The organism is Streptomyces sp. NPDC003697 (assembly GCF_053587115.1).
Window position 1 is genome coordinate 1 of record NZ_JBSFNN010000023.1, and the last position, 56284, is coordinate 56284.

The 56284-nt window shown below is 73.0% G+C and carries 52 protein-coding genes (1 of these 52 cut by a window edge); 32 read left to right on the forward strand and 20 right to left on the reverse strand.

Translation table 11 applies throughout. From position 1 onward, the window contains the following. Window positions 1-105: 105 nt before the first annotated feature. Window positions 106-1836 carry a chitinase gene (locus ACWDNY_RS12305; RefSeq protein ID WP_451645663.1) on the reverse strand — a complete coding sequence of 577 codons (1731 nt, stop codon included), beginning with the start codon at window positions 1834-1836 and terminating at the stop codon, window positions 106-108. 502 nt (window positions 1837-2338) lie between these two features. Here ACWDNY_RS12305 and ACWDNY_RS12310 point away from each other — a divergent pair. The 14 genes from ACWDNY_RS12310 (at window position 2339) to ACWDNY_RS12375 (ending at window position 14709) form a co-directional block, all read left to right on the forward strand. Then, window positions 2339-3181, forward strand: a complete 843-nt coding sequence (locus tag ACWDNY_RS12310; RefSeq protein ID WP_451645664.1) for a hypothetical protein — start codon at window positions 2339-2341, stop codon at window positions 3179-3181. A gap of 115 nt (window positions 3182-3296) precedes the next feature. Continuing rightward, window positions 3297-4004, forward strand: coding sequence for a Flp pilus assembly protein CpaB (gene cpaB, locus ACWDNY_RS12315; RefSeq protein WP_451645665.1), 708 nt, complete (start codon window positions 3297-3299; stop codon window positions 4002-4004). Between the two features lie 9 nt (window positions 4005-4013). Further along, window positions 4014-5279 carry an AAA family ATPase gene (locus ACWDNY_RS12320; protein ID WP_451645666.1) on the forward strand — a complete coding sequence of 422 codons (1266 nt, stop codon included), beginning with the start codon at window positions 4014-4016 and terminating at the stop codon, window positions 5277-5279. After that, window positions 5276-5677 carry a TadE/TadG family type IV pilus assembly protein gene (locus tag ACWDNY_RS12325; protein WP_451645667.1) on the forward strand — a complete coding sequence of 134 codons (402 nt, stop codon included), beginning with the start codon at window positions 5276-5278 and terminating at the stop codon, window positions 5675-5677. Before ACWDNY_RS12320 ends, ACWDNY_RS12325 begins: the two co-directional genes overlap by 4 nt. A 1-nt stretch (window position 5678) precedes the next feature. Continuing rightward, the gene (locus ACWDNY_RS12330) at window positions 5679-6035 is read left to right on the forward strand and encodes a TadE/TadG family type IV pilus assembly protein (RefSeq protein WP_451645668.1); all 357 of its coding nucleotides are present in this window, start codon (window positions 5679-5681) and stop codon (window positions 6033-6035) included. An 18-nt stretch (window positions 6036-6053) separates the two neighbouring features. Beyond that, window positions 6054-7391: a CpaF family protein gene (locus tag ACWDNY_RS12335; protein ID WP_451645669.1), complete on the forward strand. Its 1338-nt coding sequence runs from the start codon at window positions 6054-6056 to the stop codon at window positions 7389-7391. A 9-nt stretch (window positions 7392-7400) separates the two neighbouring features. Then, window positions 7401-8342, forward strand: coding sequence for a type II secretion system F family protein (locus ACWDNY_RS12340; protein WP_451645670.1), 942 nt, complete (start codon window positions 7401-7403; stop codon window positions 8340-8342). A gap of 30 nt (window positions 8343-8372) precedes the next feature. Next, window positions 8373-9260 (forward strand): DUF5936 domain-containing protein, encoded by an 888-nt coding sequence (locus ACWDNY_RS12345; RefSeq protein WP_451645671.1) that lies wholly within the window; start codon window positions 8373-8375, stop codon window positions 9258-9260. An 894-nt stretch (window positions 9261-10154) separates the two neighbouring features. Beyond that, the gene (locus ACWDNY_RS12350; protein ID WP_451645736.1) at window positions 10155-11345 is read left to right on the forward strand and encodes a sensor histidine kinase; all 1191 of its coding nucleotides are present in this window, start codon (window positions 10155-10157) and stop codon (window positions 11343-11345) included. Window positions 11346-11448: 103 nt separating this feature from the next. Further along, window positions 11449-12462 (forward strand): response regulator, encoded by a 1014-nt coding sequence (locus tag ACWDNY_RS12355; protein ID WP_451645672.1) that lies wholly within the window; start codon window positions 11449-11451, stop codon window positions 12460-12462. Between the two features lie 184 nt (window positions 12463-12646). After that, entirely contained in the window at window positions 12647-12844 is a 198-nt protein-coding gene (locus ACWDNY_RS12360; protein ID WP_451645673.1) for a Flp family type IVb pilin, read from the forward strand. After that, window positions 12841-13440, forward strand: a complete 600-nt coding sequence (locus ACWDNY_RS12365; protein WP_451645737.1) for a pilus assembly protein TadG-related protein — start codon at window positions 12841-12843, stop codon at window positions 13438-13440. Before ACWDNY_RS12360 ends, ACWDNY_RS12365 begins: the two co-directional genes overlap by 4 nt. A gap of 34 nt (window positions 13441-13474) precedes the next feature. Further along, the gene (locus ACWDNY_RS12370; RefSeq protein WP_451645674.1) at window positions 13475-14053 is read left to right on the forward strand and encodes a hypothetical protein; all 579 of its coding nucleotides are present in this window, start codon (window positions 13475-13477) and stop codon (window positions 14051-14053) included. Between the two features lie 8 nt (window positions 14054-14061). After that, a complete protein-coding gene (locus tag ACWDNY_RS12375; RefSeq protein ID WP_451645675.1) occupies window positions 14062-14709 on the forward strand; it encodes an OmpA family protein in 648 nt (215 codons plus the stop codon). Window positions 14710-14794: 85 nt separating this feature from the next. Here ACWDNY_RS12375 and ACWDNY_RS12380 read toward each other — a convergent pair whose 3' ends face one another. After that, complete coding sequence (locus tag ACWDNY_RS12380; protein WP_451645676.1) at window positions 14795-15175, reverse strand: DUF192 domain-containing protein; 381 nt, start codon at window positions 15173-15175, stop codon at window positions 14795-14797. Window positions 15176-15405: 230 nt separating this feature from the next. On the opposite strand from ACWDNY_RS12380, the gene ACWDNY_RS12385 reads away from it, so the two are divergent. From ACWDNY_RS12385 to ACWDNY_RS12410, 6 genes are all read left to right on the forward strand, one after another. Then, window positions 15406-16149 carry a prepilin peptidase gene (locus ACWDNY_RS12385; protein WP_451645677.1) on the forward strand — a complete coding sequence of 248 codons (744 nt, stop codon included), beginning with the start codon at window positions 15406-15408 and terminating at the stop codon, window positions 16147-16149. 293 nt (window positions 16150-16442) lie between these two features. After that, window positions 16443-17234, forward strand: coding sequence for a class I SAM-dependent methyltransferase (locus ACWDNY_RS12390; protein WP_451645678.1), 792 nt, complete (start codon window positions 16443-16445; stop codon window positions 17232-17234). A gap of 554 nt (window positions 17235-17788) precedes the next feature. After that, entirely contained in the window at window positions 17789-18562 is a 774-nt protein-coding gene (locus ACWDNY_RS12395; RefSeq protein ID WP_451645679.1) for an isoprenyl transferase, read from the forward strand. A gap of 360 nt (window positions 18563-18922) precedes the next feature. Next, window positions 18923-20248 carry a PhoH family protein gene (locus tag ACWDNY_RS12400; RefSeq protein ID WP_451645680.1) on the forward strand — a complete coding sequence of 442 codons (1326 nt, stop codon included), beginning with the start codon at window positions 18923-18925 and terminating at the stop codon, window positions 20246-20248. A 408-nt stretch (window positions 20249-20656) separates the two neighbouring features. Then, window positions 20657-21370, forward strand: a complete 714-nt coding sequence (locus ACWDNY_RS12405; protein WP_451645681.1) for an aggregation-promoting factor C-terminal-like domain-containing protein — start codon at window positions 20657-20659, stop codon at window positions 21368-21370. Between the two features lie 204 nt (window positions 21371-21574). After that, on the forward strand, window positions 21575-23023 hold the full coding sequence (locus ACWDNY_RS12410; RefSeq protein WP_451645682.1) for an AI-2E family transporter: 1449 nt from the start codon (window positions 21575-21577) through the stop codon (window positions 23021-23023). Window positions 23024-23182: 159 nt separating this feature from the next. Here ACWDNY_RS12410 and ACWDNY_RS12415 read toward each other — a convergent pair whose 3' ends face one another. Further along, window positions 23183-23716 (reverse strand): alkyl hydroperoxide reductase, encoded by a 534-nt coding sequence (locus tag ACWDNY_RS12415; RefSeq protein ID WP_451645683.1) that lies wholly within the window; start codon window positions 23714-23716, stop codon window positions 23183-23185. 2 nt (window positions 23717-23718) lie between these two features. Then, window positions 23719-24273: a peroxiredoxin gene (locus ACWDNY_RS12420; protein ID WP_451645684.1), complete on the reverse strand. Its 555-nt coding sequence runs from the start codon at window positions 24271-24273 to the stop codon at window positions 23719-23721. Window positions 24274-24406: 133 nt separating this feature from the next. On the opposite strand from ACWDNY_RS12420, the gene ACWDNY_RS12425 reads away from it, so the two are divergent. After that, a complete protein-coding gene (locus ACWDNY_RS12425; RefSeq protein ID WP_451645685.1) occupies window positions 24407-25351 on the forward strand; it encodes a hydrogen peroxide-inducible genes activator in 945 nt (314 codons plus the stop codon). A gap of 195 nt (window positions 25352-25546) precedes the next feature. On the opposite strand, the gene ACWDNY_RS12430 is transcribed toward ACWDNY_RS12425, so the two are convergent. From ACWDNY_RS12430 to ACWDNY_RS12450, 5 genes are all read right to left on the reverse strand, one after another. Further along, entirely contained in the window at window positions 25547-27892 is a 2346-nt protein-coding gene (locus ACWDNY_RS12430; protein WP_451645686.1) for an ABC transporter permease, read from the reverse strand. After that, complete coding sequence (locus tag ACWDNY_RS12435) at window positions 27889-28587, reverse strand: ABC transporter ATP-binding protein (RefSeq protein ID WP_451645687.1); 699 nt, start codon at window positions 28585-28587, stop codon at window positions 27889-27891. The genes ACWDNY_RS12430 and ACWDNY_RS12435 overlap by 4 nt, the downstream gene beginning before the upstream one ends. After that, on the reverse strand, window positions 28584-29108 hold the full coding sequence (locus ACWDNY_RS12440) for a PadR family transcriptional regulator (protein WP_451645688.1): 525 nt from the start codon (window positions 29106-29108) through the stop codon (window positions 28584-28586). Before ACWDNY_RS12440 ends, ACWDNY_RS12435 begins: the two co-directional genes overlap by 4 nt. 104 nt (window positions 29109-29212) lie before the next feature. After that, on the reverse strand, window positions 29213-29578 hold the full coding sequence (locus ACWDNY_RS12445; protein ID WP_451645689.1) for a hypothetical protein: 366 nt from the start codon (window positions 29576-29578) through the stop codon (window positions 29213-29215). Then, on the reverse strand, window positions 29527-29823 hold the full coding sequence (locus ACWDNY_RS12450; RefSeq protein WP_451645690.1) for a hypothetical protein: 297 nt from the start codon (window positions 29821-29823) through the stop codon (window positions 29527-29529). The genes ACWDNY_RS12445 and ACWDNY_RS12450 overlap by 52 nt, the downstream gene beginning before the upstream one ends. A 285-nt stretch (window positions 29824-30108) precedes the next feature. Here ACWDNY_RS12450 and ACWDNY_RS12455 point away from each other — a divergent pair, with 285 nt between their 5' ends. Further along, window positions 30109-32406, forward strand: coding sequence for a transglycosylase domain-containing protein (locus ACWDNY_RS12455; RefSeq protein WP_451645691.1), 2298 nt, complete (start codon window positions 30109-30111; stop codon window positions 32404-32406). A 253-nt stretch (window positions 32407-32659) separates the two neighbouring features. Here the strand turns inward: ACWDNY_RS12455 and ACWDNY_RS12460 are convergent, their stop codons facing one another. The 4 genes from ACWDNY_RS12460 to ACWDNY_RS12475 all read right to left on the reverse strand — a co-directional run bounded on the left by ACWDNY_RS12460 (window position 32660) and on the right by ACWDNY_RS12475 (window position 39182). Next, on the reverse strand, window positions 32660-34813 hold the full coding sequence (locus ACWDNY_RS12460) for a SpoIIE family protein phosphatase (protein WP_451645692.1): 2154 nt from the start codon (window positions 34811-34813) through the stop codon (window positions 32660-32662). 306 nt (window positions 34814-35119) lie between these two features. After that, window positions 35120-35812, reverse strand: coding sequence for a cytidylyl-2-hydroxypropylphosphonate hydrolase (gene fomD / locus ACWDNY_RS12465; protein WP_451645693.1), 693 nt, complete (start codon window positions 35810-35812; stop codon window positions 35120-35122). 72 nt (window positions 35813-35884) lie between these two features. Next, window positions 35885-37285 (reverse strand): class II fumarate hydratase, encoded by a 1401-nt coding sequence (locus ACWDNY_RS12470; RefSeq protein ID WP_451645694.1) that lies wholly within the window; start codon window positions 37283-37285, stop codon window positions 35885-35887. Between the two features lie 199 nt (window positions 37286-37484). After that, on the reverse strand, window positions 37485-39182 hold the full coding sequence (locus tag ACWDNY_RS12475; protein WP_451645695.1) for a fumarate hydratase: 1698 nt from the start codon (window positions 39180-39182) through the stop codon (window positions 37485-37487). 183 nt (window positions 39183-39365) lie between these two features. Between ACWDNY_RS12475 and ACWDNY_RS12480 the strand changes: the two genes are divergently transcribed. Next, entirely contained in the window at window positions 39366-40064 is a 699-nt protein-coding gene (locus tag ACWDNY_RS12480; RefSeq protein ID WP_451645696.1) for a DUF1707 SHOCT-like domain-containing protein, read from the forward strand. Between the two features lie 438 nt (window positions 40065-40502). Continuing rightward, window positions 40503-40880, forward strand: a complete 378-nt coding sequence (locus tag ACWDNY_RS12485) for a WhiB family transcriptional regulator (protein WP_451645697.1) — start codon at window positions 40503-40505, stop codon at window positions 40878-40880. A 229-nt stretch (window positions 40881-41109) separates the two neighbouring features. Here the strand turns inward: ACWDNY_RS12485 and glpX are convergent, their stop codons facing one another. Beyond that, window positions 41110-42144 carry a class II fructose-bisphosphatase gene (glpX, locus tag ACWDNY_RS12490; protein ID WP_451645698.1) on the reverse strand — a complete coding sequence of 345 codons (1035 nt, stop codon included), beginning with the start codon at window positions 42142-42144 and terminating at the stop codon, window positions 41110-41112. 126 nt (window positions 42145-42270) lie between these two features. Here glpX and ACWDNY_RS12495 point away from each other — a divergent pair, with 126 nt between their 5' ends. Beyond that, on the forward strand, window positions 42271-42795 hold the full coding sequence (locus ACWDNY_RS12495; protein ID WP_451645699.1) for a DUF4245 domain-containing protein: 525 nt from the start codon (window positions 42271-42273) through the stop codon (window positions 42793-42795). 716 nt (window positions 42796-43511) lie between these two features. Here the strand turns inward: ACWDNY_RS12495 and ACWDNY_RS12500 are convergent. After that, entirely contained in the window at window positions 43512-43763 is a 252-nt protein-coding gene (locus tag ACWDNY_RS12500) for an exodeoxyribonuclease VII small subunit (RefSeq protein ID WP_451645700.1), read from the reverse strand. A 10-nt stretch (window positions 43764-43773) separates the two neighbouring features. Continuing rightward, window positions 43774-44991, reverse strand: coding sequence for an exodeoxyribonuclease VII large subunit (xseA, locus tag ACWDNY_RS12505; protein ID WP_451645701.1), 1218 nt, complete (start codon window positions 44989-44991; stop codon window positions 43774-43776). A 180-nt stretch (window positions 44992-45171) separates the two neighbouring features. Between xseA and ACWDNY_RS12510 the strand changes: the two genes are divergently transcribed. Continuing rightward, window positions 45172-46191: a 4-hydroxy-3-methylbut-2-enyl diphosphate reductase gene (locus tag ACWDNY_RS12510; protein ID WP_451645702.1), complete on the forward strand. Its 1020-nt coding sequence runs from the start codon at window positions 45172-45174 to the stop codon at window positions 46189-46191. Window positions 46192-46266: 75 nt separating this feature from the next. After that, a complete protein-coding gene (ppgK, locus tag ACWDNY_RS12515; protein ID WP_451645703.1) occupies window positions 46267-47013 on the forward strand; it encodes a polyphosphate--glucose phosphotransferase in 747 nt (248 codons plus the stop codon). Window positions 47014-47412: 399 nt separating this feature from the next. On the opposite strand, the gene ACWDNY_RS12520 is transcribed toward ppgK, so the two are convergent. Then, window positions 47413-47772, reverse strand: coding sequence for a DUF6542 domain-containing protein (locus tag ACWDNY_RS12520; protein ID WP_451645704.1), 360 nt, complete (start codon window positions 47770-47772; stop codon window positions 47413-47415). A 499-nt stretch (window positions 47773-48271) separates the two neighbouring features. On the opposite strand from ACWDNY_RS12520, the gene ychF reads away from it, so the two are divergent. Both ychF and ACWDNY_RS12530 read left to right on the forward strand, forming a co-directional pair. Then, complete coding sequence (gene ychF, locus ACWDNY_RS12525; RefSeq protein ID WP_451645705.1) at window positions 48272-49360, forward strand: redox-regulated ATPase YchF; 1089 nt, start codon at window positions 48272-48274, stop codon at window positions 49358-49360. 252 nt (window positions 49361-49612) lie between these two features. Next, window positions 49613-50017, forward strand: coding sequence for a pyridoxamine 5'-phosphate oxidase family protein (locus tag ACWDNY_RS12530; RefSeq protein WP_451645706.1), 405 nt, complete (start codon window positions 49613-49615; stop codon window positions 50015-50017). A 73-nt stretch (window positions 50018-50090) separates the two neighbouring features. Here ACWDNY_RS12530 and ACWDNY_RS12535 read toward each other — a convergent pair whose 3' ends face one another. After that, window positions 50091-51029 (reverse strand): NADP-dependent oxidoreductase, encoded by a 939-nt coding sequence (locus ACWDNY_RS12535; RefSeq protein ID WP_451645707.1) that lies wholly within the window; start codon window positions 51027-51029, stop codon window positions 50091-50093. Window positions 51030-51145: 116 nt separating this feature from the next. After that, the gene (locus ACWDNY_RS12540; RefSeq protein WP_451645708.1) at window positions 51146-51784 is read right to left on the reverse strand and encodes an HD domain-containing protein; all 639 of its coding nucleotides are present in this window, start codon (window positions 51782-51784) and stop codon (window positions 51146-51148) included. A 365-nt stretch (window positions 51785-52149) separates the two neighbouring features. Here ACWDNY_RS12540 and ACWDNY_RS12545 point away from each other — a divergent pair, with 365 nt between their 5' ends. Continuing rightward, window positions 52150-52821: a DUF429 domain-containing protein gene (locus ACWDNY_RS12545; RefSeq protein WP_451645709.1), complete on the forward strand. Its 672-nt coding sequence runs from the start codon at window positions 52150-52152 to the stop codon at window positions 52819-52821. 444 nt (window positions 52822-53265) lie between these two features. Continuing rightward, window positions 53266-54096 (forward strand): SDR family NAD(P)-dependent oxidoreductase, encoded by an 831-nt coding sequence (locus ACWDNY_RS12550; RefSeq protein ID WP_451645710.1) that lies wholly within the window; start codon window positions 53266-53268, stop codon window positions 54094-54096. A 276-nt stretch (window positions 54097-54372) separates the two neighbouring features. Here the strand turns inward: ACWDNY_RS12550 and ACWDNY_RS12555 are convergent, their stop codons facing one another. Next, window positions 54373-55479: a threonine synthase gene (locus tag ACWDNY_RS12555; RefSeq protein ID WP_451645711.1), complete on the reverse strand. Its 1107-nt coding sequence runs from the start codon at window positions 55477-55479 to the stop codon at window positions 54373-54375. A gap of 396 nt (window positions 55480-55875) precedes the next feature. On the opposite strand from ACWDNY_RS12555, the gene ACWDNY_RS12560 reads away from it, so the two are divergent. Then, window positions 55876-56284, forward strand: partial view of a GntR family transcriptional regulator gene (locus ACWDNY_RS12560; protein ID WP_451645712.1) — the 5' portion only. It continues 344 nt past the right edge of the window; only the first 409 of its 753 coding nucleotides appear in the window; its start codon is at window positions 55876-55878; its stop codon lies off the right edge, out of view.

Below are 56284 nucleotides of genomic sequence, written 5' to 3' on the forward strand. Positions count from 1 at the left end.
GCCGTCGCTCATGCGGCGGAGCTTTTTCCGCGCCTCTTGCCACGACCGCGGTAAGTGCCGGGAACCGGGTCTCCGGCGGTCGGCCCTGGCGGCCGCCGCCCGCGCCTACGGCAGCGCGTGCACGTGCGGTCCCACCGGGCCCGACCAGGCGTTGCCCGACGCCGCGTCCCAGTTCGTCGACCACGTCATCGCGCCCCGCAGGTCCGGGTACGTCCGCGACGGCTTGAACGTTCCGCAGTTGGTGGCCCTCGTCAGGCAGTCCAGGGCGTTGTTCACCACCGCCGGGGAGACGTAGCCGCCGCCGGCCGCCCGTGCCGAGGCCGGAAGGCCGAGGCCCACCTGGGACGGGGCCAGGCCGCCCTCCAGCTGGATGCAGGCCAGGGCCGTCAGGAAGTCCACGGTGCCCTGGCTGTAGACCTTGCCGTCGCAGCCCAGCATCGAACCGCTGTTGTAGTACTGCATGTTGACGACGGTGAGGATGTCCTTGACGTTCAGGGCCGTGCGGAAGTAGCCGGCGGACGTCGACTGCATGTCGATCGTCTGCGGCGCCATGGTGATGACCAGTGAGGGGCCCGCCTTCGCCGACAGCGCGCGCAGCGCCTGCGTCATGTACGTGGCGTTGATGCCGTTCTCCAGGTCGATGTCCACGCCGTCGAACCCGTACGTCCGCATCAGCGCGTGGACGGAGTCGGCGAAGTTCGCCGCCGATGTCGCGTCGCTGACCGACACCGTGCCGTTCTGGCCGCCGACCGAGACGATCACCTTCTTGCCGGCCGCCTGCTTCGCCCTGATGTCCGCCTTGAACTGGTCCACCGTGTAGCCGCCGAGGCCGGCGGAGTCCAGGGTGAAGGACACCCCTCCCGGTGTCGCCGTCGCGTCCGCGAAGGCCACCGCGATGATGTCGTACTGCGCGGGCACGTCCGCGATCCTCTGGACCGTCGCGCCGTTGTCGAAGTTCTGCCAGTAGCCCGTCACCGCGTGCTTCGGCAGCCCGGCGCCGCTGCCGCCGCCTCCGGTCGCGGCCGTCGTGCCGGTCACCGTCGCCGACTTCGCGGACTCGCCCGCCGCGTTCGTCGCGGTCACCTGGAAGGAGTACGCCGTCGCCGCGGACAGACCCGTCAGCGTCGCGGAGGTTCCCGTCACCGCCGTCGCCTTCGTACCGTCGCGGTAGACGGTGTAACCCGTCGCGCCCGACACCGAGTTCCAGGACAGGGACACGGACGACGACGTCGTCCCCGTCACCCGCACGCCGCCCGGCGCGGAGGGGACCGTCGGCGCCGGGTCACCGCCACCGCCCCCGTCCGGGCCGAACACCGAGACGTCGTCGGCGTAGTAGGCGGCCTGGCCGTACCAGCCGTGCAGGTACACCGTGACCGACGTCGTCGACGCGCCGGTGGTGAAGGTGGTCGACAGTTGCTTCCACGCGGCCGTGTCCGGGGTCCACGTCGACACGTCCGTCGTGCCGGTGCCGCTCGCGCCCAGGTAGGCGTACCCGCCCTGCACCCACGCGCTCAGCGTGTACGTCGAGTTCGGCCTGACCGCCACCGTCTGGGCGCACCGCGCGTTGTCCTGGCCGCTCGGCGCCGCCTTCAGCGCGGCGGAGCCCGCGTGCACGGGGGAGGAGACGGTCGTGCCGCTGCCGGCGGAGCAGTCCCAGGCGCCCAGGCCCGACTCGAAGCCGGCGTTCCGGGCGTTGTTGACGTCCGCCGCCGAGGCCTGGCCGGCGCCCGCGAAACAGAGGGAGAGGGCGAGGGCCGCGGTCACGGCTCCCGACCAGGTCCGTATCCGGCGTCCGCGTCCGGGCAGGAGTCTGGGCATGGCTGGTGCGCGGTCCACTGGGGCCTCCGGTGGGGGAGAGGAGAGCAGAGGGGGAGGGGAGGGGAGGAGCAGGAGACGGCGGCCACCGTTCAGTCGTGGAACAAGTTGGTCCAGACCAATTGGCTTGTCAAGGGTCCGGGCAGGACGCGTCGCCCTCGGTGGCCGCGCGACGCCCCTCGCGCCCTGAGCGGTTCGGGGCGCACCTTCCCGCCGGGCCGCCGGCAGCCTCCCCACCGGGCCGTCGGCGACATGCCCGCCCCGCGCCCCGCCGGCGGACCCCCGCCGCGCGGTCCGCCGGCCCGCTCCGGCCCGCCCCTTGCGCGCCCGTCCCGCACTCGGCACGCTCAACCTGCCCCGCTTTGCGGCGACTTGTGCACAGTGAGTTGCGGGTCGGCTCCGGATTCGCTGTTCTCCGGCCAGGAATGCGTGGATACAGTGCTGACGTAGTCACGCAGTGAAGTCGACGTGGTGAGCCGGAGGAACGCCGGCGCGCCGGGTGGCGTGGAACGGGGAGCTGGGCGTGCCAACTGCCATCGCTGTGACCAGTGCCGACATGGCGCTGCCGGCGCAGGACGAGCGGACCCTGCCCGCCGTCGTCCTGCGGGACCTCGACCGGCAGCCGTTGGACCAGTCGCTGGCCGGGATGCAGGCGCTGATCGACCAGCACGGGCACGTGATCGTCCTGTGCTCCCGGGCCGCCCCGCCCGGAGTGGCCCGCCGGCTGCACACCGTCCGGTCCCTGCTGGAGAGCGACCGCATCGCCCTGTTCCGCCCGGAACTGCCGCCGCTCGCACTGGCCGTCCTGACCCGCCAGTTACGGCAGCTCGCCTCCTGCGACCTCAGCCCCGGGGTGCTCGCCTCGGCGGGCCGGCTGCTCACCCACTACCTCCACGCGGGCGCCGTCCTGAACTCCGTCACCCGCCTCGACCGCGTCCCCGTCGGCCTGCGGACCCACGCCAAGTCCTGGGTGCCCGGCAGCCAGTTCGGCGTGATCGCCCACCCCGAGCCCCGGCTGGTCAGGATCGAGCCCGGGGCGTCGCTGCCGGGGCCGGAGTTCGGCAGCTGGATGCTGGTCGCCAAGGGCCAGCTCCAGACCGACTGGATCACCACCGTCCTCGCCCCGGCCTGGAACGTGCTCGGGCTGCGCGAGGCCCACCTGCCGGCCGAGTCCCCCCGCTGGTGGGGGACGGGACGGCTGGCCGAGTTCTGCACCTACCTGCCCGACCTCTCGGTCCTCTACCAGCTGGTCACCTCGGTGCGCCGGCACACCTGCCACTGGTGCGGCATCGACGTCATCGGCGACCGCTGCGTCTTCTGCTGCGCCACGCCACCCGTCCACGAGAACCCGGCCCCCGCCGGGTGAGCACCCCACCGCCCGGGCGTTCACCGGGTCCCCGCGGCCGGGAGCCCGTCACGCACCCCTGCTCAGACCGACCGATCCCGCTCGACCGATCTCCGCAATCGAGGTTGTACGGTTCATGAACTCCCGTCAGCGCCGCGGCGTGATACTGCTGGTCCTGTCCGTCATCTGCGCCCTCGGCGCGTTCGCGGGCGTGCTCTCCGTCATCAGCGACGTGAAGTCCCAGGTCGGCCCGGAGGTCACCGCATACCGGGTGCGCACCGAGGTGCCGCCCTACACGGCGCTCAGCAGGAGCCAGTTCGAGAAGGTGCGGATGCCCGAGCGGTGGCTGTCGTCCACCGCCGTCACCGACCTCCGCCGGATCCAGGGCAAGATCGCCGTGACGACGCTGCGCGAGGGCTCCCTGCTGCAGAGCGACATGATCGTGGACCAGCCCGCCCTGCAGCCCGGGCAGCAGGAGGTCGCCATCATGATCGACGCGGCGACCGGCGTGGCCGGCAAGATCACCCCCGGCTCCGCGGTCAACGTCTACGCCACCTTCGACGGGCAGCGGGAGGGCGACCCAGCCCAGTCCAAGATCATCGTGACCAACGCCAAGGTGCTCGACGTCGGCCGGATCACCGCGCTCGAACCGCAGGCCGACAACAGGAACCGGCAGCCCACCGAGGCCGTCCCCATCACCTTCGCGCTCTCCACGATCGACGCCCAGCGCATCACCTACGCCGAGTCGTTCGCCCAGCGGGTCCGGCTCGCGCTCGTCGCGCCCGGCAGCGCAGCCGGTGTCCCGGCCACGGACCGGACCTACGAACTCGCGAAGGACAAGTGAGAGGCCCGCATGCCCACCAGGATCCTCCCGGCAGCCGGCGACGCGGACGCGGTCCGGTCCCTCACGACACTGCTCGGCCAGCTCCCCGACGCCGAGCCCGTGCCCGCCGTGGCCGACTCCACCCAGCTCATCGACACCCTGGCGCGGCTCGCCGCCGAGTCCGTCGACGACCTGCCCGAGGTCGTGGTGGTGCACGAGCGGATCGGCCCGGTGCCCGCCCTGGAGCTGGTCCGCGAGGTCGCCCTGCGCTTCCCGGCCGTCGGGGTCATCCTCCTGACCTCCGACGCCGGCCCGGCACTGTTCTCGGCCGCCATGGACTCCGGCGCCCGCGGCCTGGTGGCGCTGCCCCTGAGCTACGAGGACGTGGCCAGCCGGGTTCAGGCGGTCGCGCAGTGGTCGGTGGGCGTGCGGCGCCACCTCGGCCACGGCGGGGACGTGTTCACCGGCGTCGGCGGCCGGGTCGTCACGGTCAGCGGCGCCAAGGGCGGCGTGGGCACCACGCTGACCGCCGTCCACCTGGCCCTCGCCGCGCAGGCCTCCGGGTACGGTACCGCCCTCGTCGACATGGACCTCCAGGCCGGTGACGTCGCCTCCTACCTCGACGTCCAGTTCCGCCGTTCCGTCGTGGACCTCGCGGCCATCACGGACATCTCCCCGCGCGTCCTCGCCGACGCCGTCTTCCGCCACGACACCGGAGTCGCGCTGCTGCTCGCCCCCGGCGAGGGCGAACGCGGCGAGGAGGTCACCGACCGCGCCGCCCGCCAGATCGTCAGCGCCCTGCGCTCCCGCTACGAGGTCGTCGTCCTCGACTGCGGTGCCCAGCTCAGCGGCGCCGGCGCGGCCGCGATCGAGATGGCGGACACCGCCCTGCTGCTGACCACCCCGGACGTGGTCGCCGTCCGCGCGGCCAGACGGACCGTGCGCATGTGGGACCGGCTGCAGATCCGCAAGGCCGAGGAGACGACGATCGTCGTCAACCGGCACACCCGCGCCACGGAGATCCAGCCACCGCTCATCCAGAGGATCACCGGCACCGTCGTGGCCGGCACCCCGATCCCCGCGAACTTCAAGGAGCTGCAGGGCGCCGTCGACGCCGGGCGCGTGCACGAGCTGGACGGCAGGAGCGCGGTGAAGCAGGCCCTGTGGTCCCTCGCGGGCGAACTGGGCCTCGTCAAGGCGGCCGCACGCGCCCCGCGGAGCGGCGGCCGGCTGAGGGGCGGCGACCGGGGCTCGGTGAGCTTCCGGCGGCGCCGGGACACAGGGGGTGGGGGATGAGCGCGCGCACGGCCCCGACGCGGCGGCTGCGGTCGGACCGCGGCCAGGTCGCCGTCGAGTTCCTCGGCATGACACCGGCCATCATCGTCACGCTGGTGGTGCTGTGGCAGTGCGTGCTGTGGGGATACACGTACACGCTCGCGGGCAACGCCGCGGACGAGGCGGTACGGGCGGGCACCGCGGCGGACCGCGGCAGCCGGCCGGCCGCGTGCCGGCGGGCGGGCCTCATGGACCTGTCGGACGCGTGGCGTGGCGGGGCCGCGGTGGACTGCACGACCGGCGGGGGCTACGTCACGGCCGACGTCGAGCTCCGGGTCCCCGTCCTCTTCCCGGGGCTCATCGACTTCCCGTTCACGGTCGCCGGTCACGCCGGCGCCGTAGAGGAGGCGACGAACTGACATGCCGTACGCCCGCGCACGCCACGACCGGGGCCAGGTCGCCCTGGAATACCTCGGGTTCATCCCCATCCTGGTCCTGGTCGCGCTGGCGGCCGTGCAGATCGGGCTGATCGCGTACACGGCGCAGCAGGCCGGCACGGCGGCACGGGCCGGCGCACGGGCGGCCTCGCTCCAGCAGAGCGCCCGGCAGGCCTGCGCACGGGCGGTCAGCGGATGGCTCGCCGACGGAACCAGCTGCCCGCCGGCCTACGGGGGCGACGAGGTCACCGTCACCGCCACCGTGCGCATCCCGTCGATCGTCCCGGGCTGGAGCTTCGACCCGGCCCGCAAGACCGCCACCATGCCGCTGGACCACTGAGCGAGGAGCACCGGACCCATGAGCCTGCGGGCGCGCATCAACTCCCCCGAGGAGCACGGCAGCCGGGGCGAGGACAGCCACCTGGTCGCCTCCTACCGGACCAAGCTGCTGGAGGAGATCGACCTCGCCGAGATGAGCTCTCTGGCCGCCGCCGAGCGCCGGGCCCGGCTGGAACGGGTCCTCGGGCACATCATCAGCCGTGAGGGACCGGTCCTGTCGACCGCCGAACGCTCCCAGCTGATCCGCCGCGTGGTCGACGAGGCGCTGGGACTCGGCATCCTGGAGCCGTTGCTCGAGGACGCCTCGATCACGGAGATCATGGTGAACGGCCCGGACGCGATCTTCGTGGAGCGGGGCGGCCGGGTCGAGCAGCTGCCCCTGCGGTTCGCCTCCCAGGACCAGCTCATGCAGACCATCGAACGCATCGTCTCCACGGTCAACCGGCGGGTGGACGAGTCACATCCGATGGTCGACGCCCGTCTGCCGTCCGGCGAGCGCGTCAACGTGATCATCCCGCCGCTGTCGCTGACCGGTCCCACGCTCACCATCCGCCGCTTCCCGCGCTCCTTCACCCTCCAGGAGCTGATCGGCTTCGGCTCGCTGGACGAGCACATGGTGTACCTGCTCGCCGGGCTGGTGCAGGCGAAGTTCAACGTCATCGTCTCGGGCGCCACCGGCACCGGCAAGACGACCCTCCTCAACGCCCTCTCCGGACTCATCCCCGGCGGCGAACGCATCATCACCATCGAGGACTCCGCCGAGCTCCAGCTCCAGCAGAGCCACGTCATCCGGCTGGAGTCCCGCCCGCCCAACGTGGAGGGCCGGGGGCAGGTCACCATCCGCGACCTGGTCCGCAACTCGCTGCGCATGCGCCCCGACCGCATCGTCGTCGGCGAGGTCCGCGGCGGCGAGTCGCTGGACATGCTCCAGGCCATGTCCACCGGCCACGACGGCTCCCTCGCCACCGTGCACGCCAACAGCGCCGAGGACGCCCTGATGCGGCTGCAGACGCTGGCGTCCATGTCCGACGTCGAGGTGCCGTTCGCCGCGCTGCACGACCAGATCAACAGCGCCGTCGACGTCATCGTCCAGCTCACCCGGTTCGCCGACGGCGCCCGCCGCATCACCGAGGTCGCCCTGCTGGACAGCCACGGCAGCGAGCCGTACCGCCTGACGACCGTGGCCCGCTTCCACGCCCGGCCGATGACCGCCGACGGCCGTGTCCACGGCGCCTTCGAGCACTTCCCGCTGCCGCGCCGCGCCGCCGACCGGCTCCACCTGGCCGGCCAGCCCCTCCCGCAGGCCTTCGGCGTCGCCCAGTCCGCAGACCAGCTCGCCACCCGAGAAGCCAGGTAGGACCGCCCCATGGATCTGCACACCCTCGTCCCTCTCACCCTCGGCGTCACCCTGCTGACCTGCCTCCTGGCCGTGGCGGGCCTGCACTCCTACGCCACGGGCAGGGCCCAGCGGGCCGCCCTCGTCGACCGGCTCACGCAGAGCGGCCGGACCGCACCCGGCCGCACCCGGCGCTTCCGCACCCTCGACCGGCGGCTGCGCCGCACCCGGCTCGGCCGGAGGCTGGAGCTGCGCCTCCTCGCCACCGGCTTGGACGTCACCCCCGGCGAGTTCTTCGCCTACATGCTGGCGGCGGTGGCGGCCCTGTGGCTGATCGGCCAGGCCGCGCTCGCCCCCTTCTTCGGGCCGCTCGCCGGGCTGCTGGGCGTCTGGGCGGCGCTGCAGTTCCTCACCTGGCAGCGGCAGAAGCGCATCGAGAGGTTCATCAACCAGCTCCCCGAACTGGCGCGCATCCTGGCCAACGCCACCCAGGCCGGCCTCGCCCTGCGCACCGCGATCGGCATGGCCGCGGAGGAGCTGGAGGCCCCGGCGGGCGAGGAGCTGGCCAAGGTGGCCCACCAACTCGCCCTGGGCGCCTCGATGGACGACGCGCTGGGCGAACTCGCCGACCGGCTCCCCTCCCGCGAGCTGGTCGTCCTCGTCACCACCCTGGTGCTGTCCAACCGGGCCGGCGGCCAGGTCGTCAGCGCCCTGCGCAACCTCACGGACACCCTGGAGGAGCGCAAGGAGACGCGCCGTGAGATCCGCACCCAGCTCTCCCAGGTCAACATGACGTCGTACGCCGTGCCGGTGCTCGGGGTGGGCGCGTTGTTCCTGATGGACGGCGTCAGGGCGGGCGCCCTGGAGCGGATGACCGGCTCCCCGGTCGGCCAGGGGGCGGTCGTCGTCGCCTTCGCCCTCTACGCCGTCGGCTTCGTCCTCATCCGCCGTCTGTCCCGCATCGACGTCTGAGCCACCGCTCACGGAAGGAGGGGGAACGGGATGGCACTCCTGCTCGCGCTCGCCATGGCCCTCGGCGTGTGGGGCGTCTTCGCCGGCATCCGCATGTACCGGGCGGAGACCAAGCTGCCCGGCGACCTCGCGCTGGCCCTGGAGGTCGGCGCCACGCGCACGGGCGCGGTGGACTCCCTCGTCGACCGCCTCGGCATGCGCTACGCCCCCGCCGTGCTGCGTCTGATGGGCCCCAGGCTGGTGGCCAGGTACCGCCGCAGGATCGACCTGGCCGGCAACCCCGGCGGCCTGACCATCGACCGGTACGCGGCCCGCCGTGCCGTCTACGGCTTCCTCGGCGGGTTCGGCGGCCTGCTGATGCTGCTGCGCGGCCGGCCCTTCGTGGCGCTGCTGCTGTTCGCCTTCGGCGCCTTCTGGACGGAGGTCGGCATCTGGGCCGCGATCCGCGTCCGCAAGGGCGTCATCGAACGGACCCTGCCCGACTTCCTGGACGTGCTCGCCGTCGTGGTCGGCGCCGGCCTCGGCTTCCGCCAGGCCCTGGACCGCGTGGCGTCCCGGTACGAGGGCCCGTGGGCGGACGAACTGCGCATCACCCTGCGCCAGATGGACCTGGGCATGAGCCGTCGCCAGGCGTTCGCCGAACTGCGCCGCCGCAACGACTCCGAGCAGGTCGCGATGTTCGTGACGGCCCTGCAGCAGGGCGAGGAACTGGGCGCGCCGATCGTCGACACGCTCGTCGCCCTGGCCCGGGACATGCGCCGTACGGACGCGCAGAACGCCCGCCGCAAGGCGGCCCGCGCGGTCCCCAAGGCCACCATGATGATCACCACCTTCATGGTCCCGGCCACGATGCTCCTCCTCGGCGCGGGCCTGCTGCTGGGCTCCGGCGTGGACTTCGGCTCGGTCACGGGCAAGTAGGAGGCGACGACGGACATGGCGACGAAGGACCGCATCGGCCGTCCCGGACTGCCGCTGCGGCAGCCGCTGCCGCCGGCGTTGCCGCAGCCCCTGCCGCTCCGGCGACCCGGGCTCGCCGGGGTCAGGACCCCGCCGGCGGGCCCGGCCCTGCCGGCCCACGTCCGCACGGACGCCCCGGTCACCCCGGATGCCCCGGCAACGCCACCGGGCTGGGAGCCGGCCCAGGGGCGCCGGGCGGCGGGTGAGCCGCTGCCCGCGGTACGGCAGCAGCCCGACCAGGAGGCGCGGGGTGCCGGGCCCTCGGAGGCGGAGGCCGACGAGACCGGGCCGGTGCGGACGGCCGGGGTTGGGCGGAGGCGTGGGCCCGCTCCGCAGGCCGGGTCCGTTCCGCAGTCGGATTCGGTCCCGCGGGCCGACCCTGTCCCGCGGGCCGGGTCTGTTCCGCCGACGGCACGTGTTCCGCAGGCCGGTCCCGCCCCGCACCCCACCTCCGTTCCGCAGCCGGATTCGGTCCCGCGGGCTGACCCTGTCCTGCAGCCCGGGCCCGTTCCGCCCGTGGATTCGGTCCCGCGGGCCGACCCTGTCCTGCAGCCCGGGCCCGTTCCGCCCCTGGATTCGGTCCCGCGGGCCGACCCTGTCCCGCAGACCGGGCCCGTTCCGCAGGCGGAGTCCGTCCCGCGGGGCCGGCCGGTTCCGTCGCAGCAGGCGCCGGCTCCCCGGATCCCGCGAGCCCTTGAGCCGGGCGCGGCGCCCCCGCCTCCGCCTCCGCACGGGTCACCAGACCCCGACGGGGGGCCGGTGACCGGCGGCCAGGGTGCTCCAGCGGACCCGCCCGCCTCCGGCGGCGCACCCGGCACGGCACCGGAGAAGCTCCAGATCAGTGCGCTCCAGGCGATGTGCCGCCATGTCTTCGCCTTCCGCCTGGCCATGATCGCCCTCGCCACCCCCGCGGCCCTGCTGAACGCCGCCCCCGGCCTCGCCGCCCGCCTCGTCGGCGCCGCGGTCGTCGTCACCTTCATGGGCTCCTACGTCCTGTTCCGCGACTGGGAACGGTTCGGCCCCCTCCTCCTGCGCCACCCCACCCTCCTGGCCCTCGACACCCTCTTCGGCGCCCTCCTGCTGATCGCGGCGGGCCCGGACAGCACTCTGGCCTACGTCTGCGTCTGCACGCCCTTCCTCGCCGGCCTCGTCTACGGCTGGCGCGGCGCGGGCGTCTTCGCCTCCCTCCAGGTGCTCATCCTGCTCCTCGTCTACGCGAGCCACCGGGACCTGTCCGCGGGTCTGGCCCACTCCGCCCTGTTCCCCGGGCTGTGCGTCGTGGCCGGAGCGGCGGGCGTCACCCTGCGCAACCTCCTCCTCCGGTTCGGCGAGGCGACCCAGGCACTGACCGCCGTCCAGGCCCGCCTCGCCGTCACGGAGGCGGTGAGCGCCGAACGCGCCCGTCTGGCCCGGGAGATGCACGACTCGGTCGCCAAGACCCTGCACGGCGTCGCGCTGGCCGCGGACGGTCTGGCCGGCTCGGCGGGCGCCGACCGCGTGGACCCGGCCCTGGTGCGGCGGCAGGCCGAACTGGTCGCCCGCTCCGTGCGCCGGGCCGCCGCCGAGTCCCGCGAACTCCTCGCCGACCTGCGCAGCGAGACCGATCCCGGCCACGGAACCGACCTCCTCACCGAACTCGCCGCCCGGACCCACGACTTCGCTGCCCGTACCGGGCTGCCCGCCGCCTTCCGCCCGACCGGTGAGCACTCGGTCCCCGCGGTCCCGCCCGCGGTGGCCCGCCAGATCCTCACCATCGCCTCGGAGGCCATGGAGAACGCCCATCGCCACGCCGGGCCGACCCGTGTCGAGGTGCGGGCCGGTGTCCACGGCGGCCTGCTCCGCGTCAGCGTGTGCGACGACGGCCGCGGCCTGCCCGACGGCACCACACTGCAACAGCTGCGCCGCGCGGGCCACTTCGGGCTCGTCGGCATGGTGGAGCGGGCGGCCGCGGTCGGCGCCCGCATCCGCATCGGCCGCGGTGCCCTCCCCCGGGGCACGGAAGTCCGCCTCGAACTGCCCCTGGCGGCACTGACTGTCCCACCCTGACGGCCGCCATCACCCAGGACGGCCACACCCGTGGACCGCACCCGCACGATCCCGTCCCGCTCGCACCCTGCTGCTCCCCCCACGACCCGAGAGGAGGCCGCCCATGCCGGACCAGACGCCGGACCGGACGACTCCGCACCCCGGACCCCAGCAGTCCCCGCCCGCCGGCGCACACCAGGGTCTCCCGCAGACCCCGGAGCCTCCGCGACTCCCGCGGGCCGCGCCGGCGGCTCCGGCGACGCCGCTGCGCGTGGTCGTGGCGGACGACAACCCCGTGGTGCGCGCCGGACTGACGGCACTGCTCTCCGGCCGGGAGGACATCACGGTGGTCGCCGAGGCCGCCGACGGCCGCGCGGCCTGCGAGGCCGCCCACCACCACCGGCCGGACGTCGTCCTCCTGGACGTCCGCATGCCCGGACTGGACGGCATCTCGGCGCTGCCGTACCTGGTGGGCATCGCCCCGGTCGTGATGCTCACCTACAGCCGCGAGGCGGAGATCGTGCAGGAGGCCCTGCGCCGGGGTGCGGCGGGCTACCTGGTGCACGGCGAGTTCACCGCGGAACAGCTGGTGTCGGCGGTACGGGACGTCAGGGCGGACCGGGCCCACCTCTCCCCGACGGCCGCGAGCGCCTTGCTGGCCCAGTTGCGCCAGGGGCAGGCGCGGGGACGGGACCAGGGCGGACGCCCCCTGCCGGAGGGCCTGGGCGGTGCGACTGCACACGATGACACATGCCCCCTGCCGCCAGCCGGATACGCTCAATATCCTCTAGGCGTAAGGCATTCTGGGCCGTCGTCTCCCGTACCGGCCGCTCCTTCGTCAGAAAACCTTTCGCGTCTGCAACCGAATGTGGGACAGTCGTCGTCTGGGTGGACGGGCGGCCGTCAGGCCGTCGTCGACAGGTCGCGGTTCCAACTCAGTACGAGGGAGGCGGAGATCATGGACCTCATCGCGTCCGGCATGACGAACCAGCAGATCGCCGCCACCTGTTTCATCAGCGAGAAGACCGTCAAGAACCACATCAACCGGATCTTCGCCAAACTCCACAGCACGAGCCGGGCGGAGGCCGCCGCCAAGTGGCTGGGCACGGCGCCGGGTCCGCACCGAGGGCGGGGGTGAGCGGCGATGACGCTGCGACGGAGCGAATCGCGCAAGGACGGCCGGGCCTCTCTTTGGGCCCGCGATTGGGCCCCGGGACCCTCTGCCGACCGGGACACCCGGCCGTACGTTTCCCGTGTCGCGACCGGCACCGAGACTCAGCCGTCGGCCGGTCACCGGCCGGTCGACTCCGGAGGGGAACACCATGACCAACTGGATCAACACGACCGTCGCTCACCTTCAGACCCGCGCCGCGCGCAACGACAAGGGGCAGACGGCGGTGGAGTACCTCGGGATCATCGCGGTGGTGGTGGCGATCGTGCTGGCGATCACGGGTACGGACATCGGCCAGTCCATCTTCGACGCCATCACTCAGAAGATCGCCGAGGTCACCGGCGGCTGAGGCGGCGCAGCACACACGACGACGCAGGGCAGGCTCTCCCCATCTACATCACGGTGGTGGGGGGCCTGCTCTTCCTCGCGTTCGCCTACCTCGCGGTCGGCCAGGCCGCGGCGAATCGGAACGGCGCCCAGACAGCGGCCGACGCCGCGGCACTCGCGGCGGCCCAGGACACCCGGGGCCAACTCGCGGGCGACTGGCTGAAGGACGTGCTCGATCCGGCCAAGTGGCAGGACATCTTCGACGGCCGGGTGCAGTTGACCGGGGATTCCTGCCGGCGAGCCCACGAACTGGCCGGGCGGAACGCCGCCCAGGTGGAGTCCTGCGGAGCGGACGGACCCTTGCGGTACACGGTTGACGTGCGGACCGACAAGTCCGTGGGGGATTCCATCGTGCCCGGCACCGAGTCGCGGCACAGCAGGGCGTCGGCGACTGCGGTGATCGAGCCGCTCTGCACGTTCGAACTCCACGCTGTGGATGCCGAAGAGAACACGTTGCCGAGTCTGTCCTGCCGGGACAGGAGCTGGCCCCTGGACCCCCAAAACCTCGGCGATGTGCCGGGCCCCGAGGACCTCTTCGACGTCCATCTGGCCGAGTGACAAGCGAACGACGAGTGGAGAAGGAAGCGGAGCGATGAGCATTCGGTTCACTGCGAAGGCCCGCAAGGGGATGGTCGCACTGACCGTCGCGGCCGGTCTGGCCCTTGGTGCGGCCGGCTGCGGTGGTGGCGGGGACGAGAAGAAGCCGGACGTCTCCCCGTCCGCGTCAAAGGGCGGCGGCTCGGGCCCGAGTGCCCAGGAGGGACAATCGGCTGAGCCTCTGGCGGAATTGAGGGGTCCGGACGGCCTGCTCCTTCGGATCACCTCGGCCGAACGCGACTCGGGCGGATTCGTCACCGTCAACGGCACCCTGAAGAATGACGGAGCCAAGAGCATCGCCATCCCTTCGGCCCTGAGCGGCAACGAGACCGAGATCATCAGAAACGGCAGATCGCTCGGCGGCGCGACACTCGTCGATTCCAAGAGCAAGAAGCGTTACTACGTGCTGAGGGACACGGATGGCCGGCCGCTGACCACCACGGGATTCTCCACGATCAGGGCTGGTGACGACCTGCCGGTCTTCATGCAGTTCCCGGCGCCGCCGGCGGGCACTACGGAGGTCAGCTTCCAGCTTCCGGCCTTCCCCGCCACCACCCTCAAGGTCTCCGGGTGAGGGCGGCCATGACCCACAGCCGGACGATGGCGGGCCACCCGCGTCTCGCCGTCACCCTCACCGCCGCCACGCTCACCGTCGCTGCTCATCTGTGCGGCGCGGCCCCGGCGCACGCCGACGACGGGCCCAGTGTGCCCCCGGGCACGGAGGCGTCGGCCTCCGCTCCCGTCGAGGTCGACCCGAACGACCCGGATCTCAAGCTGCCCGAGGGTGCCACCCTCGCCGCCGTCAAGGTGCTCGACATCAAGTCGGTCGTCGAGGACCAGGGCGGTGAGGAGCGCCGCTCGGACACCAACACGGACGTGACCTTCGCACTCCAGGCCGAGGTGCTGTTCGGCAAGGACAGCGCCAGGCTGAGCGCAGAGGCCAAGTCCCGCATCACCGCGATCGCCGAGGAGATCAGGAAGCAGAAGTCCACGCACGTCCGGGTCTTCGGCTTCACGGACAACCTGGGTTCGTCGGCCCACGGCGACGTGCTGTCCAAGCAGCGCGCCACCGCCGTTCAGACCTTCCTGGACCAGGATCTGAACAACCCGGGCATCACCTTCGAGGTGCGTGGCTACGGCGAGCAGTACCCGATCGCCGACAACGCCACGGAGGCGGGCCGCAAGAAGAACCGCCGCGTCGAGGTGTCCTTCCCGCGCACGGTGGGCTGAGCCGGCCCGCGAAGGGCGCCCGAGGCCCGTCCCGCGTCCCGTCGGTGGGGGACGCACCCTTCCGCCGTCACCGACCGTCCCGGATTCACCCCGCCCCCGTGTCGGCCTCCACCGTCACCCGCACCCCCGGCCGCAGCCCCCACCCCGCCATCGCCCCCGCCGTCGCCTCCAGGACGTGCCGGGAGCGGAGGCGGGGCAGCCCCAGGCGTCCCGGCCTCATGGTGCGGACGGCGAGGACCGTGAGATCGCGGTCGAGGTAGGCGACGTCGATGGCGAAGCGCATACGGAAGGTGTGCACGCTGCCGGCCGGGGACAGCAGGATGGCCCCGTCGACGCCGTCGCGGCCGAGGAGACCCCTGGTGCGGGCCCGGTAGGACGTCGCCAGCTCCAGCGGCACGGTCACCGGTGCCGCCCGGTCCCCGTGCACGAGCAGCGTCCCCCGCCCGCCCCGCAGGCGCCGTCCCATGCCCGTCCCCCCTTCGCTCCCGACGCACCCCCGTGTCGACCGGCCGCCGCCCGACCCACTGACCGGCCACCCGGCGGACCCACTGACCGGTCGCCGGCGGACCCACTGACCGGCTGACCGGCCGTCTGCCCGTCGCCCGTCTGCCCGACCGACCGTACCGGCGGCGGCTGGGCCTCGCATGGGTCCACGGGCCCATGCCGCGGCCGGTGCCCGCGCACTAGGGTCCGGGCGTGCGCGTACTTCTGATCGTCGTGGCGGCCCTGTGGGGTGCGGGGACGGGACTGCTGCTGCCCCGGGCCGCCCACCGGTTCTCGGTCGATCCGGGGCAGCCCTGGCGCGGGGAGTGCCCCGCCGGTCACCCGATCACGGGCTCGTTCGGCGGCTGGGTGGGACGGGCGCGCTGCACGGACGCCGGGGCGTGCGGGGCGTACGGGCCGAGCACCCCCGTCGCGGCCACGGTGACGGCGCTCGTCTGCGCCGCCCTCGCCGCAGCCGCCGGCCCCCGCCCCGAGGCCGCGGTGTGGGTGCTCGCCGCGCCCGTCGCCGTGCTGCTGGCCCTGGTCGACCACCGGGTGCACCGGCTCCCGGACGTGCTGACCCTACCGCTCGCCGCGGCGACCGCCGCCCTGCTCGGGGCCGCCGCGCTGCTCCCCACTGCCGCGGGCTCCTGGCCGACGGCGCTGCTCGGCGGACTCGCCCTGTCGGCCGCCTACTTCGTGCTGTTCGGCCTCAACCCGGCCGGGATGGGCTTCGGTGACGTCAAGCTCGCGCCGGCGCTCGGTACGGCCCTCGGCTGGTACGGCTGGCCGGTGTGGACCGCGGGCGCCCTCGCCGGGCTGCTGTACGGCGCCGTCTACGGCACCGTCCTGCTGGTGCTGCGCCGCGTCCACCGGAAGTCGGCCATCCCGCTGGGCCCGTTCATGCTCGGCGGGGCGTTCACCGGGCTGCTGCTGGGGGCGTTGGCGTCGCCCTGACGGGCCGCGGTGGTCGAGCGGGGTACGCGAGCCCGGTGGCGGCCCATCAGGGGGCCGTTGGCAGGCGGCCGTAAAGCGGTTGTGGCCCCGGCACCCGCTCGGTAGGAAAGTCCCATGACCGGACTCGACGAAGCGGGCCCCGGGGGCTTCCCGCGGTTCACCGCCGAGGAGGTGCCTCCCCTCGTCCCGTGAGCCGGGCCCGGCCTGTTCCCCTCCACCGGCAGCGGCGCCTCGGGACACCGACACCCGCCCACGGCGGCGCTCTCCCGCCGACGACCCCTGGAGCCGCACCCGTGACGACGCAGCGACCCGACCGCACCTTCGAGGACCTGGTCGCCGAAGGCGCCGCCGTCCCCACCGACGGATGGGACTTCTCCTGGTTCGAGGGACGGGCCACCGAGGAGCGGCCTCCCTGGGGCTACGCCATGACGGTGGCTCGGCGGCTGGCCGGCGCCCACGCCGCGCTCGACGTGCAGACCGGGGGAGGAGAGGTGCTCGACTTTGCCCTCGGCCGCGCCGCCCGGCGGCCCGCGCTGGTCGCCGCCACCGAGGGCTGGGCGCCGAACGCCGCCAGGGCCACCGCCCTGCTGCGCTCCCGCGGTGTCGTGGTCGTCGCCTGCCCCGAGTACGCGCCGCTGCCGTTCGCCGACGGTGCCTTCGACCTGGTCGTCAGCAGGCACCCCGTCCGGCCGCACTGGCGGGAGATCGCGCGTGTGCTCCAGCCGGGTGGTTCCTATGTCGCCCAGCACGTCGGACCCGGCAGCGCGTTCGAACTCGTCGAGTACTTCCTCGGGCCCCTCCCCGAGGAGCGGCGCAACGGACGCCACCCCGACCGTGAACGCGCCGACGCCGAGGCCGCCGGGCTGGAGATCGCCGACCTGCGCCGCGCACGGCTTCGTATGGAGTTCCACGACATCGGCGCGGTCGTGCACTTCCTGCGCAAGGTGATCTGGCTGGTCCCCGGCTTCAATGCCGAGGCGTACACCCGGCAACTGCGAGCCCTGCACGAGCGCATCGTGGCGGAGGGTCCGTTCGTCGCGCACAGCACGCGGCACTTCTTCGACGCCCGCAAGCCGGACGGGTGACACCCGCCGCGTGGCGTCGGGCACCCTGCGGCGCCGTTCCGTTCGCCGTCCGGGCGGGCCGCGACGGGACCCGTCCCGCGTCAACCGGGCGTTCGCGGCAGGTCGCCCGGCGGAGGGACCGGCGACGACCCGCCGACCAGCCGGTGAGTCGACGCAGAACCTGCGGATCGGTCGTATGTGGCCGCTTCTTCCTGGCAATGTGCGGCGGCCTGGCGGGCTTTCGGCTCGGAATCTCAGGTTCCGGACATCTCTGCGCGTCGCCGGGCGAATTCGGAGAGTAATTGTTTCGCGCCAATGCACGCAGCATCACTTACGAAGGGTTATGGTGGAACCCCCCCCTCGGGCCGGTCCGTCTCCCCCCCACGGACCGGCCCGTTTCTTGTCCGGGGTGCCGCGGCGCCGAGCCGGAGCGGGCAGCCACCCGTTGGGTGTTCCGCCGTGTGTCGGAGGTAGGCTTCGCCCCCGGGGGACCGCCACAGGGACAAGGCCGCCGCACGGACAGGGACTGCCCCCGGCCGCGCCTGTCCGATCAGTACGGAGGGGCTGACGATCACGTGAACGTGCGCGACAAGCTGCGCGGCCTGCTGGTCAGACTGTACGCGCGCCGGGTGGAAGGCCACCTGGACCACGCTCAGGTGCCCAAGCACATCGGCGTCATCATGGACGGCAACCGGCGCTGGGCCAAGGCCGCCGGGTCCACCACCGCGCAGGGCCACCGGGCCGGCGCGGACAAGATCGAGGAGTTCCTCGGCTGGTGCACCGAGACGGACGTCGAGGTCGTCACCCTGTGGCTGCTGTCGACGGACAACTTCGACCGCCCCCAGGATGAACTCGGCCCTCTCCTCGGCATCATCGAGGACGTGGTCCGTTCCCTCGCCGCCGACGGCCGCTGGCGCGTCCACCACGTCGGCACCATGGACCTCCTGCCGCAGGGGATGCAGACCGTCCTGAAGGAGGCGGAGGAGGCCACCGCCGGCGTCGGCGGCATACTGGTCAACGTCGCCATCGGGTACGGCGGCCGCCAGGAGATCGCCGACGCGGTCCGCTCGATGCTGGTCGACGCCCAGGACAAGGGCCTGTCGATGGAGGCCCTCGCCGACGCCGTCGACATCGACATGATCGGCCGCCACCTCTACACCGGCGACCAGCCCGACCCCGACCTGGTCATCCGCACCAGCGGAGAGCAGCGGCTGTCCGGATTCATGCTCTGGCAGACCGCCCACTCGGAGTACTACTTCTGTGACGTGTTCTGGCCGGCCTTCCGCAAGGTCGACTTCCTGCGCGCCCTGCGCGACTACGCGGCCCGCCACCGGCGCTACGGCGGCTGACCGACCCCTGCCGCGGAAGGGCCGCCCGGGCCGCCGTTCACCCCTCTGGCCGCACCCGTAACCCCGCGTTCACCGGGGCGCCGCCCGCCGCCGTTGCATGGCTGCGCAGCTTCAAGGGCATAAAGCAAACAGGTCGACGCCCGAACCACGGGTGTCGGATCTCAGCGGGCGGCACGGGGCCGTCCGCCCGGGAGGCCCTTTGCACCAGCCCGACCGTGCGGTCACGGCACGGACGACGACGCGGAGGGCCGGTTCCCGGCCACCCGTGCGCGGGGGCCGAGAACCGGCCCCACTGGTTTCCGCCCGGCCCAGTCTCCGTCTCGTCGCTCCCCGACCTCATCCGAGGGGGTACGTCCTTCCGTGGTGACCAGCGCAAAGCGCCGCAAGCCAGACCGGCGCACGTATGTTCTCGACACCAGCGTCCTGCTGGCCGACCCGAACGCCCTGAGCCGCTTCGAGGAGCACGAGGTCGTGCTCCCCGTGGTCGTGGTCACGGAGCTGGAGGCCAAGCGGCACCATCCCGAGCTCGGCTACTTCGCCCGGCAGGCACTGCGCCTGCTGGACGACTACCGGGTCCGTCACGGCCGCCTCGACACGCCCATCCCGATCGGTGACCTCGGCGGAAGCGTCCGCGTCGAGCTCAACCACTCGGACCCGGGTGTGCTGCCGAGCGGCTACCGGCTGGGGGACAACGACTCCCGCATCCTCGCGGTCGCCCGCAACCTGCAGGCCGAGGGGTACGACGTCACCGTCGTCTCGAAGGACCTGCCGCTGCGGATCAAGGCGTCCTCCGTGGGCCTGCTGGCCGAGGAGTACCGGGCGGAACTCGCCATCACGGACGCCTCCGGCTGGACGGGGATGTCCGATCTGGCCCTGTCCGGTGAACAGGTGGACCTCCTCTTCGGGGAAGGCCGCATCCACGTCCCGGAAGCCGCGGACCTTCCCGTGCACACGGGTTTGACGATCCAGTCGGAGCGGGGCAGCGCGCTGGGGCGGGTCACACCCGAGGGGGACGTCCGCCTGGTGCGGGGCGACCGTGAGGCGTTCGGCATCAAGGGCCGCAGCGCCGAGCAGCGCATCGCGCTCGACCTGCTGCTCGACCCGGACGTCGGCATCGTGTCGATGGGCGGCCGGGCCGGCACCGGCAAGTCGGCGCTGGCGCTGTGCGCGGGCCTGGAAGCGGTCCTGGAGCGGCGCCAGCACCAGAAGGTGATGGTCTTCCGGCCGCTGTACGCGGTCGGCGGGCAGGAACTCGGGTATCTGCCCGGCAGCGAGGCGGAGAAGATGAGCCCCTGGGCGCAGGCCGTCTTCGACACCCTGTCGGCGGTCACCAGTCGGGAGGTCATCGAGGAGGTCACCGCCCGCGGCATGCTGGAGGTGCTCCCGCTCACCCACATCCGCGGCCGTTCGCTGCACGACGCGTTCGTGATCGTGGACGAGGCGCAGTCCCTGGAGCGCAACGTCCTGCTGACGGTGCTGTCCCGGATCGGGGCCAACTCACGGGTCGTACTGACCCACGACGTGGCACAGCGGGACAATCTGCGGGTCGGCCGCTACGACGGTGTCGTCGCCGTCGTGGAGAAACTGAAGGGCCATCCGCTCTTCGCGCACGTGACGCTGACCCGGTCCGAGAGATCCCAGATCGCGGCCCTTGTGACCGAAATGCTGGAGGACGGGAACATCTGATCCGCTCCGCCCTTCCCGCCCCATTGTGGGGTGGTGGTACGGCAGTTGGCGCCGTCCGGCAAAGGCCCTGAGCCTAGCCGGGCGGCGCCTTCGCATGCGGACGTTCGCAGAAATCGCCTGCGTCAAACCAGGTGTGAGCTTTCACACGCAACTCGGAATTGCCTGGAGGCGCCGGGTTACGGCAGAGTCTCATTCCTGTCAGGCCCCGCATACGACACAGTTGTATCCCCAGCGGTACAGCGCCACTTGAGCAGCAGCCAACTCCATAGCGTCGTCGTATGCCGCCCGCGATCCACGCGCCGCTCCCGTCACGGGAGTTGCCCACCGGGCCCGTGCCTCCGTGACCCCGCAGTTGGGAGGCCAGTGTCAAGGGCACGATTGCGTCCGCCAGGGTCACCGAAGCGGACGATGCTGGAAGGAAACCGTGTGAGCCGGATCTCGGTCCGGGGATTCGCAGTGGCCTCGGCCACCGCGGTCACCGCCGTCGGAAGCGTCGTCGGCGTTGCCTCGGGCAGCGTCGCGCAGAACAACGACGCCGAGGCGACGGCAAGCGAGGCGACGCTCCTCGCGGACATACCCGCGGGCCAGCAGGCCCAGGTGCAGACGATGTCCCTGGCGCAGCAGGCGGACTCGCAGGCCATCGCTGCCGACGCCAGCGCCAGGAAGGACGCCGAGGAGGCCGCCCGCAAGGCCGCCGCCGAGACGGCGATCGCCAAGAAGGAGGCCGCCGAGAAGGCGGCGAAGGACGCCAAGGAGCGCGCCGAGGCCAAGGCGGCCGCCAGCCGCAGCGCGGCCCGCGACTCCTCCAGCTTCCCCGTCCTGGGCTCGTACTCGGTCGCGCAGATCCAGGCGATGGCGCGGCAGATGGTGCCGGGCGGCCAGTTCCAGTGCTTCAGCAACATCGTGGACCACGAGTCCAGCTGGAACTACCGGGCGGTCAACGCGTCCTCCGGCGCCTACGGTCTCTTCCAGGCTCTGCCCGGCTCCAAGATGGAGTCCGCCGGCTCCGACTGGCGCAGCAACCCGGCCACGCAGATCAAGTGGGGCCTCAACTACATGGACAGCCGCTACGGCAGCCCGTGCGAGGCATGGTCCTTCTGGCAGGCGAACCACTGGTACTGAGGGCTCGGGACCGCAGCTCCGGATCCGCCCGGCGGCGCCCCACCGGTGCCGCCGAGCCCTCGGGGCGTCCGCTCCGGCGGCCCCGCTCACTTCCGCGCGCAGCCCCTTCCCCGCCCTACTGGGGGGAGGGGCTGCCGGCATGTACCGTCGGACGGGACGGCTTCAGGGGGAGTGGTGGGGACAGACGGGGGAAGAGGACGGATCATGTCGCGAGTGCCACGGTGGCTCGGCCGCATCGGCGCCGGGCTCACCGAGATGGGTGAGCGGTTGGACGAACGCCGCGCCGAGGTGGAGCAGGAACGGACCGGGGCCGAGCCGGAGCCGTCCGCCGAGGGCGTGGCCCTCCCCGATCATGTGACCGTCGTCCCGGCCCGCCCGGACCCGGCCCAGGCGGTGCCGTGGGGCGTGCGGGTGGCGGCGGAGGCCGGCTGGCGCCTGCTGGTGCTCGCGGGGACGCTCTGGGTGCTGATGCAAGTGATCAGCACCGTCCGCCTGATCGTGCTGGCCTTCGTGGCGGCCCTGCTGATCACCGCGCTGCTGCAGCCGACGGTGGCGCGGCTGCGCCGGCACGGGCTGCCGCGCGGGCTCGCCACCGCGCTCGCCGCGGTCCTCGGCTTCGTGATCATCGGACTGATGGGGTGGTTCGTCACCTGGCAGATCATGGAGAACATCGACAACCTCTCCAGCCAGGTCCAGAACGGCATCGACGAGCTGCGCAAGTGGCTGCTGAACAGCCCCTTCCACGTCACCGACAAGCAGATCAACCAGATCGCCCAGAACCTGCGCGAGGCGATCGGCGCGAACACGGACCAGATCACCTCGGCCGGCCTCGAAGGTGTGACGGTCGTCGTGGAGGCGCTCACCGGCATCCTGCTGACGATGTTCTCGACGCTGTTCCTGCTGTACGACGGACGGCGGATCTGGGAGTGGACGCTGAGGCTGGTGCCGGCGGCGGCGCGTCCCGGCGTGGCCGGGGCGGGCCCGCGGGCCTGGCGGACGCTGACCGCCTACGTCCGGGGCACGGTGATCGTGGCCCTGATCGACGCCATCTTCATCGGCCTGGGCATCTACTTCCTGAACGTGCCGATGGCCGTGCCGCTGGCCGTGTTCATCTTCCTGTTCGCCTTCATCCCGCTGGTGGGCGCGGTCGTCTCCGGCGCGCTCGCGGTGGTGGTCGCGCTGGTCACCCAGGGTGTGTTCACCGCGGTCTTGGTGCTGGTGGTCGTCCTCGCGGTGCAGCAGATCGAGGGTCACGTGCTGCAGCCGTTCATCCTGGGCCGCGCGGTGCGGGTGCATCCCCTGGCGGTGGTCCTGTCGGTGGCGGCGGGCGGGACGGTGGCCGGGATCGGCGGCGCCGTGGTCGCGGTGCCGCTGGTGGCGGTGACGAACACGGTCGTGGTCTATCTGCGGGCCTACTCCCTGGAACGGGCGCGCCGGCACGCCTCGCCCGCGGAGGCCGCCGCGGTCGCCACCGCGGCCGTCGGCCAGACCGAGGCGGGCGCCGGCCCGGAGGCCCCCGGCGGTCCGGGCGCCGACCGCCCCGCGACGAGCGCCGACCGCCCCGCGACGAGCGCCGACCGCCCCGCGACGGGCGCCGATCGCCCCGAGACCGACACCGGCCCCGGCACCGATCGCCCCGGCCCGGCCGGCTGACCGGCCTCCCCGCGGCGGACAGGGCCGAGCGGGCCCCCGCGCGGGAACTGGACACAGCAGTGAGGCCCCCGCCCACCGTGCCGGTGGGCGGGGGCCTCGCCCGGTCAGGGGCCCGGACCTGCCCGGACCCCTGACCGCTGACGACGTGTGCTGCGCGGACTACTCCGACAGCACCGCTTCCGCGTCCAGGGTCGTGGCGACCGCCTGGATCACCGCGGCGATCTTGAAGGCCTCCTGGATGACCTCGCGGTCCAGGCCCGCCTTGCGCAGGACCTGCTCGTGCGAGTCGAGGCACATGCCGCAGCCGTTGATGGCGGACACCGCGAACGACCACAGCTCGAAGTCGACCTTGTCGACGCCGGGGTTGCCGATGACGTTCATCCGCAGGCCGGCGCGCAGGGTGCCGTACTCGTGGTCCGACAGCAGGTGCCGGGTGCGGTAGAAGACGTTGTTCATCGCCATGACGGCGGCCGCGGCCTTGGCCGCGGTGTACGCCTCCGGCGTGAGGTTCGCCTTCGCCTCGGGCTCCAGCTCACGCAGGACGATCGGCGAGCGCGCGGCGATCGCCGTCGCCAGCACGGTGCCCCACAGCTGCTGCGCGGGCAGGTCGGAGTTGCCGATGACCGAGCCCAGGTTGAGCTTCAGGTCCTTGGCGTAGTCCGGTACGGCGGACTTCAGGGAGTCGAGCGACATGGTCACTCACCAGCCAGCAGCGCGACCGGGTCGAGCGTCTCGTCGCCCTTGCTCCAGTTGCAGGGGCAGAGCTCGTCGGTCTGCAGCGCGTCCAGGACCCGCAGGACCTCCTTCGGGTTACGGCCGACGGAGCCCGCGGTCACCATGGTGAACTGGATCTCGTTGTTCTGGTCGACGATGAAGACGGCACGCTTGGCGAAGCCGTCCTCGTCCTCGATGCCCAGCTGGCGCATCAGCTCGTGCTTGGAGTCGGCCATCATCGGGAACGGCAGGTCGCGCAGGTCGTCGTGGTCCTTGCGCCAGGCGTGGTGCACGAACTCGGAGTCGCCGGAGAAGCCGAGGACCTGGGCGTCACGGTCGGCGAACTCGTCGTTCAGCTTGCCGAAGGCGGCGATCTCGGTCGGGCACACGAAGGTGAAGTCCTTGGGCCAGGCGAAGATGACCTTCCACTTGCCCTCGTAGGTCTTGTGGTCGATCGTTTCGAACTCCTTGCCCTTCTCCAGCGAGACGCAGGCGGACAGTTCGAACTCGGGGAACTTGTCACCGACAGTGAGCACGCGCTCTCCTTGCAGCGAGGAAACACCTGTTTTGCGGGTGTTTCCCATGGGTTGGACACAGATGATGTTGGCACAGGGTGCATTGATTACGGAAATAGCTACACTCGGTCGTGTTGATCGGAGGTAGCTATTAGTGAGTGGTAGAAAGAGGCAGCCGAGCCTCGCTCAGCTGCGCGCTTTCGCCGCGGTCGCCGAGCACCTGCACTTCCGGGACGCCGCCGCCGCGATCGGGATGAGCCAGCCGGCGCTCTCCGGCGCGGTCTCGGCGCTGGAGGAGGCACTCGGTGTCACCCTGTTGGAGCGTACGACGCGCAAGGTCCTGCTCTCACCCGCCGGGGAGCGGCTCGCCGTCCGGACCAAGGCGGTGCTCGCGGAGGTCGGGGCGCTGCTGGAGGAGGCCGAGGCCGTCCGGGCGCCCTTCACCGGGGTGCTCCGGCTCGGCGTCATCCCCACCGTCGCGCCGTATCTGCTGCCCACGGTGCTGCGCCTGGTGCACGAACGGTACCCGCACCTCGATCTGCAGGTCCACGAGGAGCAGACGGGCAGCCTGCTGGAGGGGCTGGGCGCCGGACGCCTGGACCTGCTGCTGCTCGCCGTGCCCCTCGGGGTGCCGGGTGTCGTCGAACTGCCCCTGTTCGACGAGGACTTCGTCCTGGTCACCCCGCTCGGCCACGAGCTCGGCGGCCGTGCGGGGATACCCCGGGAGGCGCTGCGGGAGCTCCATCTGCTGCTTCTCGACGAGGGCCACTGTCTGCGCGACCAGGCCCTCGACATCTGCCGCGAGGCCGGACGCGAGAACGCGCCGGTCACCACGACCGCCGCGGGCCTGTCCACGCTGGTGCAGCTCGTCGCCGGCGGTCTCGGGGTGACGCTGCTGCCGCGCACCGCCCTGAAGGTCGAGACCTCCCGCAGCAACCAGCTGCTGACCGGCTACTTCGCCGAACCCGCCCCGTCCCGGCGGGTCGCCCTCGCCATGCGCGGCGGCGCGGCCCGGGGCGCCGAGTACCGGGAGCTGGCGGGCGCGCTGCGGGAGGCGCTGCGGCCGCTGCCGGTCCGGGTGCTGCAGGGCGCGGACTGACGACGCCGGTGGGGGTGCCCGGTGCCTCCCGCCGGCCGGGTGGGGGCCGGGGGCACCGGCGCGGAACCCGTACCCCTCACGGCGCACCCGTACCAGCGCGCCGGCCCGCGGCGGACGGCACCCCGGCACGGGTGCCGCCACCCCCGGTCGGGGGCCGTACGCGGTCGTGAGGCCGTGCGCGCGGGCCCCGGGCCGTCACTCCGTCCGCAGACCGTCCGGGCGCATCAGGCGCAGCAGCGGCGGCAGGCTCAGCAGCGTCACCGCCAGGACGACAGCCGCGCCGATGCCGGTCATCGACAGCACCCCGGCCCAGTCCACCCGCACCGAGGTGTCCGTCATCCTCAGCAGCACCGCGCCCAGCGTCATCCCCACCGCCGACGCCAGCAGCAGACCGAGGGCGATCGGGACGGCCGTCTGCCACAGCACCGAAAGGCCCAGGGTGCGCCGCCGGGTGCCGAAGGCGACCAGGCAGGAGAGCAGTTTCCTGCGCTCGCGCAGCTGCTCCAGCTGCGACACCAGCAGGCTCGCGCCGATCAGGGCGAGGACGCAGGAGGCCCCGACGAACAGGCCGGTGCGGAGGGAGGTGAACTGGTCCGACTGGGTGGTCTGCGTCAACACCGCGACCCTGGCCAGCGGGTCCACCCTCGCCGCCGTGTCCCTGACGTTCTCCCTCACGTCGGGGACCGAGTCGTCCAGTCGCAGCCAGACGTTGCCGCGTGCGGCGGCCGGCGCCCCGTCGGGCAGCGCGGCGGGTGTGGCCAGGAAGCCGGTGTGCCGGCCGCCCGAGGGGTCCTCGACCGGCCGCACCCGGCGCAGGTTCGCCGGGACCGTCCAGCGCGGTGCGGGGCCGCTGCCGGAGCCGGGGGAGAGGTCGAACCAGAGCCGGCGGCCCGGCCTGGCGAGCTTCGCCGTGGCCGGGTCATCGGCCTGCTGGACGAAGAAGGCGTCACCGTCGCGGCACGACGGCAGGGCGGCCACCTCCCTGAGGGCCGCGCAGTCGCCGATGGTCGTCTGGACCACCACCCGGGACTCGTCGTCGGCGCCGTTCGCGGCGGGCCGGTCACCGACGTAGCCCTCGGACAGGACGGTGGCGTGACGGACGCCCGGCGTCGCCGCGAAGGCGGCGGCCGTCCCGTCCGCCGGCAGGCCCTGGGACAGGGACACCTGCACCTGGGCCCGGGTCAGGTCGTAGGCCGTGGGCTCGGTGTAGTCGCTCTCCACCCCGGCGAACAGCATCTGCAGGGCGATCGCGCCGGCCACCGCCACCGCTATGCCGTTGACCAGGCGGGCCGCCGTGCCGCTGCTCACCTGCAGCCTGCGGACGGCGAGCTGCCAGGAGACGCTGCCGGAGCCGAGCCGGGCGACGACCGCCTCGACGACCCACGGCAGCAGCGCGGTGACGCCGACCAGCAGCAGCAGGACGCCGCCGGTCACCAGGTACTGGTTGAAGTCACCGTGGGCCCGGCCCTGCCCGACCATCGGGTAGAGCAGGCCCAGCCCGGCGGCCGGCAGCAGCAGCCGCCACCACAGCCGCCGTCGTGACGGCTTCGCCGTGCGGACCACACCCAGCGGTTCGATGACCACGTGGCGCAGTGCGAACAGGGTGACCAGTACCGCCGCCGCGGGCACCAGGAGCGCGACCAGGACCGCGAGGAGGGGCGAAGGGTTCAGATAGCTCGGCCACACGCTCACGCCGAACACCTCGACGGAGCCCGCGAGCCGGCGTCCGGCCAGGAAGAAGACCGCGCCCACGAGCAGGCCCAGCAATGCGCCGGCGAGCGCCTCACCGGCCGCGATCCGCCGGGTCATCCGGCCGTCGGAGCCCACCAGCCGCAGTGCCGCGAGCCGCCGGTCCCGGCGCTCGCCGCCGAACCGGACCGCCGTGGCGACGAACACGGCGACCGGCATCAGCAGCACCACGAACACCACCAGGGTCAGCAGGAGCAGCACCGGATCGGTATGGTCCGGGCCGCTGTCCGGGCTGCCGAAGGCGTCGATGCGGCCCACCTGCCAGCCGTTGATCTTCGAGGCGAGCCCCTCGGCACCCGCGTAGTAGGCCAGTTCCTGGGAGCCGACGAGACCGTTCTCGCCGATCGTGCCGACGATCCGGTACGGCAGGCGTTCCCTCAGCCGCGCGCCGCCGGGGGAATCCAGCAGCCTTCCCAGCGCCGGGGAGACGACCATCTCGCCGGGTGCCGGGTACCGCGTCAGGCCCGGGACGACCGGGGCCCGGGGGCCCTCCGGTTCGACCAGCCTGCCCCGCACCTCACGGTCGTGGTACTCGGTGTCACTGTCGGCCATGACGAGGGTGTCGTCGGCCCTGGGCTTGTCGGTCGGCCCGTAGGTGTAGTTCTGGCGTGCCTGTTCGCGGTCGTGGCGGGCCGACAGGGCGCCGGGGAGCGCGGTGGTGAGCAGCAGCAGCGCCACGCCCAGGCCGACGCCCACGGCCGTGAGCACCGCCCGTACCCAGCCCTCCCGCCCGCCGGCCAGGGCGAAGCGGACGCCCATGCCCAGGTCCCGGGCCCACTGGCGCGTCCTCATACGATCCGCTCCATGTCCCGCGACCTGCCGTCCCGTACGACGATCTCGCGGTCGGAGTAGGCGGCCACCCGCGCCTCGTGCGTGACGAGGACGACGGCGGCGTTGGCGGTCCGCGCCGCCTCGGTGAGCAGTTCCATCACCCGCTCGCCGTTGAGGGAGTCCAGGGCACCGGTCGGCTCGTCGGCGAACAGCACCCGCGGGCCGGTGACCAGGGCGCGGGCGACGGCGACCCGCTGTCCCTGGCCGCCGGACACCTCGCCGGGCCGTTTCCTGCGCAGGTCGTCGACCTCCAGCCGCTCCATCCAGGCCAGTGCGGTCCGTTCGGCCTCCTTGCGCGGGGTGCCGTTCAGCCGCAGCGGCAGGGCCACGTTCTCCACGCAGGTCAGCTCAGGCACGAGCTGGCCGAACTGGAACACGAAGCCGAACTCCGAGCGGCGCAGCGCGCTGCGCCGGGCGTCGGTCATCGCCGACACTTCCCGCCCGTCGAAGGTGATCGTGCCCGAGTCGGGGGTCACGATGCCGGCGAGGCAGTGCAGCAGGGTCGACTTGCCGGAGCCGGAGGGTCCCATGACGGCGACGACCTCCCCGGGGTGGATGGAGAAGTCGGCGCCGGCGAGCGCGGTGGTCGGGCCGTAGGCCTTGTGCAGGTTCTCCGCCGCCAGCAGGGAGCCGGCGGGAGCGGACGTGCGCGTCATGCGGTCACCGCCGCGCGCAGCTTGTCCAGGCGCGCCGCGGTCAGCTCCAGCCACCGCAGGTCGGCTTCGAGGTGGAACAGGGCGTGGTCGCAGATGAGCTGGTCCGCCAGGTCGCCCCGGCGCTTGCGGTCCGTCAGGATCCGCATGCCGCGCAGGTGTTCGGCGCGCTGGGTGTCCAGGATGTCGGCGGCGTCGCGGTGGGTCAGCAGCGCGAGCACGACCTTGGTGTAGAGCGTCGACTGGAGGTACGGCTCGGGCTTCTCGGGCGTGGCCAGCCAGCGCTCGACGTCCGTGATGCCGGCCTCGGTGATGGCGTAGCGCTTGCGTTCGGGGCCGTCGCCCGCCTCGATGCCGTCGACTTCGACGAGCCCGTGCCTCAGCAGACGGGACATCGTCGAGTAGACCTGGCCGTAGTGCAGCGGCCGGTCGTGACCGAACTTGTCGTCGAAGGCCCGCTTGAGGTCGTAGCCGTGGCGGGGCCCGGACTCCAGGAGTCCCAGAAGGGTGTGACCGATGGACATGGCGGCACTCTACACACGGTGTATACGCGGAATGTATACGTCGGGTGGCGCGACCGTGGCAGCCGGTGGGAGCGACCAGGTCGGGGCCGATTGTCACAGTTCTGCTACCGGGGAGCGGACGGGCCGCCGTGCGTCGGGCCGGGCGGCGGGGTGGACGGACCGCCGGACCCGGGGGGCGGCGTCCCGGTCCCGCCGCGCGGCGGCCGGCCCCGGCGGGGGAGGGGGCCGGCCTCCCCGGGAAGCCGGCCCGCCTCCGCGAGGGCGCGCCGCAGCAGGAACTCGATCTGGGCGTTGGCCGACCGCAGTTCGTCCGACGCCCACCGGGCGAGCGCCTCGTACACCGACGGGTCCAGCCGCAGCAGCACCTGTTTGCGCCGCTGCGGCCGCCGCTCGGGGGCCGGCCCCCCGGAAGCGTTCGTCACTGGAGCGTTCCGGTGTTCAGCACCGGCTGCGGCGCCCGGTCCCCGCACAGCACCACGAGGAACGCCGCGAGGCCGGTCAGCGCGCCCGGCAGGGTCGGCGCGACCTGGACGCCGGTCGCGTCGACGGTCGTGGCGCCGGTGAGCGGCGCCGCCGCGAGCAGCAGTCCCAGCAGCCCGAGCGGCAGCGCGAATCCGCCGCCGGTGCTGCGCGCGGGGAACTCCCGCACCCGCGGGGCGGGCATCTCGGGCAGGTCGGGCGCGCCGGCGGTGGGTGCGGCGTCGTGTGCGGGCATGGTGGTCCGCCGTTCTCCTCGTGGTCGTGCGCCGTGTCACCGGCGCGGGGCGGAGGCCATGGCCGAATGCTAGCAAAGTGCTAGCACTTTATCCCGCCGGGGCAACCCCCAACAGCCCTGGCACGTCCGTCCCTTGGGGTGGGTGCTGATTCTCACGTCCGTAAAAGAGGGGATCGGCCGCCCTTTGTCACAGAGGGCGGTGTTAGCTTTCAGAGCTGATCCGAACCACGCACCGGTGTGACGACCGAGAAGGACGACCGAGAAGGAAGCGGAGCAGAGGGACCGATGGGACGAGCGGAAGACAGACGAGCGCGACAGCGCGGTGGGCACCGCGCGGCGCCCAGGCGCCGCTCGGCGCGAGCGGCCGGCAAGACCGGCGGCAGCGGCATAGGACGCCTGCTCACCTGGAAGCGGATCCTCGGCACCTTCCTCGGCGTGTGCCTGCTCGGGGTCGGCGCGTTCGTCGTCCTGTACCTCGTGGTGGACGTCCCCCAGGGCAAGGCCGCCGCCCGCCAGCAGAGCAACGTCTACAAGTACGGCGACGGCACGATCATGGCCCGGGTCGGCACCGTCAACCGCGAGAGCGTGGACCTGGCCAAGGTGCCCAAGAAGGTCCAGCGCACCTTCGTCGCGGCGGAGAACAAGACCTTCTACACCGACTCCGGCGTCGACCTGAAGGGCACCGCCCGCGGTCTGCTGAACACGCTGACCGGCAAGGGCATGCAGGGCGGTTCGACGATCACCCAGCAGTACGTCAAGAACTACTACCTCAACCAGGACCAGACGGTCACCCGCAAGCTGAAGGAGATGGTCATCTCCCTCAAGGTGGACCGCCAGATGTCCAAGGAGGACATCCTCGCCGGTTACATCAACACCAGCTACTACGGACGCGGCGCCTACGGCGTCCAGGCCGCCGCACAGGCGTACTACCGCGTCGACGCCGAGGACCTGACGGTCGAACAGGGCGCCTACCTGGCGGCCCTGCTGCAGGCGCCGAGCCAGTACGACTGGGCCGTGGCGAGCGAGACCGGCAAGCGGCTGGTGCAGCAGCGCTGGAACTACGTCCTGGACAACATGGTCGAGCAGCACTGGCTCGACCCCTCCGCGCGGCGGGCCATGCGGTTCCCCGTGCCGCAGCCGCCCAGGGGCACGCCGGGCGAGGAGGGGCAGAAGGGCTACCTGGTCCGGCTCGCCAACCAGCAGCTCGAGCGGCAGCTGATGAAGGAGCAGGGCATCACCCAGGCCCAGGCCGAGGCCGAGGTCGTGGACCGCGGGTGGACCATCACCCTGAACATCGACAAGAAGAAGCAGGCCGCGCTGGAGAAGGCGGTCACCACGCAGCTGACCCGCAAGCTGGACCCGAAGGCGCGCGGCGTCGACGCCGACGTCCAGGCCGGCGCGGTGTCCGTCGACCCGGAGACCGGGCACGTCGTCGCCCTGTACGGCGGTCAGGACTACTTCAAGCACTACGTCAGCAACGCCACCCGCCGGGACTACCAGCCCGCGTCGACGTTCAAGCCGGTCATCCTCGCCGCCGCGCTGGAGGAGGGTTCCACGACGCAGGCCGGGCAGCCGATCAGCGCGGACACCGTCTACGACGGCACGAACCGCCGCCAGGTCGTCGACCACGGCACCAGGGTCGGCTTCGCCCCGCCGAACGAGGACGAGGCCGGCTACGGGCCCATCACCGTCCAGACGGCGATGAACAAGTCCGTCAACTCGGTGTTCGCGCAGATGGGCGTCGACGTGGGCATGGACAAGGTGATGAGCACCGCCGGCAAGCTCGGCATGGACACCGAGGACATGCAGGCCGTGCCCGCCCAGACCCTGGGCTCCATGGGGGCCAGCCCGCTGGAGATGGCCGGCGTGTACGCCACCTTCGACCACCACGGCAGGAAGGTCACCCCGAGCGTCGTCAGGACGGCCGAACAGAGGAACCGCACGGTCAGGATGCCGAACCCGGTCGGCGACCAGGTGATCAGCCGGGAGGCCGCCGACACGGTGACCTCCGTGCTGACCGGTGTGGTCGACGACGGCACGGCCCGCACGTCGGTGCGCGACAACCCGCTGCGCGACGGCCAGCAGGTCGCGGGCAAGACGGGTACGTCGGACAACGACAAGTCGGCCTGGTTCAGCGGCTACACCCCGGACCTGGTCACCTCGGTCGGCCTGTTCGGAGAGGACGCGAAGACCCACGCGCAGGTGACCCTGAAGGGCGCCACGGGCCAGGTCCCGGGCAGCGGCCGCATCAACGGCGGCGGGTATCCGGCGCAGATATGGGCGGCGTACACCTTCGGCGTGACCGGCCGGGCGACGTTCGACCTGCGGACCACGCAGGGCGCGGCCGTCCGGCCCGAGACGCCCTCGAGGACGCCGTCGCGGACGCCGTCCGGGACCCCGTCGGAAACCCCCAGCCGGACGCCCTCCGAGACGCCGTCGGAGCCGCCGAGCGAGACGCCGTCCGAGACGCCCTCGGGAACCCCCAGCCAGACGCCGTCGCAGACGCCCTCGTCGTCGGCGACGACCAGGGAACCCACGGGCGGCTTCACCCCCCGCAACCCGCTGTTCCCGGAAAGCCAGTAGGCGTCGGCGGACCAGGGGCGCCCGGCGGCACGCGGGCGCCCCTGATCCGTCCGCGAAACCGGAGCCGGCGAGTCCGGGACCTGACGGGCCGTCGCCGTCGCCGGAAGGCGGCGGGGCCACGTCGGCCGACGGGGCGGCGGGCCCGGGTAAGCCGGCGCACCGCGGGGCCTTCGGGTCCGCCGTTCGGATCCGGCCGGCCCTTCGCCGCGGTGCCCTTGGGCGACCCGGGGCGAGGTGATCCGGCCGACCGGGCTCAGCCCCGGTTCAGCTCGAACCAGACCACCTTCCCCGTGCTCAGCCGGGTCGCGCCCCAGCGCCGGGCCAGCCGGTTCACCAGGTACAGGCCGCGGCCGCCCTCGTCGGTGGCCCGGGCCTGCCGCAGCCTCGGCAGCTGCGGCACGTCGTCGCCCACCTCGCAGCGCAGCACGTCGGTGCGCAGCAGGCGCAGGGTGACCGGGCGGGACGCGTACCGGACGGCGTTGGTGACGACCTCGCTGACCAGCAGCTCCACGGAGTCGGTCAGCTCCTCCAGACCCCAGCGGGCCAGTGCCCGGCGGACCAGCCGGCGGGCCCGGCCGGGGGCGGAGTCCTCCGGCTCCAGGAACCAGTACGCCACGTCGCTCGGCGCGATCCCGTCGAAGCGGGCGGCGAGCAGCGCGATGTCGTCGTCCCGGTCGCCCGGGCCGAGCATGTCGAGCACCTCGTCGCACAGTGCCTCGAGCGGCGGCGCGTGGTCCGGCCCGGTCAGCTGCGCGGTCGCGGACAGCTTCTCGCGCAGCTGCTCGATGCCGGTCCACACGTCCCGCAGGCGCGACTCCACCAGGCCGTCGGTGTACAGCAGCAGCGTGGCACCGGCCGGGGCGTCCAGCTCCACCGCCTCGAAGTCCACACCGCCGACGCCGATCGGCGCGCCCGCCGGCACCCGCAGCACCTCCGCCCGGCCGCCCAGATGCAGCAGGACGGGCGGCGGATGGCCCGCGTTGGCGATGGTGATGCGGTGCGCGACCGGGTCGTAGACGGCGTACAGGCAGGTCGCCATGCGGTCGGTGCCCAGGCGCTGCGCCTGCTCGTCGAGGTGGTGCAGCACCTCCTGCGGCGGCAGGTCGAGGCCGGCCAGCGTCTGCGCGGTGGTGCGCAGCTGACCCATGATCGCCGCCGACGTCATGGAGTGGCCCATGACGTCGCCGACGACGAGGGCGACCCGGCTGCCCGGCAGCGGGATGGCGTCGTACCAGTCGCCGCCCACCCGCGCGGTCTCGGCGGCGGGCAGGTAGCGGGACGCCAGCCGCACGCCCGTCGGACGGGGCAGCGTCTCCGGCAGCATGGTGCGCTGCAGCTCGTCGGCGATGTACGCCTCGCGCCCGTACAGCACCGCCTTGTCGACGCCGAGCGCGCTGTGCGTGGCGAGCTGGGCGGCGACCAGCAGGTCGTCCTGCTCGAACGCGGGGCGGTCGGGACGGCGCAGGAACAGCGCGGCGCCGATGACACGGCGCCGGCCGCGCAGCGGGGCCAGAACGGCGCGCTGCCCGCCGGGGACCGCCAGGTCGGTGTCGTCGCCGAGCAGTTCGCTCAGCGCGGCACGGGCGGACGGCGTCTCCGTGAACACCGGCCGCACACCCCGCAGCACCTCGCCGAGCGCGCTGCCGGGCCGTACCTCGCACAGCTCGTTGATGACCGCCGACAGCTCGGCGGGCTGCTCCGGCTGCGGCGCGGGCATGAACCCGTTCTCGCTGTCGCGGTCCGCCGGTATGCGGTCGGTGCGGCGCAGCCGCAGCACGAGCGGGCCGACGGGCCGCTCGTCGCCCACCGGCAGCGGTTCGCGCAGGTAGACGAGGATGGCGTCGGAGAAGGTCGGCACGGTGGCCCGGCACAGACCCATGACGATCTCGTCGAGGTCCATGCCGCGGGCGATGCGCCGGGTGGCCGCCCCCACGAACCGCAGCCGGTCGCCGTCCCGGCGCATCGGCATCGGGCCGTTGCCCGGGAGCCGCTGCCCCGTGCGCCGTTCCCCGCCGGGCCGCTGAGGTGCCGCGCCCGGCTGCTCCGGCACGGCGTCGGCGGGCCGCGGCCGGTGGGCGTCCGGCTCGGCGGTCACGGGCTGGGCGTGTTCCGGGCCCTCACCGGAGGCCGGGGGCGCCCCGGGGCCGGTGGACGTGCCCGCCTGGGCCGCCGCGGACCCGCCGGAGGACGCCGGCTCCGCGTCGCGGCCGCACGCCGGCGTCGCGCGCGGGCCGGAGGGCGGCTCGGCGGCGCCGGGCTGCACCGGTAAAGCCGGGCCGGGGGAGGAGCCGGGCGCGCGAAGGTCCTCGGAGGTGCGCAGGAGCGCCCCGCGGCCGTCCGCGGGGTCGGCGCCCGGCTGGGGGCGCTCGAAGGAGATCGGCTGCTCCGTCACGCGTGTCGCATCCATCCGTCCGGGGCCGCGCGCCGGGCGCGCAGTTCGTCCCGCCGAAGACCCGATACCCGCAATACCTGCCCCAGGAACGGATTCTCGGCGGGGTCAGAGGTTGGTCCTGCGCCGCCGGCGAACCGTCCACGGCCCGCACGGGTGTTGCCGTCGTACCCCTCGCTCACGTCCTGCCGCCCCTCGGTGACGTCCGGTCGGACTCCGTGCTGTGGTGGAAAGGCCGTTCTCAACGACCGTGCTGCGCACCGCCCTTGCCCATTGTTGCGGAGGACGATCCTACGTTTGCCGCCCGGGGGTGCTTCAAGGGTCTCACGGGGACACGTGCGCCGGCGTACGGTCCCAGTCCTCCGGCAACGACGGTACCGACCAGGACGGATCGGGGCGCCAGTGCTGCCAGCCGTCCGAGAACGGCGGGCCCCAGGCGGTGATCGCCTCCACCGCGGACCGGCCCGCCGCGCGCACCCGCTCGGCCAGGCCGGCGTCCATCAGGCCGTCGCGCTGGGCCTGCGCGAACTCGTCCTCGTCCCGCCAGTGCCAACTGCGGTCCGGATGCACGGAGATGTCCAGGAAATGATCCTCGGAGTCCACCCCGCCCGCCCACCGGGCGAGCGGCTCCTCCAGGTTCACGTACCAGTTCTTGAACCGCCAGCCCGGCTCCCAGAACAGCCACACCGACCAGGGCTCACCGGGCCGCGCCAGCTTCAGCACCCCCGTGCCGAACCAGCGGTCCCGCTGCACCGTCCGGGGTCTGGTGTACCGCGACGCGAGCGGCTCCAGGTGGACGGGCGTGCCGTCGGCGAGCACGGGCTTGACGCACTCGGTCCCGGGCGCCATCCAGACGGCGAGCAGACCGGGGTCGTCACGCACGACGGTGACGGGCCGGGCGATGTGGAAGCCCGTCCCGCCGTTCTCCCGGTACCGCCACAGAATCTGACTTCCAGGGGCCCAGTGGGCCGTCGCACCGCCCGCCTTCACGTCTTCCACCGCTCCGTCCTCCGCCATGAACAGATACTAGGTGCCCCAGGCACACGTCGCTGCGGCACGCCCCGGGCTTCACGCCCGGGGACGGCGGGTTCACGGCCGCGTCATCCGCAGGACGTCCAGCGCCTGGTCGAGCTGCTCCTCCGTGAGGTCGCCGCGGTCCACGTACCCGCTCTCCAGCACGACCTGACGGATCGTCTTCTGCTCGGCCAGTGCCCTCTTGGCCACCTTCGCGGCCTCCTCGTACCCGATGTACCTGTTCAGCGGGGTGACGATGGAGGGCGAGGACTCGGCGTACTCCCGCGCCCGTTCGCGGTGCGCGGTGATGCCGTCGACGGTCCGGTCGGCCAGCAGCCGGGAGACGTTGGCGAGCAGCCGGATCGACTCCAGGACGTTCTTGGCGATGACCGGCAGCATCACGTTGAGCTCGAAGTTGCCCGAGGCGCCGGCGGTGGCAACGGTGGCGTCGTTGCCGACGACCTGGGCGCACACCATCAGCACGGCCTCGGGGACGACCGGGTTGACCTTGCCGGGCATGATCGAGGACCCCGGCTGCAGGTCGGGCAGGGCGATCTCGGACAGGCCGGTGCGCGGGCCGGACGACATCCACCGCAGATCGTTGGCGATCTTGGTGAGGCCGACGGCGATGGTCCGCAGCTGCCCACTGGTCTCGACGATGCCGTCCCGCGCGCCCTGCGCCTCGAAGTGGTCGCGGGCCTCGGTCAGCGGCAGCCCGGTGGCGCGCGCGACCTCCTCGATGACGGCGGCGGAGAAGCCGGGCGGGGTGTTGATGCCGGTGCCGACGGCCGTGCCGCCCAGCGGCAGCTCGGCCAGGCGCGGCAGGGAGGCGGTCAGCCGCTCGACGCCGTACCGCACCTGGGCGGCGTACCCGCCGAACTCCTGGCCCAGGGTCACGGGTGTGGCGTCCATCAGGTGCGTCCGCCCGGACTTGACCACGTCGGCGAACTCCTCCGCCTTGCGGCTCAGGGACCGTGCCAGGTGGTCCAGGGCGGGGATCAGCTCCCGGTCGACGGCGGCGGTGGCGGCGATGTGGATGGACGACGGGAAGACGTCGTTGGACGACTGCGAGGCGTTGACGTGGTCGTTGGGGTGGACGTCCCGGCCGAGCCGCTCGCCGGCCAGGGTCGCGATGACCTCGTTGGCGTTCATGTTGGACGACGTCCCGGACCCGGTCTGGAACACGTCGACGGGGAAGTGGTCGTCCCACCGGCCCTCGGCGACCTCCTCGGCCGCCTCCTGGATCGCCTCGGCGACGTCCTTGTCCAGCACGCCCAGCCGCGCGTTCACCCGGGCGGCGGCGCCCTTGATCCGCGCGAGCGCCTCGATGTGCGCCCGCTCCAGGCGCTGCCCCGACACGGGGAAGTTCTCCACGGCCCGCTGCGTCTGGGCCCGCCACTTGGCCTTCGCCGGGACGCGCACCTCGCCCATGGAGTCGTGCTCGACGCGGTAGCGCCGCTCGTCGTCAGTCGTCATCGTCGTGGTACCTCCGGAAGGTCGGAGCGCGGCGGGAGGAAGGAGAATTCCCGCCCGCCGGCCTGGCGTGTCCGGTGATGCGGGTGCCCTCGCCGCGCGGCGGCAGACCCGGCACGGCCGCGGGCGGCCCCCACGACGAGGTGTGGGGACCGCCCGCACGGCGGTGTCCGGCCGGCGTCGCGCCGGCCGGGAAGGTGCCCTACGCCAGGCCCGGGCCCCGCACCGGGATCGACGTGAAGGTGGGCGGCTGGGCCGGAGCCTGGAAGAAGTCGTTGCCCTTGTCGTCGACGACGACGAACGCCGGGAAGTCCTCGACCTCGATCCGCCAGACGGCCTCCATGCCGAGCTCCTCGTACTCGACGACATCGACCTTCTTGATGCAGTCCTGCGCGAGACGGGCCGCCGGGCCGCCGATGGAGCCCAGGTAGAAGCCGCCGTGCGCCGCGCACGCGTCGGTGACCTGCTTGCTGCGGTTGCCCTTGGCCAGCATCACCTTCGAGCCGCCCGCCGCCTGGAACTGCTCGACGTAGGAGTCCATGCGGCCGGCCGTCGTCGGGCCGAACGAACCGGAGGCGTAGCCCTCGGGCGTCTTCGCCGGACCCGCGTAGTAGACCGGGTGGTCCTTGAGGTACTGCGGCATCTCCTCGCCGCGGTCCAGCCGCTCCTTGATCTTCGCGTGCGCGATGTCGCGCGCCACGACCAGCGGGCCGGTCAGCGACAGCCGGGTCTTCACCGGGTACTTCGTCAGCTCGGCGAGGATGGCGTCCATCGGCTGGTTCAGGTCGATCTTCACCACGTCGCCCTCGTCGAGCTGGGTGTCCGTCGTGTCCGGCAGGAAGCGGGCCGGGTCGGTCTCCAGCTGCTCCAGGAAGACGCCCTCGGGGGTGATCTTCGCGAGCGCCTGGCGGTCGGCGGAGCAGGACACCGCGATCGCGACCGGGCAGGAGGCGCCGTGCCGGGGCAGGCGCACCACGCGCACGTCGTGGCAGAAGTACTTGCCGCCGAACTGCGCGCCGATGCCGATCCGCTGCGTCAGCTCGAAGACCTTCTCCTCCAGCTCCTTGTCCCGGAAGCCGTGGCCCAGCTCGGAGCCCTCGGTCGGCATGGAGTCCAGGTAGTGCGCGGAGGCGTACTTCGCGGTCTTCAGGGCGAACTCGGCGCTGGTGCCGCCGACGACGATCGCCAGGTGGTACGGCGGGCAGGCGGCCGTGCCCAGCGAACGGATCTTCTCCTCCAGGAACTTCATCATGGAGGACTCGTTCAGGACGGCCTTGGTCTCCTGGTACAGGAAGGACTTGTTGGCGCTGCCGCCGCCCTTGGCCATGAACAGGAACTTGTAGGCGCCGCCGTCGGTCGCGTACAGCTCGATCTGCGCGGGGAGGTTCGAACCGGTGTTCTTCTCCTCCCACATCGTCAGCGGGGCCATCTGGGAGTAGCGCAGGTTCAGCCTGGTGTAGGCGTCGAAGATGCCCCGCGACAGGGCCTCCTCGTCGCCGCCCCGCGTCAGCACGTTCTGGCCGCGCTTGCCCATGACGATCGCCGTGCCGGTGTCCTGGCACATCGGCAGGACACCGGCCGCCGCGATGTTCGCGTTCTTCAGCAGGTCCAGGGCGACGAACTTGTCGTTCGCGCTCGCCTCCGGGTCGTCGATGATGCGGCGCAGCTGCGCCAGGTGGGCCGGGCGCAGGTAGTGCTGGATGTCGTGAACGGCCTCTTCGGCCAGCTTGCGCAGCGCCTCCGGCTCCACCTTCAGGAACGTCCGCCCGTCGGCCTCGAAGGTGGAGACACCCTCGGAGGTCACCAGCCGGTACGGGGTGGTGTCCTCTCCCATGGGGAGCAGGTCGGCGTACGCGAACGCAGGGCGGACAGAAGGGAAACTATGCGGCATCTCGCCCATTCCTCACTCGACAGACGGCGGCCCGCCTCCGTCGGCGGGCGTCCACCAGCGTAGAACCTGCCGTCGAGGGCGGACCTGTGAGGTAAGGCTCAGTCCGTCCGGCCCGGGTGTACCCGGCCGGTTTTCCACCGGACGGTGGCCAAGGGGTAGTCGCGATCTATCGCGTTTCGCTAGGCTGTTGCCGTGGACCTTCACCAGCAGACCGCAGCGCGCACCGCCGCGCTGCGCGCCTCGGACGCCGACCGTGACCGCATCGCCGACATCCTGCGCGACGCCCTCGCCGAGGGCCGCCTGACCGCCGACGAGCACGCCGAGCGCGTCGAGGGGGTGCTCAGCGCCAAGACGGTCGGCGAGCTGGAGGTCTTCATCCAGGACCTGCCCGCCGCCCACCAGGCCCGCACGGGCCCCGCGTACAGCCATGTCCCGCTCCGCCCGGCGGCCGGCACCGTACCGCCGGAGGCCGACGAGAACGTGGTCGCGGTGTTCAGCGCGGCCGTGCGCAAGGGCCGCTGGCGCGCCGGGCGCCGGATGCACGCGTTCGCCGTCTTCGGCAGCGTCGAGATCGACCTCAGCGAGGCGCTCTTCGAGTACCAGCAGGTCGTGATCAAGGCGGTCTCGGTCTTCGGCAACGTCGAGATCCGCGTCCCCGAGAACGTGTCGCTGCGCGGCACCGGCGGCGGCGTCCTCGGCAACTTCGAGGTGGACACCCTGGACGCGGCCGACCCCGACGCGCCCGTCGTCTACGTCGACGGCTGGGCGGTGCTGGGCAACGTCGAGGCGCGGCCCAAGCGGGGCCGGCTGGTCGCGGACATCCTCGACCGGGTGCAGCGCAAGGTCGACCGCGCGGTGGACCGGCACGCGCGCCGCCACCTCGGGCGCTGACGAACCGGCGCGCGCCGCGCCTCATGCGGGTCGGGGCGCCGCGCTGCGGGACCGGTATGCGCACCGCCGGCTCGGGTCGTGGTGTGTGGCGTGCGTGTCGGGCCGCGGGCGTTGCCCGGAGGTTGGGGGACCGGCTCGGCGGCCGCCGGGTCGGGCCCTGCCGCACCGGCGTCGGCGTGGCGCGGGCGCGTTGTGGGACCGGCGTGTGCGCCGGCTGCCCGCGTACGGGCGGACCCGGCTGCGCGCCGGCCCCGGGGCGTCGAGGGCCGGCTGCGCGGTCGCTCCGCGGACGGAAACGTTCCGCGCCGGTCGTGCCGGCGGCGGCTCCCGTGCGACGCCGGGCGGCGGTGGACGGGAACTCAGTGCATAGGCGCGCGCACAGCGGGTAGGCCTTGCTGCATCGTCTCTCGCTCGCGAAGCCGTCGTCAGGAGAAGACCGTGCTGCAACCGCCGCATTCGTCCCTGCAGGTAGCTGCCCTTCCGGCCCAGCGGGTGCCGGCGGGGGACAGGGACCACGACGCTCCGTGGCACACCGAGGCGGTGTGCCGGCGCGACGAGGCCGGCTTGTTCTTCGCACCGTCCAAGGAACCCACCGCCGCCCGGCTCTCGCGCGAGGACGCGGCGAAGCGGGTCTGCGCACGCTGCCCGGTGATGGTCGAGTGCCGCGAGCACGCCCTGCTGCAGCCGGAGCCGTACGGCGTCTGGGGCGGCCTGACCGCCGCCGAGCGCCGGGTCGTCCTGGCCCGACGGCGGCGCCGCGACCTGGAGCTGAAGAAGGCCACCCGTGCGACGGGCCCGGTCGTCGCGGCCGGGTAGGTCCGCGTCCGACCAGGCCGCTACGCCGGGATGAACCGGACGACAGGACCCCGGCCCCACGGCTTCACGACCCCGGTGCGGCCGGGACCGTGACACGCGTACGGGGCGCCCCCTCCGCACAGGGGGCGCCCCGTCGCCGTACGGCGTGAGCCGTCGGGTCACCGGGACGGGGCCGGGCCGCCGCCGGCCGCGGCCACCTGGCCAGACCCCGGTGGCCGCGGCCTCCGTGCTACAGGCCCCGGTCGAAGTCGATCGCGCTGTAGGCCCGCAGCTTGCTCAGCCGGTGCTCGGAGTCGATCCGGCGGACCGTGCCGGACTTCGAGCGCATCACGATCGAGTCGGTCGTGGCGGTCTCCGAGCGGTAGCGCACGCCCCGCAGCAGCTCACCGTCCGTGATGCCGGTGGCGACGAAGAAGACGTTCTCGCCGGAGACCAGGTCGTCGGTGGTCAGCACCCGGTCGAGGTCGTGGCCGGCGTCGACCGCCCGCTGCCGCTCCTCGTCGTCCTTGGGCCAGAGCTTGCCCTGGATGGTGCCGCCCAGGCACTTCACCGCGCAGGCGGAGATGATGCCCTCGGGCGTGCCGCCGACGCCGAGCAGCAGGTCGATGCCGGTGCCCTCGCGCAGGGCCAGGATGGAGCCGGCGACGTCGCCGTCGGAGATCAGCTTGATACGGGCGCCCGTCTCCCGGATCTCCTTGATGATGCCCTCGTGCCGCGGCCGGTCGAGGATGACCACCGTGACGTCCTCGGGGGTGGCCCGCTTCGCCTTGGCGACGCGGCGGATGTTCACCGACACGGGCGCGTTGATGTCGACGAAGTCGGCGGCGTCGGGGCCGGTGACCAGCTTGTCCATGTAGAAGACGGCGGACGGGTCGAACATCGCGCCGCGCTCGGTGGCGGCGAGCACGGCGATCGCGTTCGGCATGCCCTTCGCGGTGAGCGTGGTGCCGTCGATCGGGTCGACGGCGATGTCGACCTCGGGGCCGGTGCCGTCGCCGACGCGCTCCCCGTTGAACAGCATCGGGGCCTCGTCCTTCTCGCCCTCGCCGATGACGACGACGCCGTTCATTGACACGGTGGAGACGAGGGACCGCATGGCGCGCACCGCGGCACCGTCGGCGCCGTTCTTGTCGCCGCGCCCCACCCAGCGGCCCGCGGCCATCGCCGCGGCCTCGGTGACCCGGACCAGTTCGAGGGCGATGTTGCGGTCGGGGGCCTCGGAGGGAACTTCGAGCTCGGACGGCAGGTGATGATGCTCGGTCATCGGAGCGCACCTTTCTGATACGACGACGGCCGGATGAGGGTCTTGGCCAAGACTCTATCGCCGAGTAGGCAGAATGAGCAGGGGACCCCACGGATGAGCGGTCGGGGCACCTGCGACGATAGGGGCGTGGCAGGTTCGAACGGCAAGCAGAAGTCGGTCTGGGACATGGTTCTCTCCCTGGGCCTGATCATGATCGCGGCAGGGGTCATCTACCTCTTCATCCCGCACGACGACCACGCTCCCGATTTCAAGCGGGTGGACTACGGCGTCGAGCTGGGGACGGCGCGCCGGGCGTCCTCGTACCCGGTGGCCGCGCCCGAGGGTCTGCCGGCGAGCTGGAAAGCCACCTCCGTCCGCTTCCAGGGCGACAAGGGCGACGCCTGGCACCTGGGTTTCCAGGATCCAGAGGGTCAGTACGTGGCGGTCGAGCAGTCCACCCGGAACCGCTCGGAGTTCATCGACGAGGCCAGCCAGGGCGCGCACGCGACGAAGGCCACCCAGAAGATCGACGGTCGCACCTGGACCCGCTACACCGGCGGCCGCTACGACGCCCTGGTGCTGGAGAGGACCGGCTCCTCGACGACGGTGGTGACCGGCACGGCGTCGTTCGCCCGTTTGGCGACGATGGCGGACGCGCTGGACATGAAGTGACCGCCCCCACGGCCTGACGCCCGCCGAACCCACGCGGCGCCGAGCCCCCGCGCACGGCCCGGGCCCGCGCGCTGCCGGCCCCCGGCGGCCACCCGTACCCGGCAGGCGGCCCACTTCCGCGCCGCCCACAGCCGGCCCTCCCGCCGCCGCCTCCGGCCCGCGCGCTGCCGGCTCCCTGGCGGCCACCCGAGTCCGGTCGGCGGCCTTCGCCGGGCCACCCCCGACCGGTGCCGGCTCCCGGCGGCCACCTGGGGCCGGATGGCGGCCGTTTTCCGGGCCGCCTGTGCAGGCCCTCCCGCAGTTGGGTCCCAGGCGGTCACGGGGGCCCGGTCGGCGGCCGTTGGCCGGGCCACCCGCGGCCGGGCCCCCGAGCGATGCCGGCCCCCGGCGGCCACCTGGGGCCGGATGGCGGCCGTTTTCCGGGCCGCCTGTGCGGGCCCTCCCGCAGCTGGGTCCCAGGCGGCCACCGGGGTCCGGCCGGTGACCGTCTTCCGGGCCGCCCGCGGCCGGCCCCCGGCGGCCACTCGGGCCCGCGCGATGCCGGGCCCCCGGGGCCGGTGACCGTCTTCCGGGCGGTCGCCGGCCGGGCCCCGTGCGATGCCGGCCGTCAGACGGTCACCCGGCGCCGACCGATGCCGGCCCTCTGGCGGCCGCCAGAGGGCCGGCCGGGGCCGTCTTCCGGGCCCTGGCCGGGCCGGCCGGGCGGAGGGCGGAGGTCACCCGGTGGCGCCCTCCTCGTCCTGCTCCGCCTCCTCGGCCAGCGCCGCGTCCAGCCGGGCCCGCGCCCCCTCCAGCCAGCGACGGCACACCTTCGCCAGTTCCTCGCCCCGTTCCCAGAGCGCGAGGGACTCCTCCAGGCTCGTGCCGCCCGCCTCCAGGCGCCGGACCACCTCGATCAGCTCGTCCCGCGCCTGCTCGTAGCCGAGGCCCTCGCCGGCCTCGGCCGTCCCGCTCACATTGCCGGTCATGCGTCCCACCTCAGGTATCGGTTCGATCGACTCGTACGGAGAACCCGCCCTCGGCGACCCGCGCGCGCAGCGTCTCGTCCGCCGTCACCTCGGCCGGGTCGCGGACCACGTGCCCGTCGGCCTTCTGCAGCACGGCGTACCCGCGCCGCAGGGTGGCGGCGGGGGAGAGGGCGACCACGCGCGCGTGTGTGTGGGTCAGCTCCGAGTCGGCGCGGTCCAGCAGGTGCCGCAGCGTCCGCCGCCCACGGTCCAGCAGGGACGCGACGTGGTCCGCCCGCTCGTCGACCATGCGGTGCGGGTCCTCCATGGAGGGCCGGGCCAGCGCGTGCGCGAGGCCGCGCTCCTCCCGCTCGACGAGCGCCCGCACGCAGCGGCGGGCACGGTCGCGCAGCTGCCGCACGCGCTCGGCCTCCTCGCCGACGTCCGGGACGACCTTCTTCGCCGCGTCGGTCGGGGTCGAGGCGCGCAGGTCGGCGACGTAGTCGAGCAGCGGGGTGTCCGGTTCGTGCCCGATCGCGGACACCACCGGCGTGCGGCAGGCGGCGACGGCCCGCACCAGCTGCTCGTCGGAGAACGGCAGCAGGTCCTCCACGCTTCCGCCGCCGCGCGCCACGATGATGACGTCGACGTAGTCGTGAGCGTCGAGTTCCTTCACGGCCTGGACGACCTGCGGAACGGCGTGCACACCCTGCACCGGGACGTTGCGCACCTCGAAGCGGACCGCGGGCCAGCGGTGCCGGGCGTTCTCCAGCACGTCCCGCTCCGCCGCGGAGGCGCGGCCGCACACCAGGCCGATGAGCTGCGGCAGGAACGGAAGGGCCTGCTTCCGCTCGGTCGCGAACAGTCCCTCCGCCGCCAGCGACTTCTTCAGCTGCTCCAGCCGCGCCAGCAGCTCGCCGACGCCCACGGGCCGTATCTCCACTGCCCGCAGCGACAGCTGCCCGCGCGGGGCGTACCACTCCGGCTTCGCGTGCACGACGACGCGGGCGCCCTCGCTGACGACGTCGGCGACCGCGTCGAACACCTGGCGGTAGCAGGTCACGCCGACAGAGATGTCGTACGACGGGTCGCGCAGCGTCAGGAAGACCACGCCCGCGCCCGGCCGCCGCGACAGCTGTGTGATCTGGCCCTCGACCCACACGGCGCCGAGCCGGTCGATCCACCCCCCGATCATCCGTGAGACCTCGCCGACGGGCAGGGGCGTTTCGGGCGACGTGGTGACAGCCATGACCGCGAGGGTAGCCGCCGCCTCCGACAACACCCCAGCACCGGGGCGGCGGCCCTCCCCGGGGCGATGCCGCCCCGGGCGGGCCGCCGTCCGCCGCTGCCGCGCTCCCCGGCCTCCCGCGCTCACCGTCCCCGGGTGCGGCGGACGGCACGTGATCCCGGCCGCGCACACCCCCTTACGATGGGTGCCATGACCGCTTCGCCTGGCCGCCGTGTCCTGCTCGCCGCCCCCCGTGGCTACTGCGCGGGTGTGGACCGCGCCGTGATCGCCGTCGAGAAGGCCCTGGAGCAGTACGGGGCCCCGATCTACGTCCGGCACGAGATCGTCCACAACAAGTACGTCGTGCAGACCCTGGAGAAGAAGGGCGCCGTCTTCGTCGAGCGGACGGAGGAGGTGCCGCCGGGCAGCATCGTCATGTTCTCGGCGCACGGCGTGGCCCCCGTCGTCCACGAGGAGGCCCAGCGCGGCCGGCTCGCCACCATCGACGCGACCTGCCCCCTGGTCACCAAGGTCCACAAGGAGGCGGTCCGCTTCGCCCATGAGGACTACGACATCCTCCTGATCGGGCACGAGGGGCACGAGGAGGTCATCGGCACCACCGGCGAGGCCCCCGAGCACATCCAGCTCGTCGACGGGCCCGAGGACGTCGCGGGCGTCGAGGTGCGCGACCCCTCCAAGGTCGTCTGGCTGTCGCAGACCACGCTCTCCGTCGACGAGACCATGGAGACCGTCGACGCGCTCAAGGAGAAGTTCCCGCAGCTGCTCTCGCCGCCGAGCGACGACATCTGCTACGCCACCCAGAACCGTCAGCTGGCCGTCAAGCAGATGGGCGCCCAGGCGGACCTGGTGATCGTGGTCGGCTCCCACAACTCCTCCAACTCCAAGCGGCTGGTGGAGGTCGCCAAGATCGCGGGCGCGCGGGCCGCGTACCTGGTGGACTTCGCCGACGAGATCGACGAGGCCTGGCTGGAGGGCGTCTCCACGGTGGGCGTGACGTCGGGCGCGTCGGTGCCGGAGGTCCTGGTCGAGCAGGTTCTCGAGTGGCTCGCGCAGCGCGGCTTCGAGGACGTGGAGATCGTGAAGGCGGCCGAGGAGTCCATCACCTTCTCCCTGCCCAAGGAACTCCGCCGGGACCTGCGCGAGGAGGCGGCGGCCCTGGTCGCGGAGCGCGGCGGAGCCGGTGCCCCGGCTCGGGACTGAGCACGGCCCGGGATTCTCGGCACCGATCGCCGGGGTCCTGGCGTGACCGTCCGTCGTACGTCGTAACGTGAAGCCATGCAGATCTTCGGCGTGGACATCGGCGGGTCCGGGATCAAGGGTGCCCCGGTGGACCTGGACAAGGGCGATCTGGCCCAGGAGCGTTTCAAGGTGCTCACCCCGCACCCGGCGACGCCTGACGGCGTGGCCGACGGTGTCAAGGAGGTCGTCGACCACTTCGGCTGGGACGGCCCGGTCGGACTGACGTTCCCGGGCGTGGTGACCGGCGGCGCCATCATCCGCACGGCGGCCAACGTCGACAAGAGCTGGATCGACACGGACGCGCGGGCGCTGTTCAGCGAGCGGCTGGGCGGCCTGCCGGTGACGGTGGTCAACGACGCGGACGCGGCGGGCGTCGCGGAGATGGAGTTCGGCGCCGGCCGGGGCCGCAGGGGGACGGTCATTCTGCTGACGTTCGGCACCGGCATCGGCAGCGCCGTGTTCGCCGACGGGGTCCTCGTCCCCAACACCGAGCTGGGCCACCTGGAGCTGGAGGGCCACGAGGCGGAGAAGCGGGCGGCCAGCAAGGCCAAGGAGGACGAGGACCTGAGCTGGGAGCAGTGGGCCCGCCGGGTGCAGAAGTACCTCGCCCACGTCGAGATGCTGTTCTCGCCGGAGCTGTTCATCATCGGCGGCGGCGTCAGCCGTAAGTCCCACAAGTTCCTGCCCCTCATCGAGGGCATCAGGGCGGAGATCGTCCCGGCGCAGCTGCAGAACAACGCGGGCATCGTCGGGGCGGCGATGCGGGCGGCGCAGGCGCAGTAGCGGAGGACAGCGGTCCGTCGTCCGGTGGCCGGACGACGGACCGGAGGAGCGGCTGCCCGGACCGGGCGGGGCAGCGGGCGGCCCGGACCACGGACCGGAGGAGCGGCAGCCCGAACCGACCGGGCGGGGCAGCGGGCGGCCGATGGCCCGGACGGCTCGCGCGGGGAGACGGACCCTGGCGGGCCGCCGGATGCTGCGGGGCCGTGCTCAAGCCGACGGAGGCACCCGTGCGGAGACGGCCGCCGGGTCCTCCGCGGCCGTGCTCCGGCGGCAGGGCCTACCCGGGTGGATCCGGGCCGCCGGGTTCGCGGGGGACCGTGCTCGGGCGGCCGGGCTGACCGGCGCGATGAGCAGGGCGCGGCCGGCCGGTCGGGCCGCTCGCGTCCAGAGGCCCGCTGATCACACCCGCGGACGCGGCGGCCCCACGGGCCGCCGGCGTGCGAGGCCGGCCGCGCGCACGTGCAGCACGCGCCGCACCAGAGTGATCACCCCGGCGATCAGCGTCCCCAGGTAGAGCCACCCCGCCTGCGTGGCGAGCCCGGTGATCAGCCCCATCAGCCTGCCGCCGAGGCCCTCGCCGCCGTCGGCCAGGGGCAGCAGCCCGACGGCGAACCCGATCGGCACCACGACGGGCGCGACCAGCAGGTCCCCGGCCCGCACCCAGACCGCGGTCAGTACGCACACCGGCAGGAACAGCACGCCGTACGCCGTCAGCGACCCGGCGAACAACAGCCGGTCCAGGCAGCCGAGGGCGAACATCGCGGCACCGCAGAACAGCCCGCCGCCCAGGCCGGTCAGCCGTGGATTGGGCAGCTCCCGTGCCCGCCGGAGCAGGGGTGGCAGCGGTAAGGCCGGAGCCGGCCTTCGCGCGGCGTGCGGACCGGGCGGACGGGGCGGACGGGCCACGGGCGCACGCCGGGACGCGGACCGCTCGGGCCCCGCTCCAGCCCCCGGCCCCGCCCCTCCCCGCTCCCACCGGGCGGCTGCTCCCGCCTGACCTGCCGGGCCCGCGCGGTCGCCTCCCGCCTGGGACGGCAGAGGCGGCCTGCCGCGTCGCGGTCCGTGCTGCTGGCGTCGCGTCCTGTCTTGCTCCACCTGACCAACCTAGGTCTGATGATGTGCCGATTAGCCCATCAGACACGCCGTCGGGCCCAGCTTGGCCGAGCTCGATCCGTCGCCGGGCCGGGCGCGCGCACGCCGTAGACTGGTGGATCGGCCCCCCGGCCCCTACTCCTCTCACGTACGGGAAGTCGCAAACGTGTCGCTCACGATCGGAATCGTCGGTCTGCCGAACGTCGGCAAGTCGACCCTGTTCAACGCCCTGACCAAGAACGACGTGCTCGCGGCCAACTACCCGTTCGCCACGATCGAGCCGAACGTCGGTGTCGTCGGCGTTCCGGACGGCCGCCTCGCCCAGCTCGCCTCGATCTTCAAGTCGGAGCGGATCGTGCCCGCGACCGTCGACTTCGTCGACATCGCCGGCATCGTGCGCGGCGCCAGCGAGGGTGAGGGCCTGGGCAACAAGTTCCTCGCCCACATCCGCGAGTCGGACGCCATCTGCCAGGTCATCCGCGCCTTCAAGGACGAGAACGTCGTCCACGTCGACGGCAAGGTCTCGCCGAAGAGCGACATCGAGACGATCAACACCGAGCTGATCCTCGCCGACCTCCAGACCATCGAGAAGGTCCTCCCTCGGCTGCAGAAGGAGTCGCGGATCAAGAAGGACGTCGCCCCGAAGGTGAAGGCCGTCGAGGAGGCCAAGGAGATCCTGGAGAAGGGCGACACGCTCTTCGCGCACGGCATCGTCCAGGGCAGCGAGCGCGCCGAGCCGCTGCACGACCTGCACCTGCTGACCACCAAGCCGTTCCTCTACGTCTTCAACGTCGACGAGGACGAGCTGGTCGACGAGGACTTCAAGAACGAGCAGCGCACCCTGGTCGCCCCCGCCGAGGCGATCTTCCTCAACGCCAAGCTGGAGGCGGACCTCGCCGAGCTGGACGAGGAGGAGGCCCTGGAGCTGCTGCAGTCCGTCGGCCAGGAGGAGCCGGGCCTGGCCACGCTCGCCCACGTCGGCTTCGACACCCTGGGCCTGCAGACCTACCTGACGGCCGGCCCCAAGGAGTCCCGCGCCTGGACGATCAAGAAGGGCGCGACGGCCCCCGAGGCCGCCGGTGTCATCCACACCGACTTCCAGAAGGGCTTCATCAAGGCCGAGGTCATCTCCTTCGAGGACCTCGTCGAGGCCGGCTCGGTCGCCGAGGCCCGCGCCAAGGGCAGGGCCCGCATGGAGGGCAAGGACTACGTGATGAAGGACGGCGACGTGGTGGAGTTCAGGTTCAACGTGTAGCGGCTGCCATGTCACCACGTCGCTGATCCAGCGAACGTGCAGGTCATAAAGGGGTCCGGCTCTTCGGTGCCGGACCCTTGGTCTTTCCCGGAGGATGCACTGGGCGAGCCACTGGCCACTCGGAGCGGCCAGGCTGTCGGACGCCCGGCACCGCCGACTGGGACGTCGTGTCCTCTGGTCCGCGAGACCTAAGTCGATGGTCCGACGCGCAGGCCCGATGTGGTTCATCACCCGTGCTGGTCGGATGGCGGAATGAGTGATCCTGTCAACGAGCCAGGCCCAGCCGTCCGTCTGCGTTTGGCCGAGGAAAGGAACGTCTGGCTGTGCACCGTGCGTCCGGACGGCTCTGCGCACGTCACGCCCGTCTGGTTCGTCTACCAAAGCTCTCGGTGGTGGATCGGTTCGGATCTCAGCTCCGTCAAGGTCAGAAACATCCGCAAGGAGCCCCGGGTGTCCCTGGCTTTGGAGGATGGCCGGTTCCCGGTGGTTGCCGAAGGAGACGCACTCCTGATGGGTGACGGGTTCCCCCGCGAGATCGTGGCCGCGTTCGAGCAGAAGTACGCGTGGGATGTGTCCGCTCCCACGCGCCCCGGAAGCAAGCGTGTGTTGCTGGAAGTGCGTGTGCGTCGGTGGCTGCTGGCGGGCACGGCCCAGTGACGGCGGACAGGAGTCCGCCGGTCCGATCCGCGCCGGTCCGCATCCCGCAGGATCGGGTTCGCGCAGGTGGGATTCACCTCGCCCCTTCACCCCCGTCCTCGGCGACGCGGATGATGGTGCGGCCGGGGACGCGCTGGTGCGGGGCGAACGCGGCGGGCGCCTCGGTCAGCGGACGGACGGCGCCGACCCGCACCCGAAGCCGGCCGTCCCGCAGCCGCTGGACGAGGTCGGCGAGACGCGCGCGGTCGGGTTCCACGACGAAGAAGAGCGCCCGCCCGTCGTCGGGGCGCACGGTGGGCGGGTGGGCGACGGTGACGAGCGTGCCGCCGGGGCGCACGAGCGCGGCCGAGCGGGCGAGGATGTCGCCGCCGATCACGTCGAACACGACGTGGGCCTGCCCGGCGTCCTCCCACGGGTCGTTCTCCAGGTCCAGGAACGCGTGCGCGCCCAGGTCGAGGACGGTCTCCCGGTCGGCGGCGCGGCCCGTGCCCACCACGCGGGCTCCGGCCGCGCGGGCGAGCTGGGCGGCGATCGAGCCGACCCCGCCGGCGGCGCCGTGGATCAGGACGGTCTGGCCGGTGGTGAGACCCGCGTGGTCGAAGAGGCCCTGCCAGGCGGTCAGTCCGGAGATCGGCAGTGCCGCTGCCACCGTGTGGGTGACGTCGGCGGGAAGCGGGGCGAGGTTGCGGGCCTTCACGGCGACGTACTCGGCGAGCGATCCGTCGCGGGTCCAGTCGGTCGGCCCGAAGACCCGCTGGCCGACGGTGAGGCCGGTCGTTCCGTAGCCGAGCTCCGTCACCACCCCCGACACCTCGTGGCCGGGCACGCTCGGGGTGCGGTCGCGGCCGGCACGGTCGGTCCAGGTCGCGGGCCAGTCGAGCTCTCCCCGGGTGAAGCCGGCGGCGTGGACCCGCACGATGACGTCGTTCTCGGCGGCGTGGGGACGGGGAAGGTCCTCCAGGGTCAGCCCCGTGACCCCGGCCTCGCGGTCCCGGACGGTGATGGCGCGCACGAGCTCTCCTTCGCTGGTGTGGTCGTGGTGAGGGAATGCGGGACGTGGCCCGGCGCCGCACGGCTGACGACGTGCACCGCGGGGAACACTTCGGCCCGGTGCCGGCCGCTGTCCGGTCACCGGGGCCAGGGAGCGTCGAGGACGCGCTCGACCATGGAGTCCCGGCGGAATCCGGGAACGAAGTGCTCCAGGACGTCCGCATTGATCGTCCCGTAGGTGGTGTCCGGGCGGTCTTTGAGGCCGTCGACGAATTGCTGCAGGAACTCTTTCTTGAAATCACCGCGCGGATGAGCGGCGACGATCTCGTCGATCTGGTCGCCCGCCAGTCCGTCCAGCCCCCAGCCGAGGGCGTCGGTCAGCACGCCGTAGTTCGTGGCGGCGGTCTCGGGACCCATCCGGCCGGGAATCGCCGGCGTCGTGTGCAGGGCGATCGCCGTCCAGACCACCTCGGCGGCGCTCTCGGAGAACCCCCGGTCGAGCAGGAACTTCCGCGCATGGTCGGCGCCGTCCAGCTCGAAACGCTGCTGTGTGTCCGAGAACGGGATCAGCAGGCCGGTGTCATGGAACATCGCCGAGATGTAGAGCAATTCGGGATCGGGCCGGAGGTCCAGCTCCCGCGCGTGGAGGGAACCGAAGAGGAATACCCGCCGTGAGTGGTGGAAGATCAGTGGATCCGTCCTCTCCCGGAGAAATTCCGTGGCCTCCGTGACGGCCGAGGTCCCGGGTATTTCCACCCCTGCGATGATGTCGGTCATGGTGTCCGTGCTTTCCGGTGCGATGTGTGACGAGTGGACCGTGGCTCCGCTCCCCACGGTGCCGACCGCGCCGTCCCCGGCGCCGCCCCGGTCCGGCCATGAACCACTCGAATCCGGTCACCTCAGGATGGGCCTGTGAGCTCCGGCACGCATCGGATGGCGATCCTCGTCCACGACGGGGGCGAACTGCTGGACGTCGCCGGCCCGACATCATGGATCCGCGGGCGGCGGCCGAAGTCCTGGGCGATGTGGACTGAGCCGGGACAGCGGGCAGTCAACGGCAGACTGCCGTCGGGCTGCCGGTCCCGGCAGCCCCGCCCCGGTCTCGGTCGGGTTCCTGCGGGTGAGGGGTGGAGCGGGTGGACGTGCTCGGAGTGGATGCCTGCGGCAAGCAGGGCTGGGTGGGCATCAGGCTCACGGACGGCTCGTACGCGGGCAGCCTGGTGGACCGGCGGCTCGGTGCGCTGATCGAGCGCGCCGTCGGCGTGCGGGTGATCGCGGTGGACATGCCGCTGGGCCTGGTCGAGCGTGGCTGGCGCGCCGCGGATCTCCGGGCCAGGGCGCTCCTCGGGGCGCGCCGCAGCAGCGTCTTCCTCGTGGCGCCCAGGCCGGCGTGGCAGGAGGCGGACTACGAGGCGGCCGGGGACCGGTGCCGGGAACTCACCGGCAGCCGCCTGAGCCGGCAGGCGTGGGCCCTGGCGCCGAAGCTCCTCGAAGCCCGGGAGTGCCGGGCCGTGGACGAGCGGATCCACGAGGTGCATCCCGAGCTGTCCTTCCAGGCCCTGGCGGGCGGGGTGCCGCCGGTGTACGCCAAGAAGACCTGGCGCGGGCAGAACCTGCGCCGCTCCCTGTTGTCGCGGGCGGGGCTGGTGCTCCCGGACGAGCTCGGCGAGGCCGACCGGGTGCCCGCGGACGACGTGCTCGACGCCGCCGCGGCGGCCTGGTCGGCCCACCGGATCGCGCTCGGTACCGCCGCCCGAGTGCCCGAGACGCCGGAACGGGACGCGGAGGGACGCGTGGTGGAGATCCGCTACTGAGCGGGTTTCGCCGCCTGTGCGGTCTCCGGCCGTTCCGCCGGCTTTCCACGGCCGCCGTGGGAGAGGGGCCGCCCGGCCGGTCAGGTCATGGGCCTCGCCGCGACGAGGGCCGCGCCTTCGGGGCCGTCCTTCGTCGCGTCGGCCGGGGCCGATCCACGGCGTGTCGCCGGGACGCGGCCCCGGCAGGCGCCCCGGGTCCGCTCGCCGAGCGCCCGGGTCCGCTCCGGGCACCCGGGCCCGCTCGCCGAGCGCCGGCCGCGAGGCGTACACCCGCTCGGCCGCACGCGTGAGACGCGGCTCATCGGCGGCCCAGGTCGAATCGGCGCAGCTCCCGGGCCTGGACGGTCCTCGTCATGGCCGTGCGTCGTCACCGGGGGTCCGGGACGCGCCACCGGTTCCGGCGCGAGTCTGGAGGCGTAGCCGGCGACGACGCGAGGAGTGGTCATGGACAGGGTGTGGCTGGTGACCGGCGCGAGCAGCGGCTTCGGCCGGGCGATCAGCGAGGCGGCGCTGGCCGCCGGTGACGTCGTGGTGGGCGCGGCCCGGCGGACCGAGGCGCTGGAGGACCTGGTGGCCGCCCGGCCCGGCCGGATGGAGGCGCTGCGCCTGGACGTCACCGACACGGCGGCGGCCGAGACGGCGGTACGGGATGTGGTGGCCCGGCACGGGCGGATCGACGTCCTGGTCAACAACGCGGGGCGGGCGCACGTCGGCGCCGTCGAGGAGACGACCGACCAGGAGCTGCGCGGCCTGTTCGACGTCCATGTCCTCGGGCCCGCCGCGCTCGTCCGCGCGGTGCTGCCGCACCTGCGCGAGCGGCGCTCGGGCGCGATCGTGCAGATGAGCAGCATGGGCGGACAGCTGTCCTTCGCGGGCTTCGGGGGGTACAGCGCGGCGAAGTTCGCCCTGGAGGGCCTGTCCGAGGCGCTCGCCGACGAGGTCGCCGAGTACGGCGTCAGAGTGCTGATCGTCGAACCGGGCGCGTTCCGGACCTCGGTGTTCGCGGCGGGCCGGGCCGGTGCCAGCGCGGACAGCGGTCTGTACGAGAAGGTGACCCGGAGCCGCGCATGGGTCTCCGGGGGCGACGGCACCCAGCCCGGCGACCCCGCGAAGGCGGCGGCGCTCATCCTCGCCGCCCTCGACGCGGAGGACGCCCCGCTGCGGCTGCCCCTGGGCGACGACGCGGTCACGGCCGTGCTCGACCACCTGGACGGCGTCCGCGGCGATGTCGCCGCCTGGGAGAAGCGCACCCGCGCCACCGCCTTCGACGGCTGACCGGCACGGACTTCCGACGCTGCCTGGCGTAGAACGCAGAGGTGGCGCCCGCAGTGCGCCGCACGCTCCGGGCCGCGGGCGTCGGCGACGGGCCGGGCGCCGACGGGCGGCCAGGCGCGGGTGAGGAGCCGGGGTCCGGGTGGGACCGGCGGCGGTGCGGCGCCAGGCGCCGGCGAGGGCCCGGGCGTCGGGGTGGGACCGGTGGCGGCGAGGGGGCGGGTGCCGACGGGGCCGGGTGCCGGCGAAGGACCGGGTGCCGGGGTGGGGGCCCGGTGGCTACGGTCGGGCCAGGCCCGACTTCAGCCCCGCCCCGCACAGCGGCACCGCCGCCGACTTCTCGCCGAGCGCTCCCTCCCGCACCGCCGCCCAGCAGACCACGGCCGTCGTCTCCACGTACAGCCCACGGGACGCCAGGTCCATCTGGGCGTGCCGGATCTGATCGTCCGTCACGGTCAGGAAGGTGCCCCCCGACTCCCGCACCGCGCGCAGGATCTGGCGGGCGCGGGGCGGGCGGGGAATGGCGATGCCCTCGGCGTAGGTGGGGGCCATGGGCGTCACTCCGGTCAGCTCCTCCGCGCCCTCCGCCCAGGCCCGGGCCAGCGGGGCCACCGCCGCCGACTGCACCGCCCACAGCGCCGGGCGGCGGTCCAGGAGCCCGGCCGCGTACAGCTCGGAGACGGCCAGGGCCGCGCCCAGCAGCAGTGTGCCGTTGCCCACCGGAAGGACGAGGACGTCGGGCAGGCGGCCGCCGAGGTCCTCCCACAGCTCGTGCACGTAGGTCTTGGTGCCGTGCAGGAAGTACGGGTTGTACACGTGGGAGGCGTAGAAGACGCCCGGCTCGTCGGCCGCCGCGCGGGCGGCCGCGGCCGCGGCCTCCCGGTCGCCGTCCACCACGTTCAGCCGGGCCCCGTGCGCCTCGATCTGCTCCAGCTTCTTGGCGGACGTGCCCTGCGGCACGTACACCGTGCAGGGCAGCCGCGCCCGGGCGCAGTACGCGGCGACCGCCGTGCCCGCGTTGCCGCTGCTGTCCGCGACCACCAGGCGCGGCCCGAGGCGCAGCGCCAGCCCGGCCAGCAGCACCGCGCCCCGGTCCTTGAACGACAGGGTCGGCATCAGGTAGTCGAGTTTCCCCGACACCTTTTCCGTCAGCCCGACCAGCGGCGTCCGGCCCTCGCCGAGGGAGATCGAGGGCGTCGACATCGGCAGCGTCTCGGCGTAGCGCCACATCGAGTTCACCCGCCCGGTCAGGGACTTCAGGGGGGCGGGGGTGGGGGCGAAGTCGAGATCGAGGGGGCCGTGGCAGGACGGGCAGCACCAGGCGAGGGAGTCGCTGGGGATGCGCACGCCGTCGGTGGGGCAGTAGCGGTCCGGCAAAGGTGTCATGTGCGCAGATTAGAGCCCGCGTTGGGGCGACTTCGCCGGACACGGCCGAGCGTGGCCGTCCAGCGGCGGACGTGCGCGGTCGCGCCGCCCCGCTCCCGGGGTCCCGTCGTGCCGCGGTTGCCGGGGGCGCGCCCGCCGGTTCGTCACCGCTCGCAAGGCTCTGGGCCGCGCCGTGGCCGCGCCGCGGCCGCGCCGGCGACCGGCGGGCGGACGGCGGCCGCGGGTGACGGCGCCGAGGTGGAGGTGTGACGGCGGCTGAGGTGGGGAGAAAGGGCCTGCGTAATGCCTTCGGGCGGCCGTTGTCATCACATCGGGTGATTCTCTGGCCTTCACTTGCGTGGCACAACCCACGGTTGCCAGTCTGTTGCTGTCTGTACAACCTGATGGGAGCGGCCAGTGACTTTCGGTGAGCAGCCGGCGTATCTGCGTGTCGCGGGTGATCTCCGCAAGAAGATCGTCGACGGCTTGCTGCCACCGCACACCCGCCTGCCGTCCCAGGCCAGGATCCGCGAGGAGTACGGCGTCTCGGACACGGTCGCGCTGGAAGCGCGCAAGGTGCTGATGGCCGAGGGACTCGTCGAGGGGCGCTCCGGCTCGGGGACGTACGTGCGGGAGAGGCCCGTGCCCCGCCGGATCGCCCGCTCCGGCTACCGGCCCACCGGCGGTGCCACGCCCTTCCGCCAGGAGCAGGCCGACATCGAGGCGCGCGGCACCTGGGAGTCCGGCAGCGAGCAGACCGAGGCGGGCGGCGCCATCGCCGAGCGGCTCGGCATCAATCCCGGCGACCGGGTGATGCGCACCAGGT

Coding starts and splice junctions, on each gene's coding strand:
- cpaB (WP_451645665.1), top strand. CDS start 3,297: ATGAACTCCCGTCAGCGCCGCGGCGTGATACTGCTGGTCCTGTCCGTC.
- ACWDNY_RS12320 (WP_451645666.1), top strand. CDS start 4,014: ATGCCCACCAGGATCCTCCCGGCAGCCGGCGACGCGGACGCGGTCCGG.
- ACWDNY_RS12325 (WP_451645667.1), top strand. CDS start 5,276: ATGAGCGCGCGCACGGCCCCGACGCGGCGGCTGCGGTCGGACCGCGGC.
- ACWDNY_RS12330 (WP_451645668.1), top strand. CDS start 5,679: ATGCCGTACGCCCGCGCACGCCACGACCGGGGCCAGGTCGCCCTGGAA.
- ACWDNY_RS12335 (WP_451645669.1), top strand. CDS start 6,054: ATGAGCCTGCGGGCGCGCATCAACTCCCCCGAGGAGCACGGCAGCCGG.
- ACWDNY_RS12340 (WP_451645670.1), top strand. CDS start 7,401: ATGGATCTGCACACCCTCGTCCCTCTCACCCTCGGCGTCACCCTGCTG.
- ACWDNY_RS12345 (WP_451645671.1), top strand. CDS start 8,373: ATGGCACTCCTGCTCGCGCTCGCCATGGCCCTCGGCGTGTGGGGCGTC.
- ACWDNY_RS12350 (WP_451645736.1), top strand. CDS start 10,155: ATGTGCCGCCATGTCTTCGCCTTCCGCCTGGCCATGATCGCCCTCGCC.
- ACWDNY_RS12355 (WP_451645672.1), top strand. CDS start 11,449: ATGCCGGACCAGACGCCGGACCGGACGACTCCGCACCCCGGACCCCAG.
- ACWDNY_RS12360 (WP_451645673.1), top strand. CDS start 12,647: ATGACCAACTGGATCAACACGACCGTCGCTCACCTTCAGACCCGCGCC.
- ACWDNY_RS12370 (WP_451645674.1), top strand. CDS start 13,475: ATGAGCATTCGGTTCACTGCGAAGGCCCGCAAGGGGATGGTCGCACTG.
- ACWDNY_RS12375 (WP_451645675.1), top strand. CDS start 14,062: ATGACCCACAGCCGGACGATGGCGGGCCACCCGCGTCTCGCCGTCACC.
- ACWDNY_RS12380 (WP_451645676.1), bottom strand. CDS start 15,175: ATGGGACGGCGCCTGCGGGGCGGGCGGGGGACGCTGCTCGTGCACGGG.
- ACWDNY_RS12405 (WP_451645681.1), top strand. CDS start 20,657: ATGCTGGAAGGAAACCGTGTGAGCCGGATCTCGGTCCGGGGATTCGCA.
- ACWDNY_RS12410 (WP_451645682.1), top strand. CDS start 21,575: ATGTCGCGAGTGCCACGGTGGCTCGGCCGCATCGGCGCCGGGCTCACC.
- ACWDNY_RS12415 (WP_451645683.1), bottom strand. CDS start 23,716: ATGTCGCTCGACTCCCTGAAGTCCGCCGTACCGGACTACGCCAAGGAC.
- ACWDNY_RS12430 (WP_451645686.1), bottom strand. CDS start 27,892: ATGAGGACGCGCCAGTGGGCCCGGGACCTGGGCATGGGCGTCCGCTTC.
- ACWDNY_RS12435 (WP_451645687.1), bottom strand. CDS start 28,587: ATGACGCGCACGTCCGCTCCCGCCGGCTCCCTGCTGGCGGCGGAGAAC.
- ACWDNY_RS12440 (WP_451645688.1), bottom strand. CDS start 29,108: ATGTCCATCGGTCACACCCTTCTGGGACTCCTGGAGTCCGGGCCCCGC.
- ACWDNY_RS12450 (WP_451645690.1), bottom strand. CDS start 29,823: ATGCCCGCACACGACGCCGCACCCACCGCCGGCGCGCCCGACCTGCCC.
- ACWDNY_RS12455 (WP_451645691.1), top strand. CDS start 30,109: ATGGGACGAGCGGAAGACAGACGAGCGCGACAGCGCGGTGGGCACCGC.
- ACWDNY_RS12460 (WP_451645692.1), bottom strand. CDS start 34,813: ATGGATGCGACACGCGTGACGGAGCAGCCGATCTCCTTCGAGCGCCCC.
- fomD (WP_451645693.1), bottom strand. CDS start 35,812: ATGGCGGAGGACGGAGCGGTGGAAGACGTGAAGGCGGGCGGTGCGACG.
- ACWDNY_RS12470 (WP_451645694.1), bottom strand. CDS start 37,285: ATGACGACTGACGACGAGCGGCGCTACCGCGTCGAGCACGACTCCATG.
- ACWDNY_RS12475 (WP_451645695.1), bottom strand. CDS start 39,182: ATGGGCGAGATGCCGCATAGTTTCCCTTCTGTCCGCCCTGCGTTCGCG.
- glpX (WP_451645698.1), bottom strand. CDS start 42,144: ATGACCGAGCATCATCACCTGCCGTCCGAGCTCGAAGTTCCCTCCGAG.
- ACWDNY_RS12500 (WP_451645700.1), bottom strand. CDS start 43,763: ATGACCGGCAATGTGAGCGGGACGGCCGAGGCCGGCGAGGGCCTCGGC.
- xseA (WP_451645701.1), bottom strand. CDS start 44,991: ATGGCTGTCACCACGTCGCCCGAAACGCCCCTGCCCGTCGGCGAGGTC.
- ACWDNY_RS12510 (WP_451645702.1), top strand. CDS start 45,172: ATGGGTGCCATGACCGCTTCGCCTGGCCGCCGTGTCCTGCTCGCCGCC.
- ppgK (WP_451645703.1), top strand. CDS start 46,267: ATGCAGATCTTCGGCGTGGACATCGGCGGGTCCGGGATCAAGGGTGCC.
- ACWDNY_RS12520 (WP_451645704.1), bottom strand. CDS start 47,772: ATGTTCGCCCTCGGCTGCCTGGACCGGCTGTTGTTCGCCGGGTCGCTG.
- ACWDNY_RS12530 (WP_451645706.1), top strand. CDS start 49,613: ATGAGTGATCCTGTCAACGAGCCAGGCCCAGCCGTCCGTCTGCGTTTG.
- ACWDNY_RS12540 (WP_451645708.1), bottom strand. CDS start 51,784: ATGACCGACATCATCGCAGGGGTGGAAATACCCGGGACCTCGGCCGTC.
- ACWDNY_RS12550 (WP_451645710.1), top strand. CDS start 53,266: ATGGACAGGGTGTGGCTGGTGACCGGCGCGAGCAGCGGCTTCGGCCGG.
- ACWDNY_RS12555 (WP_451645711.1), bottom strand. CDS start 55,479: ATGACACCTTTGCCGGACCGCTACTGCCCCACCGACGGCGTGCGCATC.